The organism is Pacificibacter marinus, from assembly GCF_900109555.1.
GTDB classification, from domain to species: Bacteria; Pseudomonadota; Alphaproteobacteria; order Rhodobacterales; family Rhodobacteraceae; genus Celeribacter; species Celeribacter marinus_C.
This window is the reverse complement of the sequence record NZ_FNZV01000010.1, coordinates 1-57,671: the sequence shown is the minus strand read 5'-3', so window position 1 is coordinate 57,671 and position 57,671 is coordinate 1. Positions and strand designations below refer to the sequence as shown.

The window sequence follows — 57,671 nt, the reverse complement described above, 5'->3', positions numbered from 1 at the left end:
ATAACAGCACGCGCTGCACCACCCGCACCAAAAACAGCCGCGGGGCCCGCTTTGGGATTCCATTTTGCATTTGAGCGCAAATTTTCAACAAAACCGTACCCGTCTGTATTGTCAGCGTGAAGCTTACCATCAGGACGAAATATAAGTGTATTTGCAGCACCAATCAAAGCGGCGCGATCCGTCACAATGTCAGCAATTGCAAGTACGGATTCTTTGTGAGGAATGGTGACATTAGCCCCGACAAATCCCATTTTTGGCATAGCCTTTAGCACGTCTCTCAGATCGTTTTGTGCGACATCTAAATGAATATAATGGCCTTGAATACCGTAGCGTTTCAGCCAAAAACCGTGCAAATCTGGTGATCTACTATGTGCAATAGGTGATCCGATCACACCAGCTAATGGAATTTTTATGCTCATGATGAAATCACTCCTCTTTGTCCAAGGTAACCTAAAATTTCAAAAAGGGGCAAACCCAGAACATTAAAATAATCGCCGTCGACGCGGGAAAACAACCGTGCACCTTCTTCTTCTAGTTTATATCCGCCAACACTATGGCGAATACTATCCCAATTACGATCTACATAATCATCCAAATAGGCGTCAGAGTTTTGCTTCATCTGCAAACGGACTTCGCCAATATGCCGCCATTTTGGCTCTCCTGCTTCGTAGATAACAGCAGCTGACAGAAGTTTGTGCCGTTCATTATTTAGCTCAGATAACTGTGCACGAGCTTCCGCGGGGGCGTTGGGCTTTGAGAATATCATGCCCCGAAAGGATAAAACTTGATCACATCCCAGCACGATTGCTTCTGGGAATTTCATTGAAATCTTACGTGCTTTACCCTCGGCCAGCGCATCAGCAATGTCACGGGGAGGAGTATTTTCAGCGATCAGAGCGTCTTTAATGCTATTTTCATCAATAAGCGGCACATTTACTTCAAATGGTACCTTTGCATTGCTCAGCAATGTCTGACGAATCCGCGACCCCGAGGCCAGAATAAGTATTTGGGTCATGTTGATGATCCTGTGGAAAAACCGGTGTGAACTGTGTTGGCCCTTATCGGGATAACCATGTCATGGATGATCCTTGGGGAAAAGTCGGCAGTTTCACGAATTTTCATCTGTCTTTTTCCTAAGTGGAAAAGATTCTTTTTGACTTGTGGATTTTAAAGGTTTCAAAATTTTATCCAAAATATATCCAAAGGGATCTATGATTTAATAAATCTATAACTTTATGTTAAATTTCAATTTTTATGATCTTATCCCCAATAGGTCATAAATTATTTCCAGAATTTTTTTTGTGTAGAAAATCTTAGGATAAGTCATTAATCCCCATTATCCACAGGCCCTACAAACAACATCATCTTTTCTTTCTTTCTTATATTATTTTAAGAAGGGTACGAACACTGGAGTGCCGAGAATGAGTGATTTCCTATCAAGCCTGTATCCATGGACCAAATCGTTGCATGTAATTTCCGTAATTGCATGGATGGCTGGTATATTTTATCTGCCGCGTTTATTTGTCCGCCACACAGAAAACGTTGAAATGGGCAGTAAAACTGATCTGCTATTTCAAGACATGGAAAAAAAGTTATTTAAACTCATCATGAACCCTGCCTCGGTATCGACCTGGGTGTTTGGTTTAGCCTTAGTTTTTACCCCTGGCATCGTTGATTGGGGCTCTGGTTGGTCATGGGTCAAAGCTGCTTGCGTAATCGCAATGACGTGGTTTCATCATTGGTGTGGTTACAGACGCAAAGATTTTGTTGCAGGAAACAACCGTTTAACGGGAAAACAATATCGTTTGATGAATGAGGTTCCTACAATTTTGATGATAGTGATTGTTATCATGATCATCGCGCGTCCAATCTGAGATTCTAAATTTTACAATGATTGACTCGCCAGACACCTGCGTCTATTGAACCTTAAATCCCTGCCGTCCGGCGTCTATGGGAAATTTCACACCATTATAAAAACTGATCGCCTTGCGGTCATAGTTTGGATGTCTCGATGACTGTTAATTGCCTTAGCCTTTCTGATCTTAAAGCCAAAACCCCTAAAGACCTATTATCTATGGCTGAAGAGCTAGAGATCGAAAATGCTTCCACGATGCGCAAAGGCGAGATGATGTTCTCGATCCTGAAAGAGCGTGCTGAGGAAGAATGGGAAATCACTGGCAATGGTGTGATTGAAGTTTTGCAAGACGGGTTCGGGTTTTTGCGTTCTCCTGAAGCTAACTATCTGCCAGGCCCTGATGATATCTATGTGTCGCCAGAGGTCATCAGACAGTTTGGTATGCGCACAGGAGACACTATTGAGGGCTTAATGCAGGCCCCAAATGACAACGAGCGCTATTTTGCGATCACCAAAGTGGTTTTGATTAACTTTGAAGATCCAGAAAAAGCCCGTCATAAAATTAACTTTGATAACCTAACGCCGCTTTACCCTGATGAGCGGCTTAATATGGAAGTCCAAGACCCTACACTCAAAGATCGCTCTGCGCGTATCATCGATCTTGTTGCGCCAATTGGGAAAGGTCAGCGGTCTTTAATCGTTGCGCCACCTCGCACTGGTAAAACAGTTTTGTTGCAAAACATCGCATCGTCAATTGGGATAAACCATCCTGAGTGTTATTTGATCGTTCTATTGATCGATGAACGCCCAGAAGAGGTGACCGACATGCAGCGTTCTGTGAAAGGTGAAGTGATTTCTTCGACCTTTGATGAACCGGCCTCACGTCACGTTGCTGTGTCTGAGATGGTGATTGAAAAGGCTAAACGCCTTGTAGAACATAAACGTGATGTTGTGATTTTGCTCGATTCTATCACTCGTCTTGGTCGCGCTTTCAACACTGTGGTTCCGTCTTCTGGTAAGGTACTAACAGGTGGTGTTGATGCAAACGCATTGCAACGGCCTAAACGGTTCTTTGGCGCTGCGCGGAACATTGAAGAAGGTGGCTCTTTGACAATCATCGCAACTGCTTTGATTGATACAGGCTCGCGCATGGATGAGGTTATCTTTGAAGAATTCAAAGGTACAGGTAACTCTGAAATCGTTCTTGATCGTAAAATCGCTGATAAGCGTGTTTTCCCAGCAATGGACATTCTCAAATCTGGCACACGTAAAGAAGAGCTTTTGGTCGATTCTAAAGATCTTCAGAAGACTTACTTGTTGCGCCGTATCTTGAACCCAATGGGTACCACAGACGCTATTGAGTTCTTGATTTCCAAGCTCAAACAAACAAAATCAAATGCAGAATTCTTCGATTCGATGAATGCATAATAATTATTTATCAATGGGTTAGCCTATGGATACGATTTATGCTCTTGCATCTGCCCGCGGAAAAGCAGGCGTAGCAGTGGTCCGGATTTCCGGGCCTCTTGCGTTTTGGACTGTTGAAAAACTATCAGGATCAGTTCCAAAACAACGTCATGCTTCTTTACGAGTTTTAAAAGATGAACAAGGTGATGTGCTTGATGAAGCACTGGTGATTTGCTTTGGAATTGGAGCGTCCTTTACCGGAGAAGAGAGTGCAGAATTGCAACTGCATGGGTCTATTGCGATTGTGAAATCTGTGCTTGCAGAACTGTCAAAATTTGATGGTTTACGAATGGCAGAAGCAGGGGAATTCACCCGTCGTGCGCTTGAAAACGAACGTCTTGATTTAGCTCAAGTTGAAGGCCTAGCTGACCTCATAGAATCTGAAACAGAGGCACAGCGCAAACAGGCAATGCGTGTTCTGTCTGGTGCTTTGGGGGATAAGGCTTCAGGTTGGCGAACATCACTGATACGTGCGGCTGCCTTGATCGAAGCAACCATTGATTTCGCTGATGAAGACGTTCCCATTGATGTCTCACCTGAGGTTTTAGACATTTTAGCTAAAGTAATGCTAGAATTAGAATCTGAAGTATCTGGCGTACGTATTTCAGAACGCATCCGGGAAGGTTTTGAAGTTGCAATTGTAGGTCCGCCCAATGTCGGCAAATCAACACTGTTAAATGCTCTGGCTGGGCGTGAGGCCGCGATTACGTCTGAAATTGCAGGGACAACACGCGATGTTATCGAGGTTCGTATGGATCTGGCTGGTTTACCTGTTACGCTACTGGATACAGCAGGTTTGCGTGATACCAGTGATATCGTTGAAATTGCAGGGATCGCTCGTGCAAAAGAGCGCGCAGAGATGGCAGATCTTCGCGTTATATTGATTCCATCTTTTGGTGTGACTCCAGAAATTCAACCAAAAGATGGTGACTTGGTTGTTATAGGCAAGGACGATGGCGGATCATCTTTAAACGCTTCTGTTTCAGGCAAGACGGGGCAGGGCATTGAGTGGCTTATCTCTTCCATATCGGATCGTTTGTCGGTCATGGCTTCCGGTGCGTCGACTGCAACACATGAGCGGCACAGAATTTCGATGACAATTGCGTTGTCCACTTTGGAATCAGCAAAAAATGAAGTACTGATGGGCGCAGATAGAGCTGAGATTGCCGCAGAGGATATGCGTACAGCGATTCGAGCACTGGATGCTCTGGTTGGACGTGTTGACGTTGAAAATCTTTTGGATGAGATTTTTTCCAGTTTTTGCATCGGTAAGTAACTGCTGAAATAAGGAATGTTTCACGTGAAACAACGAGATTTTGATGTCATCATAGTTGGTGGTGGGCACGCAGGTGCCGACGCTGCCGCAGCTTCGGCGCGCACTGGTGCAAAAACGGCGCTTGTTACGCTTAAACTTGGCAATATTGGTGTTATGTCCTGTAATCCCGCAATTGGTGGTTTGGGAAAAGGGCATCTTGTACGTGAAGTTGACGCGCTTGATGGTGTTATGGCACGTATAGCTGACAAAGCTGGTATTCAATATAGGCTTCTTAATCGCCGAAAAGGGCCAGCTGTCCAAGGTCCGCGTGCACAAGCTGATCGTAAAATTTACCGTACAGAGATGCTTAACGAACTCTCTAATACGCCAAATCTTTCCATAGTTGAGGGTGAAGTCACTGACCTATTAATGAATGGTGCTGAGGTATCTGGTGTCATTTTGGGTGATGGCAGTGCACTCCTATCGGGCGCTGTCGTTTTAACGACTGGAACATTTCTAAATGGCATAATCCATATAGGTGATCAGAATCATTCTGGTGGCCGAATGGGGGATAAACCGTCTATTGCATTGGCAGATCGCCTTTATGGTTTTGGCCTTCCAATGGGGCGTCTTAAAACAGGGACGCCACCACGGCTTAGTGCTAAAACTATAAATTGGGATATTCTTGAAGATCAACCTGGTGATGAAGATCCAGTGATGTTTTCATTTTTGAATCGTAAACCTTCCGCACGTCAAGTGTCCTGTGGTATCACACACACCAATGAAAAAACTCACGATATTATTCGAGAAAACCTTGAAAAATCAGCAATGTATGGCGGCCATATCGATGGTGTTGGACCTCGGTATTGCCCTTCGATTGAAGATAAAGTTGTTCGATTTTCAGATAAAACATCGCATCAAATTTTTCTTGAGCCAGAGGGGCTTGATGATGACACAGTTTATCCGAATGGTATCTCGACCTCTTTACCTACTGATGTGCAAAAAGCCTATGTTCGTTCCATCACGGGGCTTGAAAACGTTGAAATTCTTCAACCAGGGTATGCTATTGAATATGACTACGTAGATCCAAGAGCCTTGCGACCAACACTTGAATTGCGCGATGTACCCGGACTTTTCTTAGCAGGTCAGATTAATGGAACAACCGGATATGAAGAGGCTGCCGCACAAGGACTTGTTGCAGGTTTAAATGCTGCGAGACGTGCCAATAATTTGGAGCAGGCGCATTTCAGTCGCTCTCAATCCTACATCGGTGTGATGATTGATGATCTTATCACTCGAGGTGTTTCTGAACCGTATCGGATGTTTACATCGCGTGCCGAGTTCAGATTAACTTTGCGTGCTGACAATGCTGATCAGCGCTTAACCCCGTTTGGAGAAGATTTAGGTCTGATCTCGGAAAGCAGAAAAACTGCTTTTAATCACAAAATGGCTTTGCTTTCCGCTGGACGCGACGCACTTCAATCTGAAACTTTTGGTTCAAAGGATATGCGTAGTGTAGGCATAGGCGTGAGTGAAGACGGAAACCGTCGGAGTGCCTATGAAATCCTTTCTTTTCCAGACGTTACATTTTCAAATCTAATTGATCTCAATAAGAATTTTTCAGAAATCAAACCTGAAATTCAGACACAACTGTCTTGCGATGCCCTATATGCAAACTATATCGAGCGCCAAAACCGTGATGTAGAAAAAATGAAGCGAGATGAGGCGCATGAAATTCCAGATGATTTTGATTACTCAGGCCTACGCGGTCTCTCAAACGAGCTCAGATCAAAGTTGACTACTGTTCGACCTCAAACAATTGGACAGGCATTGCGTATAGAGGGAATGACCCCAGCGGCATGTACCCTTATTCTTGCTCGATTGAGGCAGGCCAATCGTGGAAAGGTTGCAAGTTAGATGACTGGAAGTAACAATACTATTTCCGATGTTTCACGTGAAACATTGGAACGCCTGACCATATACGAAACGCTTCTAAAAAAGTGGAATCCAGCAATTAATTTGGTTTCAAAATCATCCCTCGCGGAAATGAGTACACGCCACTTTTCTGATTCTGCTCAATTGTTTAAACTTATGCCACACGATTCTAAAGTGTGGATGGATATAGGGTCAGGCGGAGGCTTTCCTGGGCTTGTTTGCGCCATTATAGCAGCAGAGCTTTCACCAAAAACAGAGTTCCATTTGGTCGAGTCCGACGTACGTAAAGCGACGTTTTTGAGAAGTGTTGCGCGAGAGGTGAATGTATCGGTTTCAGTTCACTCTGAGCGAATTGAAAAAATGACACCCGCTTATGCCGATGTATTGTCGGCGCGCGCGCTTGCACCTCTTGATAAACTTCTGGATTTTTCGAAACCACACCTAAGCAAAGATGGTATTGCTTTATTCCCTAAGGGTGAGAATTATAATTTCGAACTAGACCAAGCTCGAAAAATCTGGAAATTTGAATGCGAAGAGCATGAAAGCACAACAGATTCCAAATCCGTTGTGCTTGGAATTAGGAATATTGAGCGTGTCTGATCCAACTCGACCACAATCCGCTAAAATTGTTGCAATTGCGAACCAAAAAGGTGGGGTAGGCAAGACCACAACAACAATAAATTTGGCTGCGGCACTGACAGAGCTTGGTATGCGTGTTCTTGTTGTTGACCTTGACCCACAAGGAAATGCATCGACCGGATTGGGAATTGACGCTAATCAGCGCGACAAAACAACCTATGATTTAATCATGGGGGATGTGGAAATAGGCGAAATCATCCAAGCTTCACCCACTGAAGGGTTGTATGTCTCACCAGCAACCATTGATTTGTCATCGGCTGATATAGAAATGGTCTCCAACGAAAAGCGGAGCTTTCTTTTGCATGATGCATTACGTCAGCATGCAATTGATGGGTATGCTTTTGATTATATTCTAATCGATTGCCCGCCGTCACTTAGTTTACTGACTGTAAATGCCTTGGTTGCCTCGGATTCTGTTTTGGTACCCTTGCAGAGTGAATTTTTTGCCCTCGAAGGCTTGTCACAATTGATGCTTACGGTGCGCGAAGTACGTCAGACGGCTAACCCAAACCTTAGGATTGAGGGGGTAGTTTTGACGATGTATGATCAAAGGAATAATTTGTCACGGCAGGTCGAGCAAGATGCGCGTGATAATTTGCAGGACCTGGTGTTTGAAACCGTGATTCCACGCAATGTACGTATAAGTGAGGCACCTTCCTTTGCGATTCCTGTTTTGGAATATGATACAAACTCTAAGGGGAGCCTTGCATATCGCGCTTTGGCCACTGAGTTATTGAGTAAACGGAGATAAGTCATGAGCCAACCACCTAAAAATTCAAACCGGCCACGAGGCCTTGGGCGTGGATTGTCTGCACTGATGGCGGATATTCCAAATGATCCTGTTGTTGTCGATCAGGTAAGCGGAGCACGTCGAGCTGATTTAGTTGTCCCAATTGAACGAGTTGAGCCAAACCCTGATCAGCCGCGGCGTCAATTTGTTCAAGAGGATTTGGATGATCTAGCCAATTCCATCCGTGAGAAGGGGGTTATTCAGCCTTTAATCGTGCGCCCAAGCCCACGCGTCGAGGGAAATTTCGAAATTGTGGCGGGTGAGCGCCGTTGGCGTGCCTCTCAATTGGCAAAGCGCCATGACATTCCAATCATTGTGCGCGAGTACGATGACATTGAGGTGCTTGAAGTTGCAATCATTGAGAATATTCAGCGCGCAGACCTTAATTCAATTGAAGAGGCTGCTGGTTATAAGCAATTGATGGAGAAATTTGGGCATACTCAGGAAAAATTGGCTGAGGCTTTGGGGAAAAGTCGCAGTCATATTGCTAATTTGATGCGGTTACTGCAGTTGCCTGATGATGTTCAAACTTTTGTTGTATCGGGAGATTTATCGGCGGGCCATGCTCGAGCCCTTATTACATCTGAAAATCCATCTGAATTGGCACGTATTGTTGTCAAAAAGGGCTTGTCTGTTCGAGATACGGAGAAGCTTGCCAAGCAAGAAAAAATGCCATCATCACCCAAAACGCGCGTAGTGAAGCCTACAGGTGAAAAAGATGCAGATACGCGCGCACTAGAAAGCGATCTATCAGCTGCAATCGGTATGAGTGTTAGTATTGCCCATAAATCGGGTTCGGAAAGTGGTATTTTATCTATAAACTACAAGGACCTAGATGATTTAGATGCATTATGCCAAATGCTGTCGCGTGGGGTCTGAATTTAGGGAATAAGTTCGCGCAAAATTGCGTTTAGAAGTGGGCGACCTTTCGGTGTAACTGAAAGGCGTCCATTTTCTGTTTCAATTAGGCCATCTTCGCTCAAGTATTTGTTCTGGATGATAAAGTCTTTTCCCTGAATATCTGAAGCACGATCAAGATCGACACCTTCGGATAGGCGAAGCCCCATCAATAGAAATTCTGTCAGCTGTTCATCCGCTGGAAGTTTTGTACATGATCCTTCACCTGAACCTGTTTTACGTACTTTTTCTAACCATAGTGCAGGGGAGAGTGGCGTATCGGTCGCGTACCTTTGTCCATTTATTGTCACGCGACCATGAGCGCCGGGGCCTATGCCCGCATAGTCACCATAACGCCAATAAATTTCATTGTGACGGCTTTCAGAACCCTTTTGAGCATGATTAGACACTTCATATGCGCTCATTCCTGCCGTATTACAGATCTCTTGCGTGGCAAAATACATATCTGTTGCGGTGTCCTCAGTTGGGAGTCCGCTAAGTCTTCCACGTTTGTAACGATCACCAAAGGCTGTTCCGTCTTCAATGGTGAGTTGGTAAAGTGACAAGTGGTCGACTGCCATATCAAGAGCTTCTTTAAGTTCAATCGACCAGTCCGCAAGCGTTTGCTGTTGGCGCGCATAAATGAGATCAAAGCTGATACGCCCAAAAGTTTTCTGTGCAATATCAAAGGCTTTTCGTGCATCTTGGACTGAATGCAAGCGTCCGAGCGCCTTGAGATCATTTTCTCTCAAAGATTGAATACCCATAGAGAGGCGATTGACGCCAGCGTCGTGATAGCCTTGAAATCGGCCGGCCTCGACTGATGTTGGATTGGCCTCAAGGGTGATTTCGCAATCATTGGCAAGCGTCCAGCGTGCGCGGATGCGATCCAAAATTGCATTCACAAGCTCTGGTGACATTAGTGATGGTGTTCCGCCGCCAAAAAACACAGAATTTAGTAATCTTCCCTGAGTTAGGGTCGCAATTCTATCAATTTCAGAAAGGTAAGCAGTTTGCCAATCGGCCTCAATTATCGTGTTTGAAACATGTGAGTTAAAATCACAATAAGGACATTTTGCTTGGCAAAACGGCCAGTGAATATAGAGCCCAAAGCCGCCGTTTTGCCAATCTTCCATGATTATCCTTTGAACGCTGTGACTTCGATTTCGATCAACATTTCAGGTTTGATCAATTCAGCCACAACCATTGTTGCTGCGGGCCGAATGTTTGCAAATGCTTCGCCAAGTGCGGGCATAATCGCATCAACCAAGCTTGCATCAGTCAATGTGTATTGAACACGCACGATGTCGGTCATGTCAAAGCCGCCCTCATTCAGGGCCTTGGCTATTGTTTTAAAGCAATTACGTGCTTGGTCCGCGACTGATGCCGGCATTTTCATGGTGGCGTAATCGTAGCCCGTGGTCCCTGAAACGAAACACCAATCGCCCTGCACGACAGCACGCGAATACCCCATGGTTTTTTCAAAGTCTGAATCAGATGAAATCAATATACGTTTGCTCATGTGTTAATATCCTTAAAGGGCCCTGCCATAAATTTAGCAAACGCTTCGGCACGGTGGCTCATGGCTTGTTTGCTGGCGGGGTCCATTTCGGCAAAGGTGATGTCGTAACCAACCGGTACAAACATTGGATCAAATCCAAAGCCAAGATCACCGCGCGTTGGCCAAGTGAGACTTCCCTCAACTTTGCCCTCAAAAACTTCGTCGTGACCATCCGGCCATGCCAAACACAATGTACAGCAAAAGCGAGCAGTGCGCGGGGCAGGGGCATTTTTTGCCTCAAGTAAATCCCAGACCTTTTTCATCGCCATAGGAAAGTCGCGGCCATTCGGCGTTTCCGCCCAATCGGCAGTGTAGACACCAGGATAACCGTTCAACGCGTCGACCATGATGCCGCTGTCATCTGACAATGCGGGTATGCCGCTTTGTTTTGCTGCATAGTGCGCCTTGATGCGTGCGTTACCTGCAAAGGTGCTTTCTGTTTCTTTGGGTTCATCAAACCCAAGATCACCCGCTGAAATAACTTCGATCCCAAATGGGGCAAGTAAGGCGGACATTTCGCGCAGCTTGCCTTTGTTGTGAGAGGCTAGGACTATTTTATCACCATCAAAACTGCGCATTAGGCCACCGCAGCATTTTGAGCAGCAACAAGATCGGTGATACCTTTTTCAGCCAAATCAAGCAGTTCGTTCATTTGATCACGCGAATAAGTGGAACCTTCGGCACTCATTTGTGTTTCAATCATGCGCCCATTTGCGAGCATGATAAAGTTGCCATCGACACCAGCCTCGGAATCTTCAGGATAGTCGAGGTCAAGCAAAGGTTGGCCCGCATAGATGCCACAAGATACCGCCGCCACGTTGGAAATCAGCGGGTCAGTTGTGATATCACCCGCTTTGATTAGCTTGTTGACCGCAAGACGTAGGGCGACCCAGCCACCAGTGATAGAGGCACAGCGCGTGCCACCATCAGCTTGGATCACATCACAATCGACGGTGATTTGACGTTCACCCATCGCAACACGGTCGACACCAGCGCGCAAAGACCGACCAATGAGACGTTGAATTTCAACAGTACGGCCACCTTGTTTGCCACTTGCGGCCTCGCGACGCATGCGCGATGTGGTTGATCGCGGTAGCATACCGTATTCGGCAGTGACCCAACCTTGACCAGAATTGCGCATAAATGGCGGCACGCGGGGCTCAATCGTCGCAGTACATAGAACGTGCGTATCACCACAACGGATCATGCAGGACCCTTCGGCATGTTTGGTCACGCCCGTTTCAATGGAAATTGAACGCATTTCGTCTAGAGCTCTACCGGAAGGTCGCATATTTTGTCCTTTGACTGATGTTTGATCTGACATAGCCAAGTGTTGGCGTTTGGTGCAAGTGGCATTGACCCCATGGCAGCATGTCTTTTAACTGCAAATATACATAATTTTTGGCGGACCCATGCCCGATCGCACCAATTTGATTTCCGAGATGAACGATAGATCACGCGAAGTGTTTCGCCGGGTGGTCGAGGGCTATCTAGAAAATGGCGACCCTGTGGGGTCTCGTAGTCTGACACGCACGATGAACGAAAAAGTGTCTGCCGCGACGATCCGCAATGTGATGTCGGATCTTGAGCATCTCGGGTTGCTGGACAGCCCGCATATTTCTGCGGGGCGCATTCCGACACAGCTTGGGTTGCGCATGTTTGTCGATGGGCTTTTAGAGGTCGGCAAAGTCGATCAGCTTGATCGCGCCAAAATCGAAGAAACATTTAACACCGATCAGGGCGATGTCAGTTCGACACTTGATCGTGTGGGCTCTGTGCTGTCTGGCATCACCCATGGGGCCAGTCTTGTTTTAACGCCCAAACATGAAGCGCCCGTGAAGCATATCGAATTTGTCAGTCTTGATCCGTCGCGTGCGCTGGTGGTGTTGGTGTTTGCTGATGGTCATGTTGAAAACCGCGTGTTTGCGCCACCGATTGGGCAAACTGCGTCGTCTATGCGCGAGGCTGCGAATTTTTTAAATGCGTTGGCACAGGGAAAAACACTTTCCGAATTGCGTCGAAGTGTTGAGATTGAAATCAAAACCCGTCGGCAAGAGTTGAATACGCTGGCCGCTGAAATGATTGAAAATGGTGATGCATTTTGGCAGGGTGAAGGTGATCAGAATGAACGCTTGATTGTGCGTGGTCGTTCGAATTTGCTGGGAACTGGAGCCGAGAAAGACGAACTGCAACGCATTCGCAGTCTCTTTGATGATCTGGAACAAAAGCGGGATATCGCCGATTTCCTTGAATTGGCCGAAGATGGGGACGGAGTCCGTATTTTTATTGGCTCTGAGAACAAACTTTTTTCGCTTTCGGGTTCCTCTTTGGTGGTTTCTCCTTATATGAACGCAGAGCGAAAAATTATCGGTGCTGTTGGCGTCATTGGGCCGACTCGTTTGAACTATGGGCGGATCGTTCCAATTGTCGATTATACGGCGCAGCTTGTTGGCAAAATTCTGTCCCGCAAGTCTTAAAAGGTGAAACATGACGAATTCGAACAAAGACCTCGATGCTGAATTTGACATGGAAGTTGATGATCCCATCGATTTTCTTGGAGAAGATTCAAGCGAAGAAGAAATCGAACAGCTGCGCGCTGAGCGTGACGACATGCGTGATCGCTTTATGCGGGCGATGGCGGACGCTGAAAACTCACGTAAGCGGTCCGAGCGCGATCGGCGTGAGGCTGAAAATTATGGAGGTTCAAAGCTTGCGCGTGACATGTTGCCAGTATTCGACAACCTCAAACGGGCAGTTGATACCATAACAGACGAACAGCGCGAGGCACAAAAAGCGCTTATTGAGGGCATTGAGCTAACCATGCGTGAGCTTTTGAATGTTTTCAAAAAGCACGGTATTGATGCGGTTGCCCCTGAAGTTGGTGACAAGTTTGACCCCAACATCCACGAAGCAATGTTTGAAGCACCAGTTGCTGGCACAAAAGCGGGTGACATCATTCAGATTATGAATGTTGGCTTTATGATCCATGATCGTTTGCTGCGCCCTGCGCAGGTCGGTGTGAGTTCCACGCCAGCTTAAACTGATCTAAACGCCTGAAAGTGCTTTTAGCTCGTACAGCAATTGAAGCGCCTCACGAGGCGTTAACTCGTCGGGAAGTATCTCGGCGAGTTTTTCATCTGAAGCACTCGGCCCCTTTTCCACCTGAAGTGGCATTGGGGTTGGGGTGGCGGAAAAGAGCGGCAAATCATCAATGATCGCCTTTGGTGACGTTTTGGTTTTAGAATCTCCCTTTTCCAATGCATCCAAAACAATCCGTGCACGTTCCACAACAGCAGCGGGCAACCCTGCAAGTTTGGCTACCTGCACACCGTAAGACCGATCTGCTTTGCCTTTAATCACCTCGTGCAAGAAAATCACGTCGCCCTCCCACTCTTTGACAGCAACAGTTGCGTTATCAGCGCCAGAAAGCTTGTCAGACAGTGCGGTCATTTCGTGGTAATGCGTGGCAAACAGGGCACGTGATTTGTTTACGTCGTGCAGGTGTTCCAGCGTGGCCCATGCAATGGATAGCCCGTCATAGGTTGCAGTGCCTCGACCGATTTCATCCAAAATCACCAAAGCGCGATCATCGGCCTGATTGAGAATGGCAGCAGTTTCCACCATTTCGACCATAAACGTGGATCGCCCACGGGCCAAATCATCAGATGCGCCCACACGTGAAAACAATTGCGATACGATGCCAATGTGTGCTGATGTTGCGGGCACAAACGACCCCATTTGGGCAATCAATGCGATCAACGCGTTTTGGCGCAAAAATGTCGATTTACCGGCCATATTGGGACCAGTCAAAAGCCAAATCGCAGCGCCGTCTTTTCCGTCTGTGAGGCGGCAATCGTTCGCCACAAACTGGGATTGGCCTTGCTTGCGCAAAGCGCGCTCAACGACAGGATGTCGGCCGCCTTGAATATCAAAAGATCGACCCGAATCCACCATAGGGCGTACCCAATTTTCACCAACAGCCAAATCGGCGAGCGCAGTTGTTAAATCAAATTCAGCCAATGCTTTGGATGCTTCGGCAATGCGGGGGGCTTCTTTAATGATTTCAGTTTTAAGTACTTCAAAAATACGCTTTTCTATCTCAAGCGCGCGCCCGCCTGCATTGTGAATTTTGGTTTCTAGCTCGCTTAACTCAAGCGTCGTAAACCGCACTTGGTTTGCAGTGGTTTGACGGTGAATAAAAGTTTCACTGTGCGGTGCAGACAGCATTTTTTCGGCGTGTGTAGCTGTTGTTTCGATGAAGTAGCCCAGCACATTGTTATGTTTGACTTTGAGGGACTGAATACCAGTGGTTTGAGCATACTGTGCCTGTAGCGATGCGATTACGCTGCGGCCTTGGTCGCGCAATTTTCGGCACTCATCAAGCTCTTCATCATAGCCTTGTGCAATGAAGCCGCCGTCGCGTGACAAAAGTGGTGGCTCGGAAATCACTGCCGCATCGAGTAAATCAATGATAGCATCATGACCTTGCAAAAGGGCCATATTTTGCTGAAATAGGGTCGGAACTTGACTGGAATTCAAGGTTTGCTCAATCGTACGAGCTTGGGATAATCCGTTGCGAATGGCAGTTAGATCACGTGGGCCCGCGCGATCAAGACCAAGGCGCGATAGGCTGCGCTCCATGTCTGGCACTTTACGTAACATATCCCGCAGCGTGCCGCTTTGCTGTTTGTTTGTGAGCGTGAACTCAATGGCATCAAGGCGGGTTTGGATCAGATTCACATCACGGGATGGGCTGGACAGTCTGCGTTCTAATAATCTGCCACCTGCGGCAGTCACCGTACGGTCCATTGCTGCAATTAAGGATCCTTCGCGACCACCAGAAAGCGCATGAGTGATTTCTAAATTACGGCGTGTCGCGGCATCAATTTGCATCGCGCCACCGACATTTTCGCGCAAGGGTGGACGCACCAGTGGAAGTTTTCCTTTTTGCGTGATTTCAAGATAATCGACGATCGCTCCCATGGCTGAAATTTCGGCCAGCCCGAAAGGGGCAAAGGCATCCAAGCTTGACACACCAAACAGCTCTTGCAGTCGTTTTGTGGCGGATGTGCTATCAAACGAACTTCGCGACAATGGTGTTGTTGCTGCTTCAAAATCAGGCACCAATTCGGCCCAATTAGATATATTTGCCTCAGACACAATTAATTCGGATGGGTTCAATCGGGCCAATTCGGGCGCAAGGCGCACCAAAGGGCAGGGCATCACATGAAATGCGCCAGTTGATATGTCAATCCAAGCCAAAGCACCGTCATCTCGAACTTCTGCGTATGCGGCCAAAAAGTTGTGGCGGCGTGCCTCAAGCAGGCTGTCTTCTGTTAATGTGCCGGGTGTTACAAGACGCACGACATCGCGCTTTACAACAGATTTTGCACCCCGTTTTTTGGCCTCGGCGGGGCTTTCAAGTTGTTCGCAGACCGCAACGCGAAAGCCTTTTCTAATGAGGGTTAAAAAGTACCCTTCGGCGGCATGATGAGGGACGCCACACATAGGAATGTCGTCGCCATCATGTTTGCCGCGCTTGGTGAGTGCTATGTCGAGCGCTTCTGATGCAGCAATCGCGTCATCAAAGAACATCTCGTAGAAATCACCCATGCGGTAAAACAGCAAAGCGTCGCGGTGGCGCGATTTGATTTCAAGGAACTGCGCCATCATTGGTGTCACGGTAGGTTTTTCAGCGGCCACGTGGGAATTCCTTGGTTTTATTTCGACCCCAATTTAGCGGCATGTCGGGCAGGGTAAAGGGCGCATGCGTTCTTTTGTTGAGTGAGGGGCGGTAGGTCGCTAATAAGGTCGGACTGGCAAAAAGGAGGCCCCCCGAAATGCCCAAACCCAAACAAACTCGTGAGGAAGCGCTTGCGTTTCACATGGACCCACGCCCCGGCAAGTTTGATATAACGCCGAGCGTTCCGATGACAACTCAACGCGACCTGTCTTTGGCGTATTCGCCCGGCGTGGCGGTGCCCTGCGAAGAAATCGCGGCGAACCCAGAAACTGCCTATGATTACACCAATAAAGGCAATCTTGTTGCTGTGATTTCCAACGGCACGGCAGTGCTTGGTCTTGGCAATCTTGGGGCATTGGCATCCAAGCCGGTGATGGAAGGCAAGTCTGTATTATTCAAGCGGTTCGCAGATGTGAATTCGATCGATATCGAACTTGATACAGAAGACCCTGAACAGATCATCCAAGCAGTGAAATTAATGGGGCCCACGTTTGGCGGCATCAACCTAGAAGACATTAAAGCCCCCGAGTGTTTCATTATTGAGCAGCGCCTTAAGGAAGAAATGGACATTCCCGTCTTTCATGACGACCAGCACGGCACTGCGGTGATTTGCGCAGCGGGTCTGATCAATGCTCTGCATATTTCAGGCAAAAAGATCGAAGAGTGCCGCATCGTATTGAATGGCGCTGGTGCTGCCGGCATTGCCTGCCTTGAGTTGATTAAATCTATGGGTGCAAAGCATGACAATTGCATCATGTGCGACACCAAGGGGGTGATTTTTCAGGGTCGCACCGAGGGTATGAATCAGTGGAAATCTGCACATGCGGCAAAAACGGATGCGCGATCTTTGACGGATGCGATGAAGGATGCTGACGTGTTCTTAGGTGTGTCTGCTAAAGGCGCTGTAACCCAAGATATGGTTGCCTCAATGGCACCAAATCCTGTGATTTTCGCAATGGCAAACCCTGATCCTGAGATCACGCCAGAAGATGCCCATGCTGTGCGTGAAGATGCGATTGTGGCCACTGGGCGCTCTGATTACCCAAACCAAGTGAACAATGTTTTGGGGTTCCCGTACCTGTTTCGCGGTGCGCTTGATATTCATGCGCGTGCGATCAATGATGAAATGAAAATCGCTTGCGCGCGGGCTTTGGCAGAACTTGCACGCGAAGATGTGCCTGATGAGGTTGCTTTGGCGTATGGGCAAAAGCTATCATTTGGCCGTGACTATATTATTCCAACACCATTTGACCCGCGATTGATCTACACGATTCCGCCTGCTGTAGCGATGGCGGGCATGGCCACTGGCGTTGCCCGTCGGCCTATTGTCGATATGGCTGGGTACGAGCACGATCTTAAAGCACGCATGGATCCTACCGCTCAAATCCTGCAAGGTCTTTATGCGCGGGCGCGTCAGGCGCAGGCAACAATGGTGTTTGCTGAAGGTGATGATGAACGTGTTTTACGTGCGGCTGTAGCCTATCAACGTGGCGGATTTGGCCGTGCTTTGGTTGTTGGCCGTGAAGATGATGTGCGCGAAAAGCTTAAGGTCGAAGGCCTGAGTGAAGCAGCAGCAGACGTTGAAATTGTGAACGCCGCCAATACCGAGCATTTGAATGATTACAAAGACTTTTTGTACAATCGGCTTCAACGCTCAGGCCATGACCAAAAAGACATTCACCGCCTTGCTGCACGCGATCGTCATGCATTTTCAGCACTCATGTTGGCGCACGGCCATGCTGATGGCTTGGTCACAGGTGCCACACGCAAATCTGCGCATGTTTTGGATCGGATCAATTCTGTGTTCGATGCAACAGCTGCCGATGGCGCCGTTGGCGTAACTGCACTTTTGCACAAAGGAAAAATTGTCTTTATCGCAGATACTTTGGTGCATGAGTGGCCGGATGAAAATGATCTTGCAGACATTGCAATCGCAGCTGCGCAAGTTGCACGCGCTCTTGGGATCGAGCCACGGGTTGCTTTTGCATCGTTTTCGACCTTTGGATACCCCGTGTCTGAGCGCGCAAACAAAATGCATTTGGCACCAAAAGTGTTGGATACGCGGGGCGTTGATTTCGAATACGAAGGCGAGATGGCTGTCGATGTCGCACTTAATCCCGAAGCTATGGCAAACTATCCGTTTTGCCGCTTGACGGGACCTGCAAATATTTTGGTGGTACCTGCACGGCATTCAGCATCGATATCTGTTAAGTTGATGCAAGAAATGGCTGGCGCAACAGTGATAGGTCCAATTCTGACAGGCGTGGACAAACCCATTCAGGTTTGCTCTACGGTTTCGACCGTAAATGATATCTTGAATATGGCGATCCTTGCGGCTTGTAAGGTCGGACAGTTTAAATAAAAATAAGGAGTAACGCGTGACGATTTATAATCTTGGGTCGATCAATATTGACAGGTTCTACGCGTTACCCCACCTGCCAGAGCCAGGCGAAACACTTAGTGCGTTGCGGCACAGTGTTGGGCTTGGCGGGAAGGGCATGAATCAATCTGTTGCGGCTGCGCGTGCTGGGGCAAAGGTCAATCACATTGGCGCCATTGGTAAAGCCGATGATTGGGTGCGCGAGCGGATTGAAAGTTACGGCGTCAATTGTCAGTTTTTGCGCGCGTTAGACAGCAGCACCGGCCACGCTATCATTTATGTTGATGGTGAGGGTGAAAATACCATTGTTATCGACGCCGGCACAAATGCACAGCAGGATTATGAATCTGTGCTGAGAGCCCTTGATGGTGCTGCCTCTAACGATACGCTTTTGTTGCAAAATGAGACCAATCTACAACCTGATGCGGCAACCTTTGCGAGAGCGAAAGGAATGCGTGTGATCTATTCAGCCGCACCCTTTTCTGTCGATGCAGTGAAAGCTTTGGTGTCTGATGTTTCTATGGTTGCAATGAATGCCATTGAGGCCGGACAGCTTTGCGATGAAATGGGGCTGACCTTGGAGCAAATACCTGTGCCTGAGGTGTTGGTCACTTTGGGCAGCAAGGGTGCAATGTGGCGATCGAATGAGACAGGCGAGGTGATTGAAGTATCCTCCCCCAAAGTCACGGCTGTCGACACAACTGCAGCGGGTGACACCTTTGCCGGATACTTTGCGGCAGGTCTGGATTTGGGTATGTCTGTTCAAAAGTCGATGGAATGGGCGACACAAGCTGCAGCGCTTAAAGTGACGCGGCATGGTACGGCTGATGCTATCCCAAGTGCAGCGGAAGTTGCTGCATTTTCATCAAAATAATTATAAAAAAGGGGCGCATCTAGCGCCCCTTTTCGAACTTTATATCTTCGATAACCTATTTAAAACGACGGTTGCGTGTAGCCAAAAGTTTCAAACGCAATGCATTGAGCTGGATAAAGCCAGCTGCGTCTTTTTGGTCGTATGCGCCTGCATCGTCTTCAAAGGTTACGTGAGCTTCTGAATACAGCGAATGATCGGATGCACGTGCAACAGTGGATGCGGACCCTTTGTAGAGCTTCAAAGTTACGGTGCCAGTCACGTGCTCTTGTGATTTGTCGATCGCAGCTTGGAGCATTTCGCGCTCAGGCGAGTACCAGAAACCATTGTAGATCAGTTCAGCGTAACGTGGCATCAAGCTGTCTTTGAGGTGGCCAGAGCCGCTGTCGAGTGTGATTTGCTCGATGCCACGGTGGGCTTCCAACAAGATCGTGCCGCCCGGGGTTTCATAGACGCCTCGGGATTTCATACCCACAAAACGGTTTTCAACAAAATCCAAACGGCCGATGCCGTGTTTGCGGCCGTATTCGTTTAGTGTTTCCAAAACGGTGGCAGGGCTTAGCGCCTCGCCATTGATGGACACTGCGTCGCCTTTTTCAAATCCAACTTCGATGAACTCAGGTGTGTCTGGGGCATCTTCTGGATTTACGGTACGCTGGTGCACGTATTCTGGTGCGATCTCCGCTGGATCTTCCAAAACTTTGCCCTCAGATGAGGTGTGCAACATGTTCGCATCGACAGAAAATGGCGCTTCGCCACGTTTATCTTTCGCGACAGGGATTTGGTGCTGCTCTGCAAATTCAAGCAGGCGGGTGCGGGACGTCAAATCCCATTCACGCCAAGGCGCAATCACTTTAATTTCAGGGTTCAAAGCATATGCTGCAAGCTCGAAACGGACTTGGTCATTGCCTTTGCCAGTCGCGCCATGTGCCACAGCATCTGCACCTGTCATTTCTGCGATTTCAACCAAACGCTTGGAAATCAATGGACGCGCAATTGACGTACCAAGTAAATATTGGCCCTCATAAATCGCGTTGGCACGGAACATTGGGAAAACGAAGTCACGCACAAACTCTTCACGGACATCTTCGATAAAGATGTTTTCGGATTTAATTCCAAGTAGCTCAGCTTTGGCGCGAGCTGGCTCAAGTTCTTCACCTTGACCAAGGTCGGCAGTAAAGGTCACAACTTCGCAACCGTATTCGGTCTGAAGCCATTTCAAAATGATCGAGGTATCAAGACCACCGGAGTAGGCGAGGACGACTTTTTTTGGCGCGGACATTGTGCTTTTCCTTTTGCGGATATCGCTTGGGCGATTATCGGGTTTTTACGCCGAGAGCAAGGTTTGAGCGTCTGAACGCTTTTGGTTTGCGTGCAAAAGCCCTAAGTGTTGCACAATATGGTTAGGAATGGACTGTGATGACTGGATATTTGCTGTTTAAGCACGCCGTGCAACGGGTGTTTCAGAACTTGGATGAGGCGCTTGCGATTTCTGGTTTGATCTGGATCGGGACAATGGCCATCATTGTTGTGGCGTCGACATACGCACCAACTTTGCCATTGACGCCAGAAGCTTGGGCTGAAGTTCCATCTATGTACAAGTGGATCTTTTTTGGTTCAAATGTTGTTGTCCTGCTTGCGGGCATTTGGATCGCTGTTGAGTGGCATAGATTTGTGTTGCTCGGGGAGCGACCTAAAACCATCATTCCGCCATTTCGCGTACAGCTGTTTGCTGATTATTTGGGAAAGTCCATTTTGATCACATTCTTGCTATGTGCGCTGACCTTGGGTGCGATGCTGGCTATTCTTATCATTTTGATGATTACAGGCCCCGTTACATTGTTGATTTTTGCTGGAGCGTTATTTTGCTTCACGTTTATGTTGTATGTTTTCTATAGACTTTCACCTGTTTTGCCCGCCGCCGCGCTTGGGGATCGTTTGACGTTTCGATCTGCATGGACGATGACGGCATCGTACAAAACCCCAATTTTTCGCGCCGCAATCCTGATGATTTTTGCCACAATGCTTGCCCAAATTCCTACAGCTTTTCTCGGAAACGGCCCAATATCGCTCGTATTCTCTCTGGTCGTTGGCTGGGCTGGGCTGATGGTTGGAGTAAGTCTTTTGTCCTCAATTTATGAATTGGCAGTCTCCGGAGATGATGGATGACGTTTTTGAAAAATATTACCAAACCTGCACGTGAGGCGGAAAAGCTTGTTCGAACAATTTTTGAACCTACGCCCTGTCTGCGCAACGATCATTTGTCTGAGAAGTTTGAGGCTGACATTTGGCTCAAACGCGAAGATTTAACTCCCGTGCGCAGTTATAAAATCAGGGGCGCCGTGAATGCGATGAGCAAAGCACGTGATGCTCATCCTGATCTAGATTTATTTGTTTGCGCTTCTGCGGGAAATCACGCGCAGGGTGTTGCTTTTGCATGCCGACATTTTGGTGTGCGCGGTGTGATTTTCATGCCTGTGACAACGCCAAAGCAAAAAATCGAAAAGACGCGCATTTTTGGTGGTAGTTTTATCGAAATTCGGATGGTTGGTGACTATTTCGATGACACGCTTGCGTCTGCAAAAGTATTTTGTGAAGACGCTGGTGGGTATTTCCTTGCACCGTTTGATGATGCTGATGTCATCGTTGGGCAAGCCACTGTGGCTGTAGAATTTATGGTACAGATGGGTGAGGCACCGGATGTTGTTATTTTGCCTGTTGGTGGCGGCGGGTTAGGGGCCGGTGTTGTGCAATATCTGGCTGACACAGCACCGCATGCAGAAATTTATTTTGTGGAACCAGTTGGCGGACCATCTTTAACCGCTGCATTGCGGGAACAAAAACCTGTGGCACTTGGGTTTGTCGACAGCTTTGTCGATGGGGCAGCTGTGGCACAAATAGGGACTTTGCCTTTTGCTGCCTTGAAGCATGTCAAAAAAAGTCATGTGATAGCAGCGCCTGAAGACCGTATTTGCGCTACGATGATTGAAATGCTGAATATTGAGGGTATCGTTCTTGAGCCAGCGGGCGCTTTGGCTATTGATGCGCTGAATGATCTTCGTGATGTTATTCGGGGTCGCCGCGTGCTTTGTATTGCGTCTGGCGGTAACTTTGATTTCGAAAGATTGCCGGAAGTCAAAGAGCGCGCTCAAAAGTTTTTAGAGCTGAAAAAGTATTTCATCTTACGTATGCCACAGCGCCCCGGTGCGCTGCGGGATTTCTTGGATTTGCTTGGCGAAGCAGACGATGTCGCACGGTTTGAGTATCTCAAAAAATCTGCACGTAATTTCGGGTCTGTTTTGATAGGAATTGAAACAGATCAACCGCAAAATTTCGTACGATTGTTTGAACGTATGGACCAAGCTGGCCTTGTTTATAGGGACATCACAAATGATCAAGCTTTGTCTGAGTTTGTCCTTTAGGCGGCTCAGAAAAAGTCAAATTTGCTGTGAACTCTGCGCGAGACATTTTGTATGATCTCAAAATTTGGCTTAGATCTACTATGCCCTCAACTTCTGTTGAAAAGGCCATTTCACCTAATTGGCAAAGGTTAGAAAGAGACGCGAATCCTAAATTTAGCGAACTTCCCTTTAGAAAATGAAGGTCATCCCTTAATGTGGATCGGTCCTCCGAGCATTTTAGGCGTTTGATAACTTCGTTCATCTCTTCAAGAAAAAGCGCAACAATTTCACCAAAATCTTCGCTTCCAACCTCATCACGTAACTCAGTGACGCGGTTCCAATCAATCATGACATCTCTCCATAGTTTGCTTGTGACATGACTTGGCTTAATGCTTCGTAATCATCGAAATAAAATTACATTCAATTTTAGGTTTAAGGTGCCATTAAGCTGACTGGGACAATGTACACAAAATCGGTATATTCGAGTTGGACCCTTCATTGGCAATAATTGCATTTCAAAAACACTTAGACCTACAAGCTGCGTCGGAACGTGGGGTGGTGAGCACCGTTTTGGTTGTTGATGATTCTTGTGCTCAACGGCGTATTTTGTCGTCATATTTGGGTCGATGGGGGTACACAGTTTTTGAAGCGGAGTCAGGTGAAGAGGCGCTTGAAGTTTGTGCATTAGAAAAAATTGATCTTATCGTTTCTGATTGGATGATGCCGGGTATCAGTGGTCTTGATTTTTGTCGCATTTTTCGCACTCTTGACCGCGAAGATTACGGGTATTTCATTTTGCTTACTTCTAAGTCTGACAAGGCCGAGGTAGCACAGGGGCTTGATGTTGGGGCTGACGATTTTTTAACAAAACCAGTTTCCGGTGATGAGCTTTTAGCGCGCATTCGCGCTGGCGAACGCATTTTGAAAATGCAGCGGGAATTGACTGCCAAAAATGATTTGGTCAGCTCAACATTGAAAGAAATTTCTGCTTTGTACGGATCACTCGACCGAGATTTAGTTGAGGCGCGCAAGCTGCAACAATCCCTTGTCAAAGAACGATTCAGAGATTTCGGCATGGCCCAAGCTTCACTTCTTTTGCGGCCAAGTGGCCATGTTGGTGGAGATTTAGTTGGATTTTTCCCGATCAATGACGATAAGTTTGGCGTGTTTTCAATCGACGTATCTGGTCATGGTGTCGCTTCTGCATTGATGACGGCGAGGCTTGCGGCTTACTTGACCGGATCAACGCCTGATCAAAATTTGGCCATCACACAAGGGGCAGATGGAGTCCATACAGCCAAGTCACCATCTGAGGTGGCTAAGATACTGAATACATTGATGTTAGATGAAATGGAGACGGATCTATATTTCACAATGATTTTAGGGTATTTCGATCAAAAAAGCGGCACATTCACGATGTCTCAGTGTGGCCATCCATTTCCAGCATTGCAGCGCAAAAATGGATCGGTTGAGGCTTTCGGTGATGGCGGGTTCCCTGTTGGACTTATACCAAACGCAGAATTTGAGGATTTTGAAATTCAAATTGCGGAAGGTGAGCGAATTGTTTTGTTATCCGATGGTGTGACTGAGTGTCCTGACGGTGATGGTGGTATGTTGGGAGAGAATGGTTTTATGACACTGGTTGAAAACATTTCACACCTCACGGGCAGTGCCTTCTTCGACACAATGCTTTGGTATCTTAATAACTTGAACGATGACAAAGATTTCCCTGATGATATTTCGGCAATTTTGTTAGAGTATCCTGGCCAAGGTGCGCACTGACGGCAGCTCTATCACCGGGGTTTCCAAGGCAATTGATAGCATCTTCTCTACGGATCCATTTCGCCGTATGGCCAGCCTCAATGGGCGGACAGAGTTTGCGTACTGGGCGTGCAATATAGATTTTACAGACTTTTTCCGCCCACATGTCATAGTCTGGCATAAACACAAACCTGCGAAAGGCATGCGAAAAAACAGGACTTGAAATGCGCCACCCAGTTTCTTCTATAACCTCTCTGTGCAAAGCGGCTACCGCAGATTCCCCAGCATCAATACCTCCTCCAGGAAGTTGAAACTCCCCAGTAGGCGATGATTGATATGTCAACAAAAGCATCCCATTTCTGGGTAGAATTGCATATGCACCGGGGCGCAACTTATAAGATATGTGTATTTTTTTAGGTTCTCCGTAACGTCGAATCATAAAACTGCCCTTTTCGCAGAGGTTGCCGCCCTTATATGAACAAGGTATGCCAACCTGCGACGTGCAAGGGAACCTATAATGCTTGGAACAAAAATCGCATGGGATGACACTGTTCTCCCATTTCAACTTGATAAATCAGACGTGCGCGGTCGCGTTGCACGCTTGGATGGCGTTCTTGAGCGCGTATTAGAACAGCACAATTATCCGCCTGCGATCGAAGCACTTGTTGCTGAGGTTGCGCTTTTGACGGCTATGATTGGTCAAACCATGAAATTGCGTTGGAAGCTTTCCATCCAAGTGCGCAATGATGGAGCCGCGCGTTTGATCGCAACGGATTATTATGCGCCGACCGCTGATGGCCAACCTGCCCGTATTCGGGCATATGCTTCGTACGATGAAGATCGCCTTGACCCTACGGGCGACGCTTTTGCGAACATTGGCAGTGGCTACTTTGCTATCTTGATTGATCAAGGTGAGGGCATGAAGCCATATCAAGGTATTACACCTTTGACAGGTAAGTCACTCGCGCATTGCGCCGAAACTTATTTTGCTCAGTCTGAACAACTTCCAACGCGGTTTGAGTTGTCCTATGGACGCTCCACTCTTGCGGGGGGAGATGAAACTTGGCGCGCTGGCGGTGTGATGCTGCAAAAGATGCCAAAGGCGTCACCAAGTGTTGCAAAAAAAGATGACGCGCCGGTCGAGGGCTTGCTGCAAGCATCTGATATTCTTGAGGGGGACGATTTCGAAAATTGGAACCGTGCAAATATCTTGCTTGATACAGTTGATCCGCTTGAATTGATTGGGCCTAGCGTACAGCCGACGGAGTTGCTCGTGCGGCTATTCCACGAAGATGCGCCACGTGTTTTCGATGCGCAGCCGATTACATTTGGCTGTAGCTGCTCAGAAGAAAGCGTGCGTAGAAGCCTTTCGATTTACTCTGCGAAAGACGTAAAAACGTTCACAACAGACGAAGGTACAGTTACGGCTGACTGCCAATTTTGCGGCGCGCATTATATCATGGATCCCAAAACAGTTGGGTTCGAGGCAGAGGTAAAGAGCGATGGTGGCGCAGAGTGAGAGATTAGATATTGAGCGGGCGCTGACGTATGTCGGGCGCCCGTCTTCTGATTTTGATCTAAATCCTGACGCACGACCTAAGTCCGTGGGCTTAAAACCCGCAGGCGTTCTTTTGCCAATTATAGAGCGTCCAGCAGGACTACAGTTGATCCTGACAAAGCGATCTTCGACGATTAGGAACCATCCCGGCCAAATTGCATTCCCTGGTGGTCGCGTTGATCCGGAAGATGCAGATCATATCGCGGCAGCGCTACGTGAGGCGAACGAGGAAATCGGCTTAAATCCTGATATCGTTGAAATACTGGGCGAGTTGCCCGCACATGAAACGGTTTCAAACTATTCCATGCATCCTGTTGTTGGGTGGGTGACACAAAATTTCACGCCATGTGCTGAAGAGGCTGAGGTGTCAGAAATTTTCGAAGTGCCGCTGTCCCATGTTTTAAATACCTCACACTATACTGTTCAATCGCGCTTTTGGCGTGGGCAGTCGCGGCGTTTTTATACAGTGCCATATGGACCCTATTATATTTGGGGGGCGACGGCGCGCGTGCTGCGGTCCTTTGCTGAAAGAGTCAGCGCGTGATGACCAGCGTGCAGCAAGCTGAATGGTTTCAGGATGATGCCACTCAAATTATCATTCACATGTTTCAAAATGCCGACACGGCTGCCTTTTTCGTGGGGGGATGTGTTCGTAATTCTTTGATGAATGTCGAGGTGACTGACGTTGATATGTCAACGCCTGTGCGGCCAGAATCGGTTATGGCGCTTGCGCAGGCAGCTCAATTAAAAGTCATCCCTACGGGGTTAGAGCATGGAACTGTCACAGTCATTGCCAATGGGCAGCCTTTTGAAATTACGACATTTCGCCATGATGTCACGACAGATGGGCGTCGCGCGGTTGTAGCGTTTGAGGGCAGTCTTGAAGAAGATGCGAGGCGGCGCGATTTTACGATGAATGCAATCTACGCTGACCTTGCTGGATATGTGATCGACCCGCTGGATGGAATGAACGATCTCTTGGAGCGCCGCGTGCGTTTTATAGGGCAAGCCTCAGATAGAATTAGAGAAGATTACCTTAGGATTTTACGGTTCTTTCGCTTTCATGCCAGCTACGGAGACCACGCCGCAGGGCTAGATCCCGATGCTTTGGCCGCTTGTGCCAGTCATTTAGAGGGCCTCGCTCAGTTGTCGAAAGAACGTATATCGTCTGAGGTTATCAAGCTTTTGAGCGCCGTAGATCCAAGCACTGCCATTGGTGCGATGGAAGCATCGGGTGTTTTGCAGGCTATTTTTCCGACAGCTTCTGGTAGGTCCCTTTACCCATATGTTGCAAATGAATTCGATATAGATCCAATGGCGCGACTGGCGGCGCTGGGGGGCAAAGATATGGACCAAAGCCTCCGCCTGTCCAAAAAACAGCTTAACCGCTTTAAGATTTTCAGATCGTCCATCGGGGATGGGCGTAGTTTGAATGAGATTTCTTTTGTTGAGGGGGCTGATATCGCGTTTTGTATAGCTGCATTGCGCAGTGCGATGTTCGAACAGCCGTTGCCAGCACAAACGCGTGCGCAGGTTTTGAATGCCGCAGAGCAAGTATTCCCAATCCGCGCTAAAGATTTAATGCCAATGTTTTCAGGCACTGAACTGGGCGGAGCGCTTAAGACATTACAACGCGCTTGGCTCGAGTCCGGTTTTGCACTAACGAAGCCCGAGCTTCTCAAGTTACTGGATCCCAAGTCAAAATGACACAAATTGAAATCACAAGACTTGGTCATCATGGCGATGGCATTGCTGATGGTCCCATTTTTGCGGCCAAAACACTGCCCGGTGAAATTGTAGAAGGTTCCATAACTGGGGATCGGATGATCGATCCGCGGATTGTGTCCCCATCACCAAACCGTGTCAGACCGCCATGCGTGCATTTTAAGGCCTGTGGTGGATGTGCCTTGCAGCACGCATCAGATGATTTTGTAGCGACATGGAAAGCTGACGTGGTTCGTACAGCTTTATCTCATCAAGGGGTCAACGTCCCCGTTTCGAGGATTGTCACGTCACCCGCGCGCTCTCGTAGGCGCGCTGTTTTTGCGGGGCGTCGTACCAAAAAGGGCGTTTTGGTCGGCTTGCATGGGCGCGCGTCGGGTACTTTGGTCGCGATACCTGAATGTATTTTGATGACGCCTAAAATTATGCAAGCCATGCCCGCCTTTGAAGCTTTGGTCCACGCTGGTGGATCGCGCAGGGGGGAAATGGCGATCACGGTGACGGATACTGACGCAGGTCTTGATGTTTCTGTGATCGAAGCAAAGCCACTCGATTTGGATTTACGTACTGAATTAGCAAGTGTTGTACGTCAGTATGGGCTAATTCGCCTGTCATGGAATGGCGATGAAGTTGCGCAAGAAACACGACCATACTTGAATTTTGGCCGTGCACGTTTGGTACCGCCTCCAGGGGCATTCTTGCAAGCTACCAAGCATGGTGAGATGGCGCTTGTGGCGCTAATGAAGGAAGCTGTTTTTGGCGCTGGGCGTGTCGTAGACTTATTTTCTGGGTGTGGCACTTTCGCACTTCCATTGTCGGAAGTGGCTGAGGTTCACGCTGTTGAAAGTGAGGCCATGATGCTTCAAAGCCTTTCAGCTGCGTGGAAAACTGCACCAGGATTGAAGGTTGTCACAACCCAAGCTCGTGATTTATTCCGTCAGCCGCTTTTGCCAGACGAGTTGAAACGCTTTGATGCGGCCATTATTGATCCGCCGCGAGCAGGGGCACTGGCGCAAACGGGTGAGTTGGCGAAAAGTAATTTGCGTTCTATTGGGTTTGTTTCATGTAATCCTGTCACCTTTGCGCGGGACGCAAAAATCCTAGTGGACAGTGGTTTCCAAATCGATTGGATTAAAGTTGTTGATCAATTTAGGTGGTCACCACATGTTGAAATTGCTGCACGCTTTTATCGCACGTAACACAATCTTGACTTGGTGATTGTTAAGCGGTGTCCTATACGCAGCAAAAAATGTGTACAGGACACCCAATGGATCGCCGCACCTTTATCGCCGCAATGACTTGCTTTAGCTTGCTCCCAGCGGCTGCATTTGCACGTAAAATAAAACCATATTCGGGGCCTCACATTACACGTGTCGTTTTGAATAAAGGCGAAAGGCGTCTATATCTGCTCAGCGGGACTAAGGTCATCAAGAAGTTCAAAGTTGGACTTGGCGGAATCCCACAAGGGCATAAGCAGTTCGAGGGCGATGGAAAAACACCTGAGGGCAGTTATATCATTGACCGTAGAAATCCTGGATCAAAATACCACCTATCCATCGGCATTTCATATCCGAACGCCCAAGATATTGCTTTTGCACAAATGCACGGGAAAAGCGCCGGTGGCGATATCTTTATTCATGGGCGTGCTGGCGAAAACAAAGGGCGTGGGCGTGATTGGACCGCAGGCTGCATTGCTGTCAAAGACCGGCACATGGAAGAAATTTACATGATGGTTGCGCTGGGCACGCAGATTGATATCCACCCGTAGGTGTCTATTGGGCGCTTGCCATTCTAGGGATGGACGATTGTCCCATGATCAGTGTCCACCACAGTTTTCCGTTTGTCTCTTGATACCAAGAAAACCCAAGGTCAGTGGCGCGTGGGTCCAGAATGATGGTCCGCGTGTCGTCTTGGTCCATCCATGCACTCAGCGTTTCAAGTTCCGATTCGTACGTTTCTGAAATATTTTCACCAAGCGTAGTTCCTTTATACCCTGACCGCGCGACGCGATCGATAGGGGACGAACCGTCTGACCCAAAATGCCAAGGACGGTTTTGGTTTTTCATATCATGTGCGTGGGTCGCTGCTGCTGCATTGAGGTTGGAGTTCAAGTCAATACTAGGTGCGCCTGCGGCGGCCCGAAGAGCGTTGACTGAATCCAGCATGCGATACTGGATTGTAGCTTCATTCCGTGCGCTGATGCGATACACTCGTGGCAACGGTTTTCCATCGGGGCCAATAGGGGTTGTATTGGTTTCGCACGCGCTAAGACCGACAACGGCAACAAGTAGCATAACAATAAGACGCGTCATTTTCTGGGTACCCTAAATTTTATATTGTGACGTCCTATCCTGAAACGTACACAGTATCAAATAATGTTCGCGTGATTTCGCTCCCCACGATTGTTTGATTTGCGACTGCGGCAATCGCGCCATATAGATGTTCCAACGTAATAAATTGTTAGGGTCTGTTCATGACCAATAAATTCGACATAAAATTTTCGAGACGTACGTTCCTAGCAACTTCGACAGCGTGCTTGGCGACGCCTGCTTTGGCGCAAACGGATGATACGACCGAAGTTGAACGCGAAGTGTCCACCGCTGTACGGAGAAACATTTCTAGTTTCCGCTCATTGGATTGGCGTCCTTACTTTGACAGCACACGCAATGGTGCAATTCTTGTGGACATCACATCTCGCGCTTTGCATTTTTGGAGCGAAGATCAGTCTGTCTATAAACTGTACCCAACATCTGTGCCTTTGAGCGAAGATTTGACGCGCCGCGGCCGTACATCGATTATTCGCAAAGTTGAGGGGCCTTCGTGGTCTCCGACACCATCAATGCGCATTCGCAACCCTGAATGGCCGAGTTTTGTCGGCCCTGGCCCTGATAACCCACTTGGCACACATGCGTTATACTTGTCATGGCAATACTACCGTATTCATGGCACGCACGACACGCGTAAGATTGGTCGTCGGTCATCGAATGGATGTATCGGATTGTACAATGAACATATCTCAGAACTGTACGGGCTTACTGAAAACGGTACGCAAGTGTTGTTGATCTAAGAGTTCGTTTGAAGCGTCTGAAACGAATTGAAAATGGCGGCCAAATGAGCCGCCATTTCGCTTTTATAGTGTCAAACCCAGCCAGATAGGTTGTCTTCGATGACTTTCGTGAGCGCAGAGATGTGTGCATCATCATCATTGAGGCAGGGAATGTACAAAAACGTTTCGCCACCAGCCTCTTCAAAACTCTCTTTGATCTCTTCATTGATTTCTTCAAGCGTTTCGATGCAATCGGCTGAAAAAGCAGGGGCACAGACAGCGATGCTTTTATTGCCAGCCTCTGCTTGGCGTGCGACTTCTTCAACAGTATACGGCTGCAACCAGTCTTCGGGACCGAATTTTGATTGAAATGTCGTCATAATTTCGGTGTCGGCCCAGCCCAGTTTTTCTTTCAAAAGGCGCGTGGTTTTGCGACACTGACAGTGATAGGGGTCGCCGCCTTCTTTGAGATAGCGTTCTGGCAGGCCATGGTACGAGCAAATCAGAATATCCGGCTTTTTGTCTGCGCCTGCATAAGCGCGCTCGACAGAATTTGCCAAGGCATCAATGTATTCGGGTTTGTCGAAATAGGGTGCAACCGTCCGCGATGCTGGTTGCCAGTTCTCTTCCATTAACGCACGAAAGAATTGATCATTTGCAGTGGCAACTGTTGCACCTGCGTATTGGGGGTACAGCGGAAAAAACAAAATTTTGGTGCAGCCTTGCGCTACCATATGAGCAACCTTGGATTTGGTCGATGGATTGCCATATCGCATACAGTAATCAACCATGACTCCTTCGCCGTATTTAGACCCTAAAGCAGCTGAAATTGCAGAGGTTTGCTGTTTGGTTATTGTTAAGAGAGGGCTTTCATTCGCCTCGTTGTTCCAGATCGTTTTATAGGCGGCGCCGGATTTTTGCGGGCGTATCGATAAAATAATACCCTGCAAAATCGGTTGCCATTTCCACGCGGGATAGTCGATGACGCGCTGGTCAGACAAAAATTCGCTTAGATATTTGCGCATGGACCAATAATCTGTGGCATCGGGGGTGCCCAAGTTTGCCAAAAGAACACCGATTTTTTCCTTTGGAATTTTCGGGTGATCAGTTTGCGCATGTGCTGGGCAAACAGCGTCTTGAGCATGTGTGTTAAGCCGCGTTGGCTTCATTGTTCCCATCACTTTGTCCTGTCATTTTTTCTATAGTTAGGCTTAGGGCGCAACCGCAATTGGTCAAGTCCGATCGGTGTCATTTGGTAGGTTGAATTCCTGAGACCCTAGTGCATCGGCAAGGCGTGTTTTGGCTGATCCTGGCAATAATGGCTTTGGCTGACTGGCGTCGGGTGCCCAGCCTGTCAAGAAAACCATATCGAATGTGGCGCGTAACTTGCCATCTTCACAAAAGTGCTTGCGATATAAGGCTTCGGCTTTTGTAAAAAGAGCACGCGGAGTGTTTTTACGCGGCCTTGCATGCAGTGCAGAGGTTTCCCCCATGGCGCGAAGCTCTAAGAAAAGCTTTTTTAGAGACGGAAATGTAACTTTTGTTGTGGTTTTATCAGCAACAGGTAGTGCGAATGAGGCGCGTTGCAACAGTCCACCTAAATCGCGTAATTCACCCATTGGCAGCACTCGGGCAGACAGACCGCCTGCATGTTCAATTTCAGCTTGGGACAAGCAAGAGCGCAGCTCGTGCAGTGTTTGGTCGCCAAAAAATGCTGCAATCATTAATCCATCGGGTACCAATGAGCGGTTGCATTGGATCAGTTGTCCCACAGGATCATTGGCCCAATGCAGAGACATCGCATGGATCACAAGATCATACCTGCGCTCTTCAAGCTCTAACAGATCGGTGTCAAAAACTATGGTAGCCTTGGGGAACCACCCTTGCCAGAGGGCTGGGAATCCAGTGACGATCGCAATTGATTTAAACGGTTTATTAACCATCTTAAGGCGATCCTCAATCTCAAGACGCGCCTCTTGGTGTAAAAAGAAATCTCCTCCGATACGCTCCGCGCGCGTGCGATTACGCATCAGTTGGGTGCGGTCAACGAGGGGGGCGTGATTGGACATATGCTCTCTTCCACTGAAGTTGGGCCAACTTAGGAAGTCGCGCACAAAATGCAAAGACTGGCACGGCTGATATACCCCGCTCAATGTCTTACATGCGACGAAATAGTCGATTTTGTGTATGGGCTTTGTCCAAAATGTTGGGGGGATACGCCATTCGTAACGACGCAAGGGTGCGAAATGTGCGCAACACCTTTGATTGGCGAGGTTGAAGCTGGGGATTTGTGTGATTCTTGTCGTAGCTCTCCACGGTTATGGGGGCGTGCGCGTGCCGCAATGCTGTACGATGGCAACGCAAAATCTATTGTTCTTAGATTAAAGCATGCTGATCGGATGGATTTAGCACGCCCTGTTGGGAAATGGCTTGCAGAAGCCGCACGCCCGCTTGTTGAGCCCAACACAATAGTTGCACCTGTGCCGCTACATTGGTTTCGTGGACTGCGTCGTCGGTATAATCAATCTATCTTGCTCTCGCGGCGGGTTTCTAACCTTTTGGATATCGACCACTGCCCTGATATGTTGCAGCGCCGTTTGGCGACGCGCAAGCTTGATGGCATGAACGCCAAGGAGCGTAGCGCAGTCGTGTCTGGTGCAATTACGCTTAGGGCTAGATGTCGTCAAAAGATTGAAGGGCGTCCTGTTTTGTTGATCGATGATGTGATGACAACGGGCGCAACACTGACGGAATGCACCAAAGCTTGCCTTGCTGGCGGCGCTAGTCAAGTTTCCGTGGCTGTGCTGGCACGCGTTGCGAAGAGAAACTAAATCCTTATAGTCCCGCTGGACACAAAGGATTTTTTCAATGCAACCTGTAACACTCTATACGACCCCGATTTGCCCATTTTGCGTGGCAGCAAAACGACTTTTGGACAGCAAGGGTGTAGATTACACCGATATCGACGTGATGACAGAGCCAGAACGCCGTGCCGAAATGATGCAGCGCGCCTCTGGCCGTCATACCGTACCGCAGATTTTTGTCGGTGAAACCCATGTGGGTGGATGTGATGAACTGCATCAACTTGAGCGGGCAGGCAAACTTGACGCGCTCTTGGCGGGGTAATCAACATGCCCAAGGCAGGTTTAATCACACTAAACTCAAGCGATGATCCTGCGACAAATTTGGATCAAATGCGCCGATTGGTTGCTGAAGCGGCCATGCGTGGTGCTCAAATTGTGATGACGCCTGAGGTTTCAAATTGCGTTTCAACGTCGCGTGAGCACCAACAAAAAGTGCTGTGCCTTGAAGGTGATGATCCTACGTTGAAAGCGATGCGTGAAGAGGCCCAAAAATACAACATTTGGGTCTTAATCGGCTCTTTGGCGCTAAAGACAAAAGATGCTGATGGCCGCTTTGCCAATCGATCTTTTTTGATTGGTCCTGACGGGGCCATTGCGGCACGTTATGACAAAATTCATATGTTCGATGTCACCTTGAGTGAGACCGAAACGTACAAAGAATCTGCGGGCTATAGGCCTGGATTAAAGTCGGTTGTGGCGCAAAGTTCGGTTGGCGCAATCGGAATGTCTATTTGCTATGATGTGCGCTTTGCGCACTTGTATCGCAATTTGGCACAAGCTGGGGCTGAGATTTTGGCGGTACCTGCAGCATTTGCGCAAGCAACTGGCCGCGCACATTGGGAAGTTTTGCTGCGTGCGCGCGCGATTGAAACCGGTTGTTTCGTATTTGCGCCTGCGCAGACAGGTGAGCATCGCCAAACGAAAGGCGCTGTGCGCAAAACGCATGGGCACAGTTTGGCAATTTCTCCTTGGGGGGAAGTTCTGTATGATGGGGGCGCGGAATGCGGCGTCGGTTTGGTTGAGTATGATCTGCAAGATGTTGCCAAGGCACGGCGTGCTATTCCATCCCTGCAGCATGATCGATCATTTGAGGCCCCAAAATGACTTCATCGACTGGAACTGATTCACTGGCTGTCGCACTTTTTTCTGAAATTTTTATGGCAGATCAACTTGCACGGAATCGCCTGACAAAGGCGTTGCCAAAAGGGATGGAAATCAGTCACTTTTCGGTACTCAACCATTTGGCGCGCTCTGGGGATGAACGCTCTCCGGCGCAATTGGCGCGGGCGTTTCATGTGACGCGCGGAGCAATGACCAACACATTAAGCAAGCTTGAATGGGCGGGGCACATTCATATTCGCCCTGATTGGGATGATGCGCGGCGCAAGTTTATATCGATATCGCCGTCTGGTACGGTGGCACGCGACGCAGCGCTGGCGGCCATTGCGCCTATTTTGAATCAAGTCGTCGATTCAATCGGACAAGATAAGGTGAAAAACGCATTGCCCGTCTTACGAGAAATGCGCATTCGTTTGGAGAATGACGCCTAATATAGACCCTAAACTGGCTTAATTGAGGCTGTGACATAGTTTACGGACAAGTCACGATCAGACAAAGACCATGACCATTGGATCGGATTAAAAACAAACCCTTTACGATCCACAGGCGACAGGTTTGCATTTGAAATCAGATCAACAAGCTCATCAGGCGTGATGAACTTGTTCCATTCATGCGTGCCGCGCGGCAACCAGCGCATCACGACTTCTGCACCCAAAATAGCCACAACATATGATTTTGGGTTCCGGTTTATGGTCGAGCAAATCATCAGCCCGCCCGGTTTCAGTAAGGTTTGACAGGCATTCAGATAGGTTTGCGGGTCGGCAACGTGTTCGACGACTTCCATGTTCAAAACGACATCAAATTGTTCGCCTGCTGCGGCCAAATCTTCGGCAGCGGTGTGGCGGTAATCGATATTTAGACCTGATTGCTCTGCGTGCAGTCGCGCGACAGGTAAATTGCCCGCAGCGGCATCTGCCCCCACAACGGTCGCGCCCAGACGTGCCATTGGTTCAGATAACAATCCACCACCACAACCGATATCTAAAAGTCTAAGGCCTGTGAAGGGTTTCGGATCACTGAGGTCACGCCCAAATTCAGCAGCTATTTGGGTTGTGATGTAATCTAGGCGACACGGATTGAGCATGTGTAGTGGTTTGAATTTACCATTCGGATCCCACCATTCGGCTGCCATAGCTTCGAATTTTGCGACCTCTGCAGGATCGATGGTGGAGTGATGCGTTTGCATGATCCGTTCCTTCATGTTCCATTCGTCTCAATCAACGATGTGATTGTCATTTTGCTGAGCTACCACGCTCTATATAGGAATTCCATGCACAAGGTCTCGGGTCAAAAAAGCGCATTTAGTTATCTGTATCCCCAAATTGCGCCAATCGATCAGCGGATGCTGGATGTTGGTGATGGGCATTCACTTTATGTTGAACAAAGCGGAAATCCGCAGGGCATGCCTGTGGTCGTTTTGCACGGAGGCCCCGGTGGTGGGTGCAGTCCGTTTATGCGAAGGTTTTTTGACCCTGAGGTCTATCGAATCATTTTGTTCGATCAGCGCGGTTGTGGGCGGTCTAAGCCATTTGCTTCGGTTGAGGCGAATACAACATGGCATCTTGTTGCTGATATTGAGCGTATTCGGAATGAGCTTGGCATAGATACATGGATTGTGTTTGGGGGAAGTTGGGGCGCGACGCTGGGGTTGGCCTATACGCAAACGCATCCTGACCGCGTTGTGCATTTGGTGCTGCGTGGTGTCTTTTTGGGTCTGCAATCTGAATTGGATTGGTTCTATGGCGGTGGCGCTGGGCGGTTTTGGCCAGATCTATGGGATATCTTTGTGAAAGATATTCCGCAAAACGAGCGCGATGATTTGCTAAAAGCTTACAATAAGCGTCTCTTTAGCGGAGATCGTGCCACAGAACTGCATTTTGCGCGCATTTGGTCAAAATGGGAAAATGCTCTGGCGGCTATTGGATCAAACGGGGTTGTTGGCGATCCGCCAGCTGATTTTGCTCGCGCGATTTCACGGCTTGAAAACCACTATTTTTCAAACAATGTATTTTTTGAACGCGATGGACAGTTGCTAGACAACATCGACGTCATGACACATGTGCCGGGAACAATTGTACAGGGGCGCTTTGATATGGTGTGTCCGCCACGAAGTGCTCATGCGCTGCATATGCTGTGGCCTAATTCCCAATTACACATGGTGGGCCTTGCTGGTCATGCACTGTCTGAAACAGGGATTGCTGCCAAATTGGTCGAAACAATGGACCGCCTTGGGGATAAATCTGGGGGGCATATTGCCCCCGTTGTGTGATAGGGCTTGCAGATTCGAGGATCAGAGCGTATATGCCTGTTTAACAGCGGCGCGTTGGAGAAATCCAAGGTTCCACCGAGAAATATCAACGGGCCGCGCGCCCGTTTTTTTGTGCCCTTAGTAAAAGGGCTATGTTTGCCCGAAAGGCTAATTGGAATATGTCCGAACTGATTGCCAAAACCTCTATCGACCGCCGATTGGCTGAGATTGTGGGCCCAGTTATTGAGGGTATGGGCTTTGAGCTGGTGCGTATTCGTCTGATGTCATCGACAAAGTCGAAAACGCTACAGATTATGGCCGAACGCCCCACTGGTGGTATCGAAGTCGATGAATGTGCTCAAATTTCTACGGCTGTGTCAGCAGTGCTGGATGTCGAAGACCCTATCGAAGATGAGTTTACGCTTGAGGTGTCTAGCCCTGGTATCGATCGTCCTTTGACGCGTTTGAAAGATTTTGAAACGTTTGAGGGTTATGAAGCTCGCATTGAGACTGACGAAATGTTTGACGGTCGCCGTCGCTTTAAAGGCGAGTTGGCTGGCGTCGAAGAAGATGATGTTTTGATCAACATTATTGAACACGGTGAGACGGTTACGATTGGCCTTAAATTCGACTGGTTGTCGGATGCAAAGCTAATTTTGACTGATGAACTGATCGCTGAAATGCTCCGCCAACGCAAAGCGTCTGGTGCGATTGATGAAACCAAATTTGATGATGTTGAAACCGAAGACGGTTCCACTGACGACCTTAGAGAGGACTGAGACATGGCAATCACCTCCGCCAACCAGCTAGAGTTGCTTCAAACCGCTGAGGCCGTGGCCCGCGAAAAAATGATCGATCCCAACCTTGTGGTTGAGGCGATGGAAGAAAGCTTGGCGCGTGCGGCAAAGTCCCGCTACGGCTCGGAAATGGACATTCGTGTTCACATCGATCGCAAAACAGGTAAGGCAACGTTTACACGTGTGCGTACTGTTGTTGCCGAAGACGAGCTTGAAAACTACCAAGCTGAATTGACCGTTGAGCAAGCCAAGCAATTCATGGCTGATCCAGAAATTGGTAGCGAAATTTCTGACGAGGTTCCGCCAGTTGAACTGGGTCGTATTGCTGCGCAGTCTGCCAAGCAAGTGATCTTGCAAAAGGTTCGCGAAGCAGAACGTGACCGTCAGTATGATGAGTTCAAAGATCGCGCTGGTACAATCATCAACGGTCTTGTGAAACGTGAAGAATACGGCAACGTCATTGTAGATATCGGTCGTGGCGAAGGCATTTTGCGTCGCAACGAAAAAATCGGTCGCGAAACATACCGCCCGAATGATCGCGTGCGGTGTTACATCAAAGATGTGCGTCGCGAAGCGCGTGGTCCACAGGTGTTCTTGTCTCGTACGGCGCCTGAGTTCATGTCTGAGCTGTTTAAAATGGAAGTGCCTGAAATTTACGATGGCATCATTGAAATCAAAGCTGTTGCTCGTGATCCTGGATCGCGTGCCAAGATTGCTGTGATTTCTAACGATAGTTCCATCGATCCAGTTGGGGCTTGTGTTGGTATGCGTGGTTCACGTGTGCAAGCGGTTGTGAACGAGCTTCAGGGCGAGAAAATCGATATCATTCCGTGGAACGAAGATGCACCAACATTCCTCGTGAACGCGCTTCAGCCCGCTGAAGTGTCCAAAGTGGTTCTTGATGATGACGCTGGCAAAATCGAAGTCGTCGTTCCTGATGAACAGCTGTCTTTGGCGATTGGTCGTCGTGGTCAAAACGTGCGCCTTGCGTCTCAATTGACAGGCCTTGATATCGACATCCTCACCGAGGCTGAAGAATCAGAGCGTCGTCAAAAAGAGTTCGCGATTCGCACCAAACTGTTCATGGACAACCTTGATCTTGATGAATTCTTCGCACAGCTTCTTGTGTCTGAAGGCTTCACCAACTTGGAAGAAGTTGCCTATGTCGAAGTCGACGAACTTCTTGTTATCGACGGCGTTGACGAAGCAACTGCGGGCGAACTTCAGGCGCGCGCACGTGATGTTCTTGAGGCGGCAAACCTTAAAGCACTCGAAAATGCGCGGACTTTGGGCGTTCTCGACAGCTTGGTTGAATTTGATGGCCTGACACCCCAAATGATCGAAGCTCTTGCCGAAGATGGCGTGAAATCACTCGAAGATTTCGCAACATGCGCGGATTGGGAACTTGCTGGTGGCTGGACAACAGTCAACGGCGAGCGTCACAAAGACGAAGGCTTGCTTGAGAAATTTGACATGTCCTTGGAAGAGGCGCAAACGCTGGTCATGACTGCGCGTATTCAACTTGGATGGGTCGATCCAGCTGAGCTTGAAGCCGACGCTGAAGATGTTGATGGCGATACAGAGGAGGCTGAGGCTTAATTTAGTCTCAGTTTAGGTGATCTGATGTCCCGCGGTGGCCACAAGAAGATTAAGGATGATGGTGAACGTCGTTGCATAGTGACGCGCGAAACAGAGTCTCGCTCTGGCCTGATCCGCTTCGTGATCGGCCCTGACGGGCAGGTCGTTCCTGACTTGGCAGAAAAATTGCCAGGCCGTGGAATCTGGGTGAGCGCTGATCGCGCTGCTCTGGATGAGGCTGTTAAGAAAAAGCTCTTCGCCAAGGTGGCGCGAGCAGAGGTTTCGGTTGCTGACGGATTTGTCGATCTGATTGAAAAAGGTCTGACACATCGCGTTGTGCACCTCATTGCATTGGCTCGAAAAGCCGGTGATGCAGTGTGCGGTTTTGAAAAAGTAAAAGGGTGGCTGGCCGAAGAACGCGCGATTGTTCTGATGCAAGCTGCCGACGGATCTGAACGCGGCAAAGGCAAGCTACGGACACCAGAAGGAGGCCGATGGTTCGGTCATCTGACGAGTGCCGAATTGGGTTTGGCTTTCGGCCGTGAAAGTGTGATACATGGCGCGCTCGCGCGTGGTGGCCTCTCCGATAAGGTTGTAGAGGACGCCGCACGTTTGATGGGTGTGCGCGAGATAAGCGGTGGAGAGCGCTCCGCCGGAAAGGGTAAGACGACGATATGAGCGATACAGATGGAAAAAAACCCCTAGGCCTTCGCGGTGGTCCCGGTTCAGTTAAACAAAGCTTTTCTCACGGCCGCACGAAGAGTGTTGTGGTAGAAACCAAACGCAAACGTGTTGTGGTTCCAAAAGCTGGTGCGGCAAAAACAGGCGGCGGATCTCCGCGCCTGGGCGATCCTTCCAAACGTCCTGCAGGCATTTCCGATACGGAAATGGAACGCCGGATGAAAGCACTTGCTTTCGCGAAGAAGAATGAAGCAGCTGAAGCTGAGCGCCGTGCTGCGGAAGACAAGTCACGCGAAGAAGAGCGCAAGCGCAAACACGCTGAAATCGAAGCAAAAGAGCGTGAAGAGCAAGAGCGTATTGAGGCTATCAAGCTTAAAGAAATAGAAGAAGAGCGTGCTAAAGCTGCAGCTGACGAAGCGAAAAAGCGTGATGCGGCTGCCTCTAAGCCAACGCCCAAAGCTTCAGAAGCTCAGGTTGATGATCCAGCTGCGGCACAAGCTGCAGCGCAAAAAGCAACGGATCAGCGTAGTCGCCCTACACCGGTAAAACGTGAAAACGACGATGCAAATCGTAACAACCGCAACAAGCAAGCAGACGACAGCCGTCGTTCTGGTAAGCTGACGTTGAACCAAGCGCTCTCTGGCGGTGACGGTAAACGTGTACGCTCCATGGCCTCCATGAAGCGTAAACAAGACCGCATGCGCCAAAAAGCGATGGGCAATAACGAGCCACGTGAAAAGGTTGTGCGCGATGTTCAGGTTCCTGAATCAATCGTTGTGTCCGAACTCGCGAACCGTATGGCAGAGCGCGTTGCGGATGTCGTGAAATCACTCATGAAAATGGGTATGATGGTCACGCAAAACCAAGCCATCGATGCAGACACTGCAGAACTCATCGTCGAAGAATTTGGCCACCGTATTCAACGTGTGTCCGATGCTGACGTTGAGGACGTGATCCAGCAAATCGTGGATAAAGAAGAAGAATTGCAGCCACGTCCACCAGTTGTCACAATCATGGGTCACGTTGACCATGGTAAAACATCGCTTCTTGATGCGATCCGCAAAACCAGCGTTACAACTGGCGAAGCTGGCGGCATCACGCAGCATATCGGTGCGTATCAGGTTACGACCGAAAGCGGAGCTTTGTTGTCATTCCTCGACACACCAGGCCACGCTGCGTTTACCTCTATGCGTTCTCGCGGTGCTCAGGTGACGGACATCGTTATCCTTGTGGTCGCAGCCGACGATTCGGTCATGCCACAAACGATCGAAGCGATTGCCCATGCGAAAGCTGCAGGCGTGCCAATGATTGTTGCTATCAACAAATGCGACAAACCTGGTGCAGATGCACAAAAAGTACGTGCTGAACTTTTGCAACATGAAGTGGTTGTGGAAGAATTCTCTGGTGATGTTCAAGATATCGAAGTCTCTGCCATCACGGGGCAAGGCCTTGATAGCTTGCTTGAAGCAATCGCGCTTCAAGCTGAAATCCTTGAACTTAAAGCCAACCCCAATCGTGCCGCACAAGGTGCAGTGATTGAGGCTCAACTTGATGTTGGCCGTGGTCCAGTTGCGACTGTTTTGATCCAAAAAGGTACACTCAAACGCGGCGATATCTTCGTTGTGGGCGAGCAGTGGGGCAAGGTGCGTGCGCTGGTCAATGACCAAGGCGAACGTGTTGATGAGGCTGGGCCTTCTGTTCCTGTTGAGGTTCTTGGCCTTAACGGCACACCTGAAGCAGGCGATGTTTTGAACGTGGTTGATACCGATTCCCAAGCGCGTGAAATCGCTGAGTATCGTGCGCATGCTGCGAAAGAAAAACGTGCGACTGCAGGTGCAGCAACAACTCTTGATCAACTTCTTGCGCAAGCAAAAGCGAACGAAAGCGTTGCTGAACTGCCAATCCTTGTCAAAGCTGACGTTCAAGGCTCTGCTGAAGCGATCATTCAGGCGATGGAAAAAATCGGCAACGATGAGGTCCGCGTTCGTGTTCTACACTATGGTGTTGGTGCGATCACTGAGACAGACATCGGTCTTGCTGAGGCGTCCGGCGCTCCTGTGATTGGCTTTAACGTACGTGCCAACTCTCCGGCGCGTAGCAGTGCCAACCAAAAGGGTGTGGAAATTCGCTATTACTCAGTCATCTACGATCTTGTGGATGATGTAAAAGCAGCGGCATCGGGTCTTTTGTCAGCAGAAATTCGCGAAAACTTTATCGGTTACTCCGAAATTCGCGAAGTCTTCAAAGTGTCTGGCGGTGTTGGCAAGGTTGCTGGCTGTCTCGTCACTGAAGGCGTGGCGCGCCGTTCTGCGGGTGTTCGCTTGCTGCGTGACAACGTGGTTATCCACGAAGGTACGCTTAAAACACTCAAACGCTTTAAAGACGAAGTCAAAGAAGTTCAGTCAGGCCAAGAATGTGGTATGGCGTTTGAAAATTACGAAGACATTCGTGCAGGTGATGTGATCGAGATCTTTGAACGTGAAGAAGTCGTTCGCAACCTCGACTGATGTAACGGAAATTGAAAATCAAAAAGGCGGGCATAACAGCCCGCCTTTTTTTATAATCGTTAAAATCAAAACTGGCCAAAGTCAGTTCGTATTTCTGTTTAAGAGATTGGTGTGCCTTCAAACGTTTTGTCGCCAACGCGGACAACAATTTTACCTGAATTGGCATCGCGTACAAACATACCTTGTACGGAAATATATTTACCGAGCGAAATAGAACGCATCATAACAAAATCCCCATTTTTAATCTTGTGTTGGTGATAGTGTAGACTGAATTTATAAATTAGGCGCTTATAAACTTTACTCAATTGCGATATTTCCGCGTAAATTTTACGCAAAATACATAATTTAGCTATAACGTGCGCTTTTCGTAACGATATAGGTTCAGAGCCAATCCCGTAAAATGGGAATCAATGGGATGTCTGCAGGGGGCATTGGGTAATCGCGCAGGGCATTAGGCTTGACCCATTTCAGGGTTTGTCCTTCGCGCGCTTCGGGAATTCCCTTCCATTTGCGGCACGCAAATACAGGCATGAGCAAATGAAAATCGTCATAGCTGTGTGATGCAAAGGTCAATGGTGCGAGACAGGAATTCCATGTTTCAATGCCCAGTTCTTCATGTAATTCGCGCACCAAAGCAGCTTCGGGTGTTTCTCCAAGTTCAATTTTGCCGCCGGGAAATTCCCAAAGGCCAGCCATTGATTTTCCTTCAGGTCTTTGGGCAATCAAAACGCGCCCATCTGAATCGATGAGCGCTACGGCTGATACAAGGACAACTTTCATAGATGCCCCCTAAGACCGATAGTCGGCGTTAATTGTGATGTAACCATGGGTCAAGTCGCACGTCCACATTGTGCATTGGGATGCACCCAACCCAATATCTACCCGCAGAATGATATGATCGTTTTTCATGTAAGAGGCAGCAGCCTCTTCTGAATAATTTGGTGAGACCCAGCCGTTTTCAGCGACCAAAACATCGCCAAAACGTATGGATAAAAGATCGCGGTCTGCTGCTGCACCAGACTTCCCAACAGCCATAACAACACGGCCCCAGTTTGGGTCCTCACCTGCGATAGCGGTTTTTACCAAAGGTGAGTTCGCAATAGATGAGGCAATTTTGCGGGCATCGGCGTCACTCGATGCGCCAGTAACCTGTACTTCAACAAATTTTGTCGCGCCTTCGCCATCTTTTACGACGAGGTGTGAAAGTTCGAGCATGACAGATTGCAAGGCTGTGAAAAAATTGTTGGCTTCCGGGGTGCCCGCCAAAATTTCAGGAGCAGACGTGCAACCTGTGGCGGCTGCGATTAAGGTATCAGAGGTCGATGTGTCACTGTCGACCGTGATGCAATTGAACGTGGTGTTTGTCGCACGCGAAACAAGGTCTTGCAGTACAGATTGCGCAATCTTGGCGTCGGTAAAAATATACACCAGCATCGTTGCCATGTCAGGCGCGATCATGCCTGACCCTTTTGCGATACCTGCGATTTTTATTTTTTCACCACCAACGGTGACCTCTGCGGATGCACCTTTGGCAAAAGTATCTGTGGTCATAATTGCTTTGGCCGCGCCGGTAATGCCGTCTGGTTGAAGGCCAGCCTTGAGCGCATCGATTTTTGTGGTGATGCGTTCCCACTTTAGGGGTTCACCGATTACACCTGTTGACGAAGTGAAAATGCGATTTTCGTTGATGCCGAGGCTTGATGAGATAGCTTCGGTGATTTTTCCGACAGCTTCTAAGCCACTTTTACCGGTAAAAGCATTAGAATTGCCTGAGTTGACGAAAATAGCAGCGCCGCCTGACGCGTCGCTACCAAGCTTTTTTTGGCAATCAAGAACAGCTGCTGAGCGTGTTGACGAGGTTGTAAATGTTCCGGCCACCACGCTGCCTGGGCACAATTCAGCCAACATGACATCAGTGCGCCCTGTATACCGTACGCCAGCTTCCAAAGAGGAAAATGTCACACCATCAATGATGGGTAGGTCTGGAAATCCCCCGACAGGTGCGAGAGGGGAAACGGATTCTATTTTAGCCATTTTTAGCGTCCTCGATATCTGTCGTTAGTTAGTTGAGCAGTGCGTCATTGCGTAAAAGAGATGGATCAATGCCTTCGTTGCGTTCAACGGTTGCTGCAGCTTCGAGTTTGATCAAGTTTTCGCGAATGGCGGTTTCTTCGATGCTTGCAGCCAACTCTTCGCGTTCTGCATCAAGGCTAGGCGCATCTTGGAGGCGGCTTTCGTTGAGTTTGATCACATGCCAGCCAAATTGAGTTTGCACTGGTGCGGAAATGTCGCCGGGTTCAAGTGCAAGAACGGCTTGTTCGAACGGAGCAACCATCATACCCAGGCCAAACCAACCAAGATCACCACCATTGGGGCCGGACGGGCCGGTTGAGTTATCTTTGGCAAGGGCTGCAAAATCAGCGCCCTCTTCAAGTTCGGTAACCAGAGCTTTGGCTTCGTCTTCGGTTTCAACCAGAATATGGGCTGCACTGAATTCACGACCAGGTTCGAAATCTGCATATTTTGCGTCGTATGCAGCTTTGAGCGCATCGTCAGTTACAGCTGCTTGTGCGATGTCTTGAAGTGCTGCCCCAGCGATGACAATGCGTTGTTCATTTTCAATTTGCAGCTCGACTGCTTTGTTCAGATCCCCTGCAGATTGCTTGAGCAACTCTTGCTGAATGATTTGATCCAAGATGCCTTTGAAAAGCTGATCGTCATCGAGTTCTTGATATTGTGGCGGTAAGGTTCCGCGCGCAGCTATAATGTGACCCAATGTGATCTGGGTACTGTTGACTGTCGCGACAACTGTATCGGCTGACACCTCTTCGGCGAGGGCGCCATTTGACATTGCGAATGCACCAAAAATAGCGGCTGCGATCATTTTTGTGTGGTATTTCATGCGAAAATCCCTTCCTGTCGCCGCCTTATTGCGGCGCAACATTGACACTATAGACACGGCCCCTTACATCGCTTGAGGTCTGGGTAGAGGAGCCTTCGAAACCGTTTTATGGTCTTGTCGGCACAGGGGCAATCCCTCCTCTCACACGATCCTGTCAAGACGCACTGAGCGGAGAGAATATGCTGGGCATTGGAATGATCGCCAAAAAGGTCTTTGGGACTCCCAACGACCGAAAAGTTAAAGCAACACGTCCGCTGGTGGCGAAGATCAACGCACTGGAAGCTGAGTTTGAAAAGCTCAGTGATGCAGGCTTGATTGCTAAGACTGATGAATTCAAAGATCGCGTTGCTAAGGGCGAAAGCCTTGACGCTCTCTTGCCCGAAGCGTTTGCGAACTGTCGCGAAGCTGGGCGTCGGGCGCTTGGGCTGCGGGCGTTTGACACGCAGCTCATGGGTGGCATTTTCTTGCACCAAGGCAACATTGCTGAGATGAAAACTGGTGAGGGTAAAACCCTCGTCGCAACATTCCCTTCTTATCTTAACGCGCTGTCTGGCAAGGGCGTTCATGTTGTCACCGTCAATGAATATTTGGCCAAACGTGACAGTGAATGGATGGCCAAGGTCTTTGCCGCTTTGGGCATGACGTGTAGCTCTGTTCACTCGGAACTGTCCCCCGCCGACAAAAAAGCTGCTTACAATTGCGATGTGACTTACGCCACCAACAATGAACTTGGCTTTGATTACCTGCGCGACAACATGAAAACCGAAATCGGCGATCTCATGCAGCGTGGACATAATTTCGCGATTGTGGACGAAGTCGATTCGATTTTGATTGATGAGGCACGCACGCCCTTGATCATTTCTGGTCCGTCTGATGACCGCTCTGAGTTGTATGTGACAATCGATAAGTTGATCCCTGAACTCACAGAAGAACACTATGATCTTGACGAAAAAACGCGCGGTGTTTCTTTCACGGAAGCGGGTAATGAATTTCTAGAACAACGCTTGCTTGCGTCTGGATTGTTGCAAGAGGGACAGACTCTGTATGATCCCGAAAGCACCACTTTGGTGCATCATGTGAACCAAGGTTTACGTGCACATAAACTGTACCAAAACGGCACACATTATATCGTTCGCGATGACAGTGCGATGCTGATTGACGAGTTCACTGGCCGCATGATGTCTGGCCGTCGTCTGTCTGAGGGTTTGCACCAAGCGATTGAGGCGAAAGAAGGTCTGACAATTCAGCCTGAAAACGTCACTCTGGCTTCCGTCACCTTTCAAAACTATTTCCGCCTATATGGCACGCTGTCCGGCATGACGGGTACAGCGACCACCGAAGCAGAAGAATTCATGGAAATTTACAGCCTTGGTGTTGTTGAGGTTCCGACAAACCGACCCATTCAGCGTAAAGATGAACACGACCGTGTCTATCGCAGTGAGCGTGAAAAACTAGATGCTGTTATCAAATCGGTTCGCTCTGCCAATGAAAAACATCAACCTGTTCTTGTTGGTACGACGTCGATTGAAAAATCAGAGCAGCTTTCAGCGTTTTTGACTGCCGAAGGTGTGGAGCACAAAGTGCTGAACGCACGCCACCACGAACAAGAGGCGCAGATCGTTGCCGATGCAGGCAAACTGAATGCTGTTACCATCGCGACCAATATGGCGGGCCGCGGGACTGACATCCAGTTGGGTGGGAACGTTGACCTCAAAGTGATGGATGCGCTTGCGGAGAATCCAGACGCTGATCCTGAGGCACTGCGTGCCCAAATCGAAACAGAACACGCAGAAGAAAAGCGCAAGGTGATTGAGGCTGGCGGACTGTATGTTCTGGCGACCGAACGTCATGAATCTCGCCGTATCGACAACCAGTTGCGTGGTCGTTCTGGCCGTCAAGGTGATCCTGGCCGCTCTGTGTTCTTCCTGTCGTTAGATGATGATTTGATGCGAATTTTTGGCTCAGATCGCTTGGATAAAATGCTTTCTTCGCTTGGTATGAAAGAAGGCGAAGCAATTGTGCACCCTTGGGTGAACAAATCTCTCGCTAAAGCACAAGCCAAAGTCGAAGGTCGCAATTTTGACATTCGAAAGCAGCTTTTGAAGTTTGACGATGTGATGAATGATCAACGTAAAGTGGTTTTCTCACAGCGCCGTGAAATCATGGAATCAGACAATATCAATGAAATCGTGACGGATATGCGTCATGAGGTCATCGAAGATTTGGTTGATGCAGCCATTCCGGCAAAATCATATCCTGATCAGTGGGACATTGAGAAACTTTATGTTTCTGTGCTCGAAAATGTCGGGCTTGATGTTCCGGTTAAAGAATGGGCAGCAGAAGAGGGCGTTGACGATGACGCCATCATTGAGCGTCTTGTTAAGACGTCTGATGCTGTTATGGCTGAAAAAACAGCAGCCTTTGGTGACGACCAGATGCGGCAAATCGAGAAACAGTTTTTGTTACAAACCATCGACGGTAAATGGCGTGAGCACTTGCTGACACTCGAACATTTGCGCTCTGTTGTTGGTTTCCGTGGGTATGCACAGCGCGATCCATTGAATGAATACAAAAATGAAAGTTTCCAGCTGTTTGAAACCATGCTCGATTCTTTGCGTGTGGAAGTGACCTCAAAATTGTCTCGTGTACGCCCTATGACTGAGGAAGAGCGCGCGGGGATGATTCAGCAAATGGTAGCCCAACAAGCTGCGGCAGCCGCGGCAGATTCCGGGGCGGCTGATGCGTCACAAGCGGCCGAAGACATAAAAGACGGTGCGCGTGATTTTGATGAAAACAACCCTGCAAGTTGGGGAAATCCCGCACGCAACAATGCGTGTCCTTGCGGATCAGGTAAAAAGTTTAAACATTGCCACGGTGCCCTATAGGGTTCGAAATTCTAAGACACTGGCTTTTAAAATGCCGCTGCTTGCAGCGGCATTTTTTATGAAACCATGTTGAGTTATTTGTGCCTATCCAGCATGAGGCTGGTGTTTAAAGCCGCGCTACACTTGAAAGATATGGTGTGCGATCCAAAAATCCTATCTACCTGACCGTGATACTTTTTGAATAGGGCCAAGACTATGGGTGCTTTACGTGCGGGAATAACGGCTGCATTTACTTTGGCCGCTGGGCTGTCATGCATGGCGGCCTATGCTCAAGATGTTTCTCTGACGTCACGTGATGGCTCTGTGTCGGTTTCGGGTGATTTCCTTGGGTTCGACGGTGAATTTTACCGCGTCGATACTGAATATGGCACTTTAACCATAGATGGCACGGGTGTGCGATGTGATGGGCCAGGCTGCCCCGATCTGAATAGTTTTTACCCAATTGTAAGGTTTTCTGGGGATCGGGCTGTGTCGGTCTCTTTACTGCCAGCTTTGACTTCGGCCTTTGCAGCCAGATATGGTTACAACACGGAAATCACTGTTTCTGACGATGTGTATAGTGTTGTTTTGATGGATACGGTTACGGGGGCCCCCGCGGCTTTGATGGAGTTTTCCCAGACATCTAGCGCAGAAGGGTTTGCTGATCTTTTAACGGAAAATACAGATATCGCTGTGTCGTTGCGCGAAGTGAATACGCAGGAAAGAAAGATGGCAAAAGATGCGGGTATGGGGGATTTGAGTGACCCAATTCGCGCACGTGTTTTGGGACTTGATGCGATCGTTCCTATTGTGTCACCGTCCAATCCTTTGACAACAATATCGATTACCGATCTTGAAAATATCTTGTCAGGGGATGTGAAAAACTGGAAAGATATCGGCGGTCAGGACGCGCCGATTGTGCTTTTTCTTGATGAAAATACTACCAGTGACAGCGCATCTTTGCTAAAGATGTTGGTGAACAGCAATGCTGATGCTTTGAACTCAGGACTGTCGATCCTTGCCTCAGTACAGACATCCGTTGAGGCTATTGAAAACGATCCCTATGGTTTGACTTTTGCTCGGCTTTCTACCGTTGGAAAGGTCAAAGTGCTTGGCTTGACGGGCGCTTGTGGGTTCCGAACCAATGTTGTCTCGTCTGATGTAAAGACTGAAGATTATCCTCTAACACAGCCAATGTTTTTGTACACGCCAGCTCGCCGACTGCCGAAGATTGCACGAGATTTTCTGGACTATGTTTTATCACCAGCCGCGCAAATCGTAATCGCAAGGTCGCCCTTTGTGGATCAGGGAATTGAAGAATTGGGCTTTCGAGACCATGGACGTCGGTTTGCAAATGCCATTCAGCATGCAGGGGATGAAATTGGACTGGAAGACTTGCAAGCCATCGTAAATGATTTGTACGGCGCACGACGACTTTCTTTAGGCTTTCGTTTTGAAGATGGAACCGCTCGACTAGATGCGCAAAGCTTATCCAATATTCAACTTCTAGCGCAATTGATTGAGGCTGGAGTCTATGACAACAAAAAACTGGTCTTTGCAGGATTTTCAGATGGGCAGGGCGCAGCATCTGTAAACAAGAGATTGTCATCCAAGCGTGCCACGGCAGTTCGAAACGCTGTAATAGCGGCACTTGGGGAGGCCGCACAAACGGATCTTTTGACGACTGAGATACGGGGTTTTGGCGAAGCTATGCCATTGGCCTGTGACGATGTCGCGTGGGGGCGTGGCTTAAACCGACGTGTGGAAATCTGGGTGCGCGATGATGTTTACAAGTAGCCTGCCGAGCGAAAGCTGAGCTCGGCAGACTTTCCAATGATTAAGTGGTCATGCAGGTGAATATCAAGCGCTTCTGCAGCATCTCGAATCTGCCCTGTCATTGCGATGTCGGCATCTGAGGGGGTGGGGTCGCCTGACGGGTGATTGTGAACCAAAATCAGCGCAGAAGCGTTGAGTTCAAGGGCGCGTTTTACCACTTCGCGTGGATAAACTGGTACGTGGTCTACTGTGCCTTTTGATTGTTCTTCGTCGGCAATCAAAATGTTTTTCCGATCCAGATATAAGACGCGGAATTGTTCAGTTTCCCGATGGGCCATCGTTGTGTGGCAATAATCCAAAACAGCATCCCAACTAGAGATAATAGGGCGCTGCATGACCTTGGCCCGAGCCAACCTATGCGCTGAAGCTTCGATGATTTTGATATCTTGTGCAACCGTATCGTCCACGCCTTCAATCTCGGTTAGCCGAGAGATCGGGGCGGATAGGACGCGATTGTAGTCGCCAAAAGTGTCAATCAGCGCCTGTGCAATGGGTTTGACATCCGTGCGAGGCAAAGCGCGAAATAACACCAGTTCTAGAAGTTCGTAATCTGGCATCGCTTGTGCGCCGCCTTCAACAAATCGTTCGTGGAGATTTTTCTTGTGATTGCGTAGATAACTGGGTGGTTTTGACGGCAAAACCACAGGGCGCGCCTCGTCGAGGTCGAACAGCCATTGCGGCATTTCACGAAATTCTGTGGGGCGCGGAGTTGTTGTCATAAGACAATTGATCCGCCGATTCGCTGAAAATTTGGTTAATTCCCCTTAACCCATCATGGAAACACGAAAGGTTAAGGGAAAAAGTTAGTTTTTCATGCCATCCCAGAAGCTTTTGACCTTCTTAAAGAAGGAGGAGCTTTCGGGGTTATTTTTGTCTTCACCTAGCTTTTCGAACTCTTTGAGAAGGTCCTTTTGCTTGGATGTGAGGTTCACAGGTGTCTCAACGGCAAGTTCGATGAACATGTCGCCTTGGCCCGCACCACGCAGGGCAGGCATGCCCTTGCTGCGTAGGCGCATTTGGCGCCCTGATTGGCTGCCCGCTGGAATTTTAACGCGCGAGCGGCCACCATCGATAGTGGGCACCTCAATATCACCCCCAAGTGCAGCTGAGGCCATGGAGACAGGCACTGCGCAATGCAGATGGATGCCATCGCGTTCAAACAGGGCATGCTGTTGAACCTCGATGAAGATATATAGGTCGCCAGTTGGGCCTCCGCGCAGGCCGGCTTCGCCTTCGCCAGCAAGACGTATGCGTGTACCAGTTTCAACACCCGCGGGGATGTTCACAGACAGTGAGCGTTCTTTTTCAACGCGCCCAGCACCACCACATTGACCACAAGGATCTTTGATGATTTGGCCTATGCCGCCACATGCGGGACAAGCGCGTTCAACAGTAAAGAAGCCTTGTTGTGCGCGCACTTTGCCCATGCCTGAACACGATGGGCAGGTCTGTGGTTCTGCGCCGTTTGCTGCTCCGGTGCCGTTACAGCCGCCACAGCCGACGGACGTCGGAACATTAATGCTTTTTTGAGTACCTGCGTATGCGTCTTCGAGTGAGACGCGCATGTTGTAGCGCAGGTCAGAGCCACGTTGAGCGCGCGAACGCGCGCCGCCACGTTGTTGGCCGCCCATAAAGTCGCCAAAGAGGTCGTCGAAAACGTCTGAAAAGGCTGAGCCAAAGTCGCCTTGTCCGCCACCTGGACGTCCACCACCACCCATACCGCCCTGTTCAAAGGCTGCGTGACCATAGCGGTCATATGCGGCCTTTTTATCGGGGTCTTTGAGTGTGTCGTAGGCTTCGTTTGCTTCTTTGAATTTGGCTTCTGCTTCGGGGTTGTCAGCGTTGCGGTCAGGGTGAAATTCCATCGCTTTTTTGCGATATGCTTTTTTCAGTTCTCCCGCATCGGCGCCTTTTACAACACCCAGAACGTCGTAGAAATCACGTTTTGCCATGGATCATGTTCTCCAGAAAGGCGGCGGCCGACACAATATTTTTTGCGCCGGCCTGCCGAATTTCAATGCGGTTTATGAACGCTTGTCGAGGTCCTCGAAATCAGCGTCAACGATGTCTTCGTCAACACTAGAAGGGCCGCCATCATCGTCGTCCATACCCTCAGGGGCAGCTGCTTCAGCGTCAGCTTGAGCAGATTTATAGATCGCTTCGCCAAGTTTCATTGCTGCATCTGTCACGTTTTGAATGCCAGAGCGGATTTTCTCAGGGTTTTCGGTTTCAAGTTGATCATTGAGCGCTGCGATAGCCAACTCGATGGCTTCCACAGTGGTTGGATCAACTTTGCTACCATGCTCTTCCAAAGACTTTTCAGTCGAGTGGATGAGGCTTTCTGCCTGATTTTTCGCTTCGACCAGATCTTTACGTGCTTTATCTGCTTCAGCGTTTTCTTCAGCGTCTTGCACCATTTTTTCGATGTCGTCATCGGACAGACCACCAGAGGCTTGGATCGTGATCCGCTGCTCTTTGCCTGTACCTTTATCTTTGGCGCCAACTTCGACGATACCGTCGGCGTTGATGTCAAAGGTGACTTCGATTTGTGGCATGCCGCGAGGTGCTGGTGGAATACCTTCGAGGTTGAACTGGCCAAGTATTTTGTTGTCAGCAGCCATTTCGCGCTCACCCTGGAACACACGCAAGGTCACAGCAGATTGATTGTCTTCAGCAGTAGAGAAGACTTGCGATTTTTTCGTTGGGATCGTGGTGTTGCGATCGATCAAGCGTGTGAACACGCCGCCGAGCGTTTCGATGCCGATGGACAATGGTGTAACGTCGAGCAAGAGAACGTCTTTGACATCGCCTTGCAAAACGCCAGCCTGAATAGCTGCGCCCATGGCAACAACTTCATCAGGGTTCACGCCTTTGTTTGGTTCTTTACCGAAGAATTTAGTAACCTCTTCGATGACTTTTGGCATGCGTGTCATGCCGCCAACGAGAACGATTTCGTTGATGTCGGATGTGGACAGGCCCGCATCTTTAAGAGCCGCTTGGCAAGGTTTGATCGAGTTTTTGATCAAATCCGCTACGAGGCTTTCAAGTTTGGCACGTGTCAGCTTCATCACGAGGTGAAGGGGCTGGCCTGTGCTGGAGTCCATAGAGATAAACGGTTGGTTGATCTCAGTTTGTTGGCTGGAAGAAAGCTCGATTTTTGCTTTCTCGGCAGCCTCTTTGAGACGCTGAAGTGCCATCTTGTCTTTGGTGAGATCAACACCGTTTTCTTTTTTGAATTCATCGGCAAGGTAGGACACGATGCGCATGTCAAAGTCTTCGCCGCCAAGGAACGTGTCGCCGTTGGTGGATTGTACTTCGAACACGCCGTCGCCGAGTTCCAAGATGGTCACATCGAATGTACCGCCGCCGAGATCATAGACCGCAATGGTTTTGGTTTCATCTTTGTCGAGACCATATGCCAACGCAGCCGCTGTTGGCTCGTTCAGAATACGCAGAACTTCGAGGCCAGCAATTTTGCCAGCGTCTTTAGTGGCTTGGCGCTGTGCGTCGTTGAAGTACGCTGGAACGGTGATAACCGCTTGAGTGACTTCTTCGCCGAGGTATGATTCAGCGGTTTCTTTCATCTTGCCCAAGATAAAGGCAGAGATTTGAGACGGAGAGTATTTCTCGCCACGAACCTCAACCCATGCATCACCGTTGCCGCCATCGACAACATCGTAAGGGAGGTTCTTTTTGTCTTTCGCAAGATGTTTGTCGTCGTTGCGGCGCCCAATAAGGCGCTTAACAGCGAACACAGTGTTTTCTGGGTTTGTCACTGCTTGGCGTTTCGCGGCTTGACCGACGAGACGTTCAGATTCAGTGAAGCCGACGATGGACGGGGTTGTCCGTGCACCTTCAGCGTTTTCGATGACACGCGGTTGCGATCCATCCATGATTGCGACACAGGAGTTGGTTGTCCCGAGATCGATACCAATGACTTTGGCCATGCTCAAAATCCTCTTCTAGGCGATGTTGTGACGTTGGGCCCACTTAGGCACCCACCGTCAATCCCATGGTTTAAATCGGGTAAGCCCGATCAATGCTTCTCGGCGTATATAGGGAGACGATCTTGCCCCTGCAAGTTGTCCTAGGGGTCTTGAGCGTGAAAATTATGGCTTGAAGGCCTGCAAAGTGCGATTCAGACAAAAAAAGTTGCAAAACAATCGTATTTGAGATGTTTTTTGCGTCATATTTTTTGCGGTCTGGATATTTGATACTCTGGCGATGAGGGCAGAGTGTTTGTTTGCTCGCGCCGCGATGTGCCTCTTGTAGGGCTAATTTACTTTATTAAAGCGGTCTTGGTGGGGGTGCTTTAACGTCCAGCTCCCCAACTTGCCGATACGCGGTTACGGGTGAAAAATTCAGCAAGCAAACCAATCGTTATGAGCACAAGTGAGAAAACGATTGGGTAGGCCACTGAGCTATAGTGTGGGGTGTAATTGGTGAATGTGAAACCGCGTGCTTGGTCGATGCAGTGAAATAGTGGGTTCCATGAAAACATTGCCAAAATGTATCCGGGTGTTTGGTTGGCGACAAACATTTTACCAGAGGTGATCATGTTGGCGCGCGCGTACACCGTTTGAATGATTTTCGTGAATTGTGGAAACCATGGGCGCAATGCCAGTAAAAGCATGCCAATCGCGACGCCCGAAAACCACGACATCAACATCATTAAACAAACACCGGGAAGGTACTGGAACGATACTGTGCCCCATCCCAAAGAATAGGCGGTCAAAATAACAACAACAGACAGCACCTGTATGTAGAGCGAGCTTAAGGCAGCGGATGTAATCGCAATTGCAGTGTTCATTGGGGCGTGCTGCATCATGGGAGAAGTCGCTGTTTCAGAGCTAGCAACATCTCCTAGGGCTTTGTTGTGGGTTAAAAATAGAAAAACCCCAGACATAATATAAAGGATGAAATCACCGCGAATAGCGTTGCCACGCAAGCCTAAAATCGAGAACATAAATACAAACACTAGAACAAGCATCACTGTTTGCAATAAGTTGATAACAAGACCTAAAAGAGGGTTTCCGTGCGATTTTCTGACATGCCGTACAGTGTTGTGAAAGATTAATCTTAGAATTGCACCTGCAGCTGACAGGCCGCTTTGTTTTTTTGCATAGTGGAACATGGACGAGAATCCTGTAAGAGCTTTCGCTTAGGAATAGCACGGCATTCTTGCTGTTCCTTTAGTCTCATAGCATAAAGCGACTAGTACAACTTATCAATGTGGATGCGTATGTGGTGTGCGCGCCGCAATTTTTTAGGAGCAACGCTTTGGATTTCGAAAAACTTACACATATTATGCGTACACTTGCACTCGAGGCGGGGGATAAGATCATGGAGATTTATAACTCCGATGATTTTGAGGTTAAGTCCAAATCTGATGATAGCCCGGTTACCATCGCGGATGAAGCTGCGGATGATCTGATTTCAGCAGGACTGCGCGCCGCATTTCCGGATGTAACACTGATTACAGAAGAGCAGGCCGGATCACACAGCCTAAAGGCTGACTCATTTCTAATCGTCGATCCACTTGATGGCACTAAAGAATTCATCAATCGCCGTGGTGATTTCACTGTGAATATAGCTTATGTTGAAAACGGTGTCCCGACGCGCGGTGTGGTGTATGCTCCCGCGAAAGATCGTCTGTTTATTACAGGTGCCGATGGGCAATCCTATGAAGAGGTTGGTCCTTTTGAAAAAGACACAATCGGGACGTTGAATAAAATTTCTGTTTCCAAACCAGACAACGCGGGTCTCTTGATCGTTGCGTCTAAGTCTCATCGCGATCAGGCGACCGAGGATTACATCAACAAATATAATGTCAAAGATAGCAAATCTGCCGGATCTTCTTTGAAATTCTGTTTGGTGGCGACAGGTGAAGCTGATTTGTACCCACGTGTTGGCCGCACAATGGAATGGGACACAGCGGCAGGTCACGCTGTTTTGTCAGGTGCCGGCGGGCATGTCGTGCGTTTCGATAACCACGAACCTTTGACATACGGCAAAGATATTTACGCCAATCCGTTTTTCATCGCCTATGCGCCTGGCGTAGAATTGAAGACAGCATAGTGGCTGTTTTACTCGTTATTCCCGCACGCTTTGCATCGACACGCTACCCTGGAAAACCACTTGTTGAATTGACAGGGGCGTCTGGTGACAAAAAATCGTTAATTTTGCGCAGCTGGGAAGCTGGGATGTCTGTGTCTGGCGTGGATAAGGTTGTTATTGCAACTGATGATGACCGCATTCGCGAAGCTTCCGAAGCGTTCGGCGCTGAGGTTGTGATGACATCTGATACCTGCGCGAACGGCACAGAGCGTTGTGCCGAAGCGCTTGAAGCGCTTGGGGGGAAATACGATATTGTCGTCAATCTCCAAGGGGATGCGCCCTTAACACCATCTTGGTTCGTTGAGGACCTTATCGCTGGGTTGCGCGCGCATCCAACAGCCGAAGTGGCAACACCTGTTTTGCGTTGTGATGGCCGTGCTTTGAATGGTTTTTTGGCTGACCGCCGTGCAGGTCGCGTTGGCGGAACCACAGTTGTTTTTGGCGCGGATAAAAAGGCACTCTATTTTTCAAAGGAAGTTATTCCTTTTACCTCAAAAGTATTTTCTGACGAGGATGAGACACCTGTATTTCACCATGTGGGCGTTTACGCATACCGCCCTTCGGCTTTGGCGGCCTATCCAAAGTGGTCGGCTGGTCCGCTTGAGGCTTTGGAAGGGCTCGAGCAGTTGCGTTTTTTAGAGCGCGAACGCCCGGTTCTTTGTGTTGAAGTCGAAGCGCGCGGAAGGCAGTTTTGGGAGTTGAACAACCCCGAAGATGTGCTGCGCTTAGAGGGCATGATGAAAGATATGGGTGCTAATTAATCAAGTGGCGTAAATTTATACGCATTTAGGTATTTTCGAGTACACATTATGCTGCGTTGCAAAACTGTGGCATAATTCATTCAAGCTGTCGTGGTGTTACTGACGAATGTTTTAGGCGGACGTAGGGTTAGATCAGCGACAAAGTATTAGCTCTCCTTAAGAGAGCAAAGGAGTTAAAATGAAGCGTAAAGTTACAAAAGCGATTTTTCCAGTAGCAGGCCTGGGGACGCGCTTTCTTCCAGCGACCAAGTCGATTCCAAAAGAAATCATGACGCTCGTAGATCGCCCTTTGATTCAGTATGCAATTGATGAAGCCCGAGCCGCGGGCATTAAAGAGTTCATTTTTGTAACCTCGCGTGGCAAAGGCGCGCTTGAGGATTATTTCGATCATTCCCCCGTGTTAGAGCAAGAGCTACGCAAAAAGGGCAAAACTGACATGCTTGAGATTCTTAAGGGAACCAACATGGACAGTGGTGCGATTGCGTATATTCGCCAACATAAAGCGCTTGGGCTGGG

General features: G+C 48.8%; 56 protein-coding genes (1 of these 56 running past the window's edge). 34 read left to right on the top strand and 22 right to left on the bottom strand.

Going from position 1 to position 57,671, the window contains the following annotated elements:
• Positions 1-419: the 5' portion of a shikimate dehydrogenase gene (locus BM025_RS13025; protein WP_085849727.1), read on the bottom strand. 412 nt of this gene lie to the left of the window's left edge; the window shows 419 of its 831 coding nt (coding positions 1-419); its start codon is at positions 417-419; its stop codon lies off the left edge, out of view.
• Positions 416-1,015, bottom strand: coding sequence for a Maf family protein (locus BM025_RS13020; RefSeq protein WP_085849728.1), 600 nt, complete (start codon positions 1,013-1,015; stop codon positions 416-418). Before BM025_RS13020 ends, BM025_RS13025 begins: the two co-directional genes overlap by 4 nt.
• Before the next feature lie 406 nt (positions 1,016-1,421).
• Between BM025_RS13020 and hemJ the strand changes: the two genes are divergently transcribed.
• The 7 genes from hemJ (at position 1,422) to BM025_RS12985 (ending at position 8,820) form a co-directional block, all read left to right on the top strand.
• Positions 1,422-1,874 carry a protoporphyrinogen oxidase HemJ gene (hemJ, locus tag BM025_RS13015; RefSeq protein WP_085849729.1) on the top strand — a complete coding sequence of 151 codons (453 nt, stop codon included), beginning with the start codon at positions 1,422-1,424 and terminating at the stop codon, positions 1,872-1,874.
• A 137-nt stretch (positions 1,875-2,011) separates the two neighbouring features.
• Positions 2,012-3,283, top strand: a complete 1,272-nt coding sequence (gene rho, locus BM025_RS13010) for a transcription termination factor Rho (protein WP_085849730.1) — start codon at positions 2,012-2,014, stop codon at positions 3,281-3,283.
• A 25-nt stretch (positions 3,284-3,308) separates the two neighbouring features.
• Positions 3,309-4,598 (top strand): tRNA uridine-5-carboxymethylaminomethyl(34) synthesis GTPase MnmE, encoded by a 1,290-nt coding sequence (gene mnmE, locus BM025_RS13005; RefSeq protein ID WP_085849731.1) that lies wholly within the window; start codon positions 3,309-3,311, stop codon positions 4,596-4,598.
• A 15-nt stretch (positions 4,599-4,613) separates the two neighbouring features.
• Entirely contained in the window at positions 4,614-6,494 is a 1,881-nt protein-coding gene (gene mnmG / locus BM025_RS13000) for a tRNA uridine-5-carboxymethylaminomethyl(34) synthesis enzyme MnmG (protein WP_085849732.1), read from the top strand.
• Positions 6,495-7,112: a 16S rRNA (guanine(527)-N(7))-methyltransferase RsmG gene (gene rsmG / locus BM025_RS12995; RefSeq protein WP_085849733.1), complete on the top strand. Its 618-nt coding sequence runs from the start codon at positions 6,495-6,497 to the stop codon at positions 7,110-7,112.
• Positions 7,105-7,902: a ParA family protein gene (locus BM025_RS12990; RefSeq protein ID WP_085849734.1), complete on the top strand. Its 798-nt coding sequence runs from the start codon at positions 7,105-7,107 to the stop codon at positions 7,900-7,902. Before rsmG ends, BM025_RS12990 begins: the two co-directional genes overlap by 8 nt.
• Before the next feature lie 3 nt (positions 7,903-7,905).
• On the top strand, positions 7,906-8,820 hold the full coding sequence (locus BM025_RS12985) for a ParB/RepB/Spo0J family partition protein (protein WP_085849735.1): 915 nt from the start codon (positions 7,906-7,908) through the stop codon (positions 8,818-8,820).
• A 2-nt stretch (positions 8,821-8,822) separates the two neighbouring features.
• Here BM025_RS12985 and hemW read toward each other — a convergent pair whose 3' ends face one another.
• The 4 genes from hemW to rph are packed head-to-tail and all read right to left on the bottom strand — an operon-like array spanning position 8,823 to position 11,690.
• Entirely contained in the window at positions 8,823-9,974 is a 1,152-nt protein-coding gene (gene hemW, locus BM025_RS12980; protein ID WP_085849736.1) for a radical SAM family heme chaperone HemW, read from the bottom strand.
• Positions 9,975-9,976: 2 nt separating this feature from the next.
• Positions 9,977-10,360 (bottom strand): RidA family protein, encoded by a 384-nt coding sequence (locus tag BM025_RS12975; protein ID WP_085849737.1) that lies wholly within the window; start codon positions 10,358-10,360, stop codon positions 9,977-9,979.
• Positions 10,357-10,977, bottom strand: a complete 621-nt coding sequence (gene rdgB, locus BM025_RS12970; protein WP_085849738.1) for an RdgB/HAM1 family non-canonical purine NTP pyrophosphatase — start codon at positions 10,975-10,977, stop codon at positions 10,357-10,359. The genes BM025_RS12975 and rdgB overlap by 4 nt, the downstream gene beginning before the upstream one ends.
• A complete protein-coding gene (gene rph / locus BM025_RS12965) occupies positions 10,977-11,690 on the bottom strand; it encodes a ribonuclease PH (protein ID WP_085849803.1) in 714 nt (237 codons plus the stop codon). The genes rdgB and rph overlap by 1 nt, the downstream gene beginning before the upstream one ends.
• Positions 11,691-11,811: 121 nt before the next feature.
• On the opposite strand from rph, the gene hrcA reads away from it, so the two are divergent.
• Both hrcA and BM025_RS12955 read left to right on the top strand, forming a co-directional pair.
• On the top strand, positions 11,812-12,876 hold the full coding sequence (gene hrcA, locus BM025_RS12960; protein WP_085849739.1) for a heat-inducible transcriptional repressor HrcA: 1,065 nt from the start codon (positions 11,812-11,814) through the stop codon (positions 12,874-12,876).
• Between the two features lie 49 nt (positions 12,877-12,925).
• Entirely contained in the window at positions 12,926-13,438 is a 513-nt protein-coding gene (locus tag BM025_RS12955; protein WP_370738064.1) for a nucleotide exchange factor GrpE, read from the top strand.
• A 6-nt stretch (positions 13,439-13,444) separates the two neighbouring features.
• Here the strand turns inward: BM025_RS12955 and mutS are convergent, their stop codons facing one another.
• Positions 13,445-16,072, bottom strand: coding sequence for a DNA mismatch repair protein MutS (gene mutS, locus BM025_RS12950; protein ID WP_085849804.1), 2,628 nt, complete (start codon positions 16,070-16,072; stop codon positions 13,445-13,447).
• A gap of 167 nt (positions 16,073-16,239) precedes the next feature.
• Here mutS and BM025_RS12945 point away from each other — a divergent pair, with 167 nt between their 5' ends.
• Positions 16,240-18,504 (top strand): NADP-dependent malic enzyme, encoded by a 2,265-nt coding sequence (locus BM025_RS12945; RefSeq protein WP_085849741.1) that lies wholly within the window; start codon positions 16,240-16,242, stop codon positions 18,502-18,504.
• A gap of 16 nt (positions 18,505-18,520) precedes the next feature.
• Complete coding sequence (locus tag BM025_RS12940) at positions 18,521-19,396, top strand: ribokinase (protein WP_085849742.1); 876 nt, start codon at positions 18,521-18,523, stop codon at positions 19,394-19,396.
• Between the two features lie 55 nt (positions 19,397-19,451).
• On the opposite strand, the gene BM025_RS12935 is transcribed toward BM025_RS12940, so the two are convergent.
• Positions 19,452-20,675 carry an argininosuccinate synthase gene (locus BM025_RS12935; RefSeq protein ID WP_085849743.1) on the bottom strand — a complete coding sequence of 408 codons (1,224 nt, stop codon included), beginning with the start codon at positions 20,673-20,675 and terminating at the stop codon, positions 19,452-19,454.
• Positions 20,676-20,812: 137 nt separating this feature from the next.
• On the opposite strand from BM025_RS12935, the gene BM025_RS12930 reads away from it, so the two are divergent.
• Both BM025_RS12930 and ilvA read left to right on the top strand, forming a co-directional pair.
• A complete protein-coding gene (locus BM025_RS12930; protein ID WP_085849744.1) occupies positions 20,813-21,562 on the top strand; it encodes a hypothetical protein in 750 nt (249 codons plus the stop codon).
• 5 nt (positions 21,563-21,567) lie between these two features.
• Positions 21,568-22,815, top strand: a complete 1,248-nt coding sequence (gene ilvA / locus BM025_RS12925; RefSeq protein ID WP_370738065.1) for a threonine ammonia-lyase IlvA — start codon at positions 21,568-21,570, stop codon at positions 22,813-22,815.
• Here the strand turns inward: ilvA and BM025_RS12920 are convergent.
• Positions 22,778-23,143, bottom strand: a complete 366-nt coding sequence (locus BM025_RS12920; RefSeq protein ID WP_085849746.1) for an Hpt domain-containing protein — start codon at positions 23,141-23,143, stop codon at positions 22,778-22,780. The two genes, ilvA and BM025_RS12920, sit on opposite strands and share 38 nt — an antisense overlap.
• Positions 23,144-23,292: 149 nt before the next feature.
• Between BM025_RS12920 and BM025_RS12915 the strand changes: the two genes are divergently transcribed.
• Positions 23,293-24,576, top strand: coding sequence for a PP2C family protein-serine/threonine phosphatase (locus BM025_RS12915; RefSeq protein WP_306455991.1), 1,284 nt, complete (start codon positions 23,293-23,295; stop codon positions 24,574-24,576).
• Here BM025_RS12915 and BM025_RS12910 read toward each other — a convergent pair.
• Positions 24,494-24,994, bottom strand: a complete 501-nt coding sequence (locus tag BM025_RS12910; protein WP_085849747.1) for an NUDIX hydrolase — start codon at positions 24,992-24,994, stop codon at positions 24,494-24,496. The two genes, BM025_RS12915 and BM025_RS12910, sit on opposite strands and share 83 nt — an antisense overlap.
• A gap of 75 nt (positions 24,995-25,069) precedes the next feature.
• On the opposite strand from BM025_RS12910, the gene hslO reads away from it, so the two are divergent.
• From hslO to BM025_RS12885, 5 genes are all read left to right on the top strand, one after another.
• On the top strand, positions 25,070-26,074 hold the full coding sequence (gene hslO / locus BM025_RS12905) for an Hsp33 family molecular chaperone HslO (RefSeq protein WP_085849748.1): 1,005 nt from the start codon (positions 25,070-25,072) through the stop codon (positions 26,072-26,074).
• The gene (locus tag BM025_RS12900; protein ID WP_085849749.1) at positions 26,058-26,657 is read left to right on the top strand and encodes a CoA pyrophosphatase; all 600 of its coding nucleotides are present in this window, start codon (positions 26,058-26,060) and stop codon (positions 26,655-26,657) included. Before hslO ends, BM025_RS12900 begins: the two co-directional genes overlap by 17 nt.
• On the top strand, positions 26,657-27,820 hold the full coding sequence (locus tag BM025_RS12895; protein WP_085849750.1) for a CCA tRNA nucleotidyltransferase: 1,164 nt from the start codon (positions 26,657-26,659) through the stop codon (positions 27,818-27,820). The genes BM025_RS12900 and BM025_RS12895 overlap by 1 nt, the downstream gene beginning before the upstream one ends.
• On the top strand, positions 27,817-29,034 hold the full coding sequence (locus BM025_RS12890) for a class I SAM-dependent RNA methyltransferase (RefSeq protein ID WP_085849751.1): 1,218 nt from the start codon (positions 27,817-27,819) through the stop codon (positions 29,032-29,034). The genes BM025_RS12895 and BM025_RS12890 overlap by 4 nt, the downstream gene beginning before the upstream one ends.
• 68 nt (positions 29,035-29,102) lie before the next feature.
• A complete protein-coding gene (locus tag BM025_RS12885; RefSeq protein ID WP_085849752.1) occupies positions 29,103-29,603 on the top strand; it encodes a L,D-transpeptidase family protein in 501 nt (166 codons plus the stop codon).
• 4 nt (positions 29,604-29,607) lie between these two features.
• Here the strand turns inward: BM025_RS12885 and dalA are convergent, their stop codons facing one another.
• Positions 29,608-30,147, bottom strand: a complete 540-nt coding sequence (dalA, locus tag BM025_RS12880; protein ID WP_085849753.1) for a divisome-associated lipoprotein DalA — start codon at positions 30,145-30,147, stop codon at positions 29,608-29,610.
• 161 nt (positions 30,148-30,308) lie between these two features.
• On the opposite strand from dalA, the gene BM025_RS12875 reads away from it, so the two are divergent.
• Entirely contained in the window at positions 30,309-30,902 is a 594-nt protein-coding gene (locus tag BM025_RS12875) for a L,D-transpeptidase (RefSeq protein ID WP_085849754.1), read from the top strand.
• Positions 30,903-30,973: 71 nt separating this feature from the next.
• Here BM025_RS12875 and hemH read toward each other — a convergent pair whose 3' ends face one another.
• On the bottom strand, positions 30,974-32,059 hold the full coding sequence (gene hemH / locus BM025_RS12870) for a ferrochelatase (protein WP_244515718.1): 1,086 nt from the start codon (positions 32,057-32,059) through the stop codon (positions 30,974-30,976).
• Between the two features lie 54 nt (positions 32,060-32,113).
• Positions 32,114-32,950 carry a methyltransferase domain-containing protein gene (locus BM025_RS12865; RefSeq protein ID WP_085849755.1) on the bottom strand — a complete coding sequence of 279 codons (837 nt, stop codon included), beginning with the start codon at positions 32,948-32,950 and terminating at the stop codon, positions 32,114-32,116.
• A 48-nt stretch (positions 32,951-32,998) separates the two neighbouring features.
• On the opposite strand from BM025_RS12865, the gene BM025_RS12860 reads away from it, so the two are divergent.
• The 4 genes from BM025_RS12860 to BM025_RS12845 are packed head-to-tail and all read left to right on the top strand — an operon-like array spanning position 32,999 to position 35,295.
• Entirely contained in the window at positions 32,999-33,712 is a 714-nt protein-coding gene (locus tag BM025_RS12860) for a ComF family protein (RefSeq protein WP_085849756.1), read from the top strand.
• Between the two features lie 37 nt (positions 33,713-33,749).
• The gene (gene grxC / locus BM025_RS12855; RefSeq protein WP_085849757.1) at positions 33,750-34,007 is read left to right on the top strand and encodes a glutaredoxin 3; all 258 of its coding nucleotides are present in this window, start codon (positions 33,750-33,752) and stop codon (positions 34,005-34,007) included.
• A gap of 5 nt (positions 34,008-34,012) precedes the next feature.
• The gene (locus BM025_RS12850; protein WP_085849758.1) at positions 34,013-34,849 is read left to right on the top strand and encodes a carbon-nitrogen hydrolase family protein; all 837 of its coding nucleotides are present in this window, start codon (positions 34,013-34,015) and stop codon (positions 34,847-34,849) included.
• Positions 34,846-35,295 (top strand): MarR family winged helix-turn-helix transcriptional regulator, encoded by a 450-nt coding sequence (locus tag BM025_RS12845; protein WP_085849759.1) that lies wholly within the window; start codon positions 34,846-34,848, stop codon positions 35,293-35,295. The genes BM025_RS12850 and BM025_RS12845 overlap by 4 nt, the downstream gene beginning before the upstream one ends.
• 8 nt (positions 35,296-35,303) lie before the next feature.
• On the opposite strand, the gene ubiG is transcribed toward BM025_RS12845, so the two are convergent.
• Positions 35,304-36,050, bottom strand: a complete 747-nt coding sequence (ubiG, locus tag BM025_RS12840; protein ID WP_085849760.1) for a bifunctional 2-polyprenyl-6-hydroxyphenol methylase/3-demethylubiquinol 3-O-methyltransferase UbiG — start codon at positions 36,048-36,050, stop codon at positions 35,304-35,306.
• Positions 36,051-36,134: 84 nt separating this feature from the next.
• Between ubiG and pip the strand changes: the two genes are divergently transcribed.
• The 5 genes from pip to infB all read left to right on the top strand — a co-directional run bounded on the left by pip (position 36,135) and on the right by infB (position 42,675).
• Positions 36,135-37,133, top strand: a complete 999-nt coding sequence (pip, locus tag BM025_RS12835) for a prolyl aminopeptidase (RefSeq protein ID WP_085849761.1) — start codon at positions 36,135-36,137, stop codon at positions 37,131-37,133.
• Between the two features lie 158 nt (positions 37,134-37,291).
• Entirely contained in the window at positions 37,292-37,891 is a 600-nt protein-coding gene (rimP, locus tag BM025_RS12830) for a ribosome maturation factor RimP (protein WP_085849762.1), read from the top strand.
• 3 nt (positions 37,892-37,894) lie between these two features.
• Positions 37,895-39,508 carry a transcription termination factor NusA gene (gene nusA / locus BM025_RS12825; RefSeq protein ID WP_085849763.1) on the top strand — a complete coding sequence of 538 codons (1,614 nt, stop codon included), beginning with the start codon at positions 37,895-37,897 and terminating at the stop codon, positions 39,506-39,508.
• 24 nt (positions 39,509-39,532) lie between these two features.
• Entirely contained in the window at positions 39,533-40,165 is a 633-nt protein-coding gene (locus BM025_RS12820) for an RNA-binding protein (protein ID WP_085849764.1), read from the top strand.
• Entirely contained in the window at positions 40,162-42,675 is a 2,514-nt protein-coding gene (gene infB, locus BM025_RS12815; RefSeq protein WP_085849765.1) for a translation initiation factor IF-2, read from the top strand. Before BM025_RS12820 ends, infB begins: the two co-directional genes overlap by 4 nt.
• 98 nt (positions 42,676-42,773) lie before the next feature.
• On the opposite strand, the gene BM025_RS19620 is transcribed toward infB, so the two are convergent.
• The 4 genes from BM025_RS19620 to BM025_RS12795 all read right to left on the bottom strand — a co-directional run bounded on the left by BM025_RS19620 (position 42,774) and on the right by BM025_RS12795 (position 45,577).
• On the bottom strand, positions 42,774-42,899 hold the full coding sequence (locus BM025_RS19620; protein WP_090875368.1) for a hypothetical protein: 126 nt from the start codon (positions 42,897-42,899) through the stop codon (positions 42,774-42,776).
• Positions 42,900-43,056: 157 nt separating this feature from the next.
• Complete coding sequence (gene mutT / locus BM025_RS12805) at positions 43,057-43,455, bottom strand: 8-oxo-dGTP diphosphatase MutT (protein ID WP_085849766.1); 399 nt, start codon at positions 43,453-43,455, stop codon at positions 43,057-43,059.
• A gap of 9 nt (positions 43,456-43,464) precedes the next feature.
• Complete coding sequence (gene argJ / locus BM025_RS12800; RefSeq protein WP_085849767.1) at positions 43,465-44,709, bottom strand: bifunctional glutamate N-acetyltransferase/amino-acid acetyltransferase ArgJ; 1,245 nt, start codon at positions 44,707-44,709, stop codon at positions 43,465-43,467.
• Between the two features lie 28 nt (positions 44,710-44,737).
• Positions 44,738-45,577 carry a peptidylprolyl isomerase gene (locus BM025_RS12795; RefSeq protein WP_085849768.1) on the bottom strand — a complete coding sequence of 280 codons (840 nt, stop codon included), beginning with the start codon at positions 45,575-45,577 and terminating at the stop codon, positions 44,738-44,740.
• A 179-nt stretch (positions 45,578-45,756) separates the two neighbouring features.
• Between BM025_RS12795 and secA the strand changes: the two genes are divergently transcribed.
• Together secA and BM025_RS12785 are read left to right on the top strand one after the other, a co-directional pair.
• Positions 45,757-48,462 carry a preprotein translocase subunit SecA gene (gene secA, locus BM025_RS12790; RefSeq protein ID WP_085849769.1) on the top strand — a complete coding sequence of 902 codons (2,706 nt, stop codon included), beginning with the start codon at positions 45,757-45,759 and terminating at the stop codon, positions 48,460-48,462.
• Between the two features lie 195 nt (positions 48,463-48,657).
• The gene (locus tag BM025_RS12785) at positions 48,658-50,238 is read left to right on the top strand and encodes a phosphate ABC transporter substrate-binding/OmpA family protein (RefSeq protein ID WP_244515707.1); all 1,581 of its coding nucleotides are present in this window, start codon (positions 48,658-48,660) and stop codon (positions 50,236-50,238) included.
• Here BM025_RS12785 and radC read toward each other — a convergent pair.
• The 4 genes from radC to BM025_RS12765 all read right to left on the bottom strand — a co-directional run bounded on the left by radC (position 50,229) and on the right by BM025_RS12765 (position 55,411).
• A complete protein-coding gene (radC, locus tag BM025_RS12780; RefSeq protein ID WP_085849770.1) occupies positions 50,229-50,996 on the bottom strand; it encodes a RadC family protein in 768 nt (255 codons plus the stop codon). The genes BM025_RS12785 and radC overlap by 10 nt on opposite strands.
• Positions 50,997-51,080: 84 nt before the next feature.
• Positions 51,081-52,229 (bottom strand): molecular chaperone DnaJ, encoded by a 1,149-nt coding sequence (dnaJ, locus tag BM025_RS12775; RefSeq protein WP_085849771.1) that lies wholly within the window; start codon positions 52,227-52,229, stop codon positions 51,081-51,083.
• 72 nt (positions 52,230-52,301) lie between these two features.
• The gene (gene dnaK / locus BM025_RS12770; RefSeq protein ID WP_085849772.1) at positions 52,302-54,224 is read right to left on the bottom strand and encodes a molecular chaperone DnaK; all 1,923 of its coding nucleotides are present in this window, start codon (positions 54,222-54,224) and stop codon (positions 52,302-52,304) included.
• A 365-nt stretch (positions 54,225-54,589) separates the two neighbouring features.
• Positions 54,590-55,411 (bottom strand): ABC transporter permease, encoded by an 822-nt coding sequence (locus BM025_RS12765; protein ID WP_085849773.1) that lies wholly within the window; start codon positions 55,409-55,411, stop codon positions 54,590-54,592.
• Positions 55,412-55,557: 146 nt separating this feature from the next.
• On the opposite strand from BM025_RS12765, the gene cysQ reads away from it, so the two are divergent.
• From cysQ to BM025_RS12750, 3 genes are all read left to right on the top strand, one after another.
• On the top strand, positions 55,558-56,355 hold the full coding sequence (cysQ, locus tag BM025_RS12760; protein WP_085849774.1) for a 3'(2'),5'-bisphosphate nucleotidase CysQ: 798 nt from the start codon (positions 55,558-55,560) through the stop codon (positions 56,353-56,355).
• Positions 56,355-57,155 carry a 3-deoxy-manno-octulosonate cytidylyltransferase gene (locus tag BM025_RS12755; RefSeq protein ID WP_085849775.1) on the top strand — a complete coding sequence of 267 codons (801 nt, stop codon included), beginning with the start codon at positions 56,355-56,357 and terminating at the stop codon, positions 57,153-57,155. Before cysQ ends, BM025_RS12755 begins: the two co-directional genes overlap by 1 nt.
• A gap of 178 nt (positions 57,156-57,333) precedes the next feature.
• Positions 57,334-57,671 (top strand): sugar phosphate nucleotidyltransferase (locus tag BM025_RS12750; protein ID WP_244515701.1); only part of this gene is annotated, 338 nt, incomplete at its 3' end.

Coding starts and splice junctions, on each gene's coding strand:
- BM025_RS13020 (WP_085849728.1), bottom strand. CDS start 1,015: ATGACCCAAATACTTATTCTGGCCTCGGGGTCGCGGATTCGTCAGACA.
- hemJ (WP_085849729.1), top strand. CDS start 1,422: ATGAGTGATTTCCTATCAAGCCTGTATCCATGGACCAAATCGTTGCAT.
- rho (WP_085849730.1), top strand. CDS start 2,012: ATGACTGTTAATTGCCTTAGCCTTTCTGATCTTAAAGCCAAAACCCCT.
- mnmE (WP_085849731.1), top strand. CDS start 3,309: ATGGATACGATTTATGCTCTTGCATCTGCCCGCGGAAAAGCAGGCGTA.
- mnmG (WP_085849732.1), top strand. CDS start 4,614: ATGTTTCACGTGAAACAACGAGATTTTGATGTCATCATAGTTGGTGGT.
- rsmG (WP_085849733.1), top strand. CDS start 6,495: ATGACTGGAAGTAACAATACTATTTCCGATGTTTCACGTGAAACATTG.
- BM025_RS12985 (WP_085849735.1), top strand. CDS start 7,906: ATGAGCCAACCACCTAAAAATTCAAACCGGCCACGAGGCCTTGGGCGT.
- hemW (WP_085849736.1), bottom strand. CDS start 9,974: ATGGAAGATTGGCAAAACGGCGGCTTTGGGCTCTATATTCACTGGCCG.
- BM025_RS12975 (WP_085849737.1), bottom strand. CDS start 10,360: ATGAGCAAACGTATATTGATTTCATCTGATTCAGACTTTGAAAAAACC.
- rdgB (WP_085849738.1), bottom strand. CDS start 10,977: ATGCGCAGTTTTGATGGTGATAAAATAGTCCTAGCCTCTCACAACAAA.
- rph (WP_085849803.1), bottom strand. CDS start 11,690: ATGCGACCTTCCGGTAGAGCTCTAGACGAAATGCGTTCAATTTCCATT.
- hrcA (WP_085849739.1), top strand. CDS start 11,812: ATGCCCGATCGCACCAATTTGATTTCCGAGATGAACGATAGATCACGC.
- BM025_RS12955 (WP_370738064.1), top strand. CDS start 12,926: ATGGAAGTTGATGATCCCATCGATTTTCTTGGAGAAGATTCAAGCGAA.
- mutS (WP_085849804.1), bottom strand. CDS start 16,072: ATGATGGCGCAGTTCCTTGAAATCAAATCGCGCCACCGCGACGCTTTG.
- BM025_RS12945 (WP_085849741.1), top strand. CDS start 16,240: ATGCCCAAACCCAAACAAACTCGTGAGGAAGCGCTTGCGTTTCACATG.
- BM025_RS12935 (WP_085849743.1), bottom strand. CDS start 20,675: ATGTCCGCGCCAAAAAAAGTCGTCCTCGCCTACTCCGGTGGTCTTGAT.
- BM025_RS12930 (WP_085849744.1), top strand. CDS start 20,813: ATGACTGGATATTTGCTGTTTAAGCACGCCGTGCAACGGGTGTTTCAG.
- BM025_RS12920 (WP_085849746.1), bottom strand. CDS start 23,143: ATGATTGATTGGAACCGCGTCACTGAGTTACGTGATGAGGTTGGAAGC.
- BM025_RS12910 (WP_085849747.1), bottom strand. CDS start 24,994: ATGATTCGACGTTACGGAGAACCTAAAAAAATACACATATCTTATAAG.
- BM025_RS12900 (WP_085849749.1), top strand. CDS start 26,058: ATGGTGGCGCAGAGTGAGAGATTAGATATTGAGCGGGCGCTGACGTAT.
- BM025_RS12895 (WP_085849750.1), top strand. CDS start 26,657: ATGACCAGCGTGCAGCAAGCTGAATGGTTTCAGGATGATGCCACTCAA.
- BM025_RS12890 (WP_085849751.1), top strand. CDS start 27,817: ATGACACAAATTGAAATCACAAGACTTGGTCATCATGGCGATGGCATT.
- BM025_RS12885 (WP_085849752.1), top strand. CDS start 29,103: ATGGATCGCCGCACCTTTATCGCCGCAATGACTTGCTTTAGCTTGCTC.
- dalA (WP_085849753.1), bottom strand. CDS start 30,147: ATGACGCGTCTTATTGTTATGCTACTTGTTGCCGTTGTCGGTCTTAGC.
- BM025_RS12875 (WP_085849754.1), top strand. CDS start 30,309: ATGACCAATAAATTCGACATAAAATTTTCGAGACGTACGTTCCTAGCA.
- hemH (WP_244515718.1), bottom strand. CDS start 32,059: ATGGGAACAATGAAGCCAACGCGGCTTAACACACATGCTCAAGACGCT.
- BM025_RS12865 (WP_085849755.1), bottom strand. CDS start 32,950: ATGTCCAATCACGCCCCCCTCGTTGACCGCACCCAACTGATGCGTAAT.
- BM025_RS12860 (WP_085849756.1), top strand. CDS start 32,999: ATGCAAAGACTGGCACGGCTGATATACCCCGCTCAATGTCTTACATGC.
- grxC (WP_085849757.1), top strand. CDS start 33,750: ATGCAACCTGTAACACTCTATACGACCCCGATTTGCCCATTTTGCGTG.
- BM025_RS12850 (WP_085849758.1), top strand. CDS start 34,013: ATGCCCAAGGCAGGTTTAATCACACTAAACTCAAGCGATGATCCTGCG.
- BM025_RS12845 (WP_085849759.1), top strand. CDS start 34,846: ATGACTTCATCGACTGGAACTGATTCACTGGCTGTCGCACTTTTTTCT.
- ubiG (WP_085849760.1), bottom strand. CDS start 36,050: ATGCAAACGCATCACTCCACCATCGATCCTGCAGAGGTCGCAAAATTC.
- pip (WP_085849761.1), top strand. CDS start 36,135: ATGCACAAGGTCTCGGGTCAAAAAAGCGCATTTAGTTATCTGTATCCC.
- rimP (WP_085849762.1), top strand. CDS start 37,292: ATGTCCGAACTGATTGCCAAAACCTCTATCGACCGCCGATTGGCTGAG.
- nusA (WP_085849763.1), top strand. CDS start 37,895: ATGGCAATCACCTCCGCCAACCAGCTAGAGTTGCTTCAAACCGCTGAG.
- BM025_RS12820 (WP_085849764.1), top strand. CDS start 39,533: ATGTCCCGCGGTGGCCACAAGAAGATTAAGGATGATGGTGAACGTCGT.
- infB (WP_085849765.1), top strand. CDS start 40,162: ATGAGCGATACAGATGGAAAAAAACCCCTAGGCCTTCGCGGTGGTCCC.
- BM025_RS19620 (WP_090875368.1), bottom strand. CDS start 42,899: ATGATGCGTTCTATTTCGCTCGGTAAATATATTTCCGTACAAGGTATG.
- mutT (WP_085849766.1), bottom strand. CDS start 43,455: ATGAAAGTTGTCCTTGTATCAGCCGTAGCGCTCATCGATTCAGATGGG.
- argJ (WP_085849767.1), bottom strand. CDS start 44,709: ATGGCTAAAATAGAATCCGTTTCCCCTCTCGCACCTGTCGGGGGATTT.
- BM025_RS12795 (WP_085849768.1), bottom strand. CDS start 45,577: ATGAAATACCACACAAAAATGATCGCAGCCGCTATTTTTGGTGCATTC.
- secA (WP_085849769.1), top strand. CDS start 45,757: ATGCTGGGCATTGGAATGATCGCCAAAAAGGTCTTTGGGACTCCCAAC.
- BM025_RS12785 (WP_244515707.1), top strand. CDS start 48,658: ATGGGTGCTTTACGTGCGGGAATAACGGCTGCATTTACTTTGGCCGCT.
- radC (WP_085849770.1), bottom strand. CDS start 50,996: ATGACAACAACTCCGCGCCCCACAGAATTTCGTGAAATGCCGCAATGG.
- dnaJ (WP_085849771.1), bottom strand. CDS start 52,229: ATGGCAAAACGTGATTTCTACGACGTTCTGGGTGTTGTAAAAGGCGCC.
- dnaK (WP_085849772.1), bottom strand. CDS start 54,224: ATGGCCAAAGTCATTGGTATCGATCTCGGGACAACCAACTCCTGTGTC.
- BM025_RS12765 (WP_085849773.1), bottom strand. CDS start 55,411: ATGTTCCACTATGCAAAAAAACAAAGCGGCCTGTCAGCTGCAGGTGCA.